The following is a 57,671-nucleotide window of genomic DNA, read 5'->3' on the forward strand; positions in this document are numbered from 1 at the left end:
GGAGGCGTTCCCCTGCGTCCTCGTCGCGCAGGGCGGTCTGCTCCGTGTCGGGCAGGTCGACGAAGACGGCCAGGCGCATGCCCGGCTGCCGGTAGACGTAGTCGGGCGCGGCGTTGGCCTCGGTGAGGAAGGCGGCCGTCTCCGTCGGCAGGTTCAGGCCCTTGGCCTTCACCCAGCCCAGGAAGTCGCCCGCACCCGCCAGCTCCGCCGCTGCCGCGTCCTCCACGGGGGTCGGCTCAGTGGCCTGGGCGATCAGCCGCCGATACTGCTCCGACCGGGACTCCCCGCGGGCTTCCCTCGTCGCCGTCGCCGACGCGAAGCGGACCAGGAGGGCGGCCACCGTGTGGCGGTTGATCCGGGCGTGGTCCAGCTGGTTGCCGTACGTCAGCAGGCACTCGTAGCAGCCCAGCGCGCAGGCGCGGTCGCCGCGGTGGGTCTCGTCGCCCTCGTCGGTGCCGTCGGCGGCGAAGTGGCAGATCTCCAGGGCGCGGCGGGCCGCCTTGGCCACCGCGTCGGTCTCCGCCTGGAGGCGACGCAGTACGCCCGCGCCGCCCTCCGCGGCCTCCATGAACAGCATGCGGCGGCGCGGACCGTCGTCCGGCGGGAGGAGCTCGGCGGTCAGCTCGGCGTCCTCCAGCTCGAACGCCGCCTCGATACCCCGCTCCATCGCGTACATCAGCGTCAGCGCGATCGGCTCGGGCAGCGCCTCGTCGAGGGTGACGACGAGGATGTTGCGGCGGTCCTCCACGAACGGGATGACCCGCTTCTTGCGGCGCCGCTCGTTGCCGTCGGCGTCGATGACGGGGAGCTCGCTGGAGTCGCCGGAGGCCTCGGAGGCGTCCTTGTCGTTCATCCAGCGGCCGTCGGCCAGGTCGAGCCAGTAGCCCGGCGGCTCGTCCTTCTTGGCGCGGACCCGGCCGGTGTTGGTGATGCGGACGGTCGCGGAGTCGCCGTACGAGACCTCGGCGAGCCGGCCGCCCGCCGCGTCGTCGACCGTCGCGTTCAGGCGGCCCCTGCGGGCGCCGTGGTCGTGGAAGCGGTACGACGTCTCCAGCTTGAAGCCGGCGCGGCGCCGCTCCTCCTCGTCGGACGAGATCCGCTCGCGACGGGTGGTGTACACCGTGTGGAGGTGCAGGAGGCCGTACGTCGCCGAGCTCAGCGGCTCGTCGCAGAAGCCGCAGCGGTCCTCACGCTCCTTCGGGTCGTGGTGGTAGCCGCAGTGGGCGCAGCGGCGGGCCTCGCCCGTCGTCAGCTCGCCGGAGGAGTCCGGGGGCAGCTGGATGCGGGTCACCTGGTAGCGGGCGCCCTCGTGGTAAATCAGGGAGCCGGGACCGAACTCGCGGATGGCGAGGAAGCGGGGCCGCTGGAGGTAGTCCCCGTCTCCGCGGCGGCGGCCGATCGTCGGGATGTACGCGGCCAGCGGCAGGCGCGGGAAGCTGTAGCCGGGCAGGAAGCCCTCAGAGGCCAGGTAGCGGTACGGGTTGAAGTCCGACAACACCGACTTGCTGTCGACGCTCTCGTTCATCAGCAGGTTGAGCTGCGTTTCGGCCTCGCGGCGGCGGGCGTTGGCGCGGATGCGGTCGCCCTCGGTGAGGCTGTAGTCCAGGCGGCGCTTGTTCTGGACGTACTGGTCGTCCAGGGCGGCACGGAACAGGCTGCGCCAGCGGTCGAAGGCGCGGTCGAAACGCTCCGGGACCGTGCGCACCTTGTCCTGGATCCAGTCGTCGTGCCACCAGGTGGTGTCGACGAAGTCGGGGAGGAGCGGTCCGAGGACGCACAGGGCCGCGTCGACCGTGCGGCGCTGGGCGCCGTCGTCGTACGAGGCCGCCTGGATGTCGGGGAGCAGGTCCAGGGCGGGGTTGGGGCGGTCGCCGGTGTCCGGATGGGAGACGTCCAGGACGTCGGGGATGGCGCGGCCCAGGCGCAGGCCGGCCTCGGCGATCCAGATGCCCTGGAGGTGGGAGAGGACCAGGTCCTCGTTGGCGAGGTCCAGGCGGGGCGGGGCGACCGCGCCCGCGACCATGCGGTGGGAGCGACGGAAGTAGTACTGGTCGTGGCTGTTGCCCGTCGCGCAGTACGTCGTCACCAGTGCCGGCTGGCCGCTGCGGCCCGCGCGGCCCGAGCGCTGGGCGTAGTTGGCGGGTGTGGGCGGGACGTTGCGCATCATCACCGCGTTCAACGAGGAGATGTCGACGCCCAGCTCCATCGTGGGGGAGCAGTACAGGAGCTTCAGCTCCGCCTTGCGGAAGGCCTCCTCGCGCTTCTCGCGGTCCGCCGGTGCGACCTGCGCGGTGTGCTCGCGGGCGAACAGGCCGGACAGTGCGTCGGCGGTCTCCCGGTACAGCTTGAGGAAGAAGGTGTTGATGCGGGGGCCGTCGCCGCTCTGGTAGGTGCGGGTGAGGGGGTCGTGCGCGCCCGACTCGCCCCTGCCGGCCCGCCAGACGAGAGACTGGGCAGCCACCCGGTATCCCGTCGTCGTCGGGCCGGACGCACGGCGGTAGCGGCCGGGACGCTGCGGGGCGGTCTCGACCTCCTTGACCAGGCCCGCCTTGGCGAGGACGGTCAGCAACTGGGCGATGATCAGCTGGAGGTCGTCCTGGTCCAGCTCCGCGAAGGAGCTGTCCGCGCGCTTCAGGTACTTGCCGTACTTGCCGCGAGCCGACAGGAACAGGCTGGACCGGTCGGCGCCCGGTCGGGACGGGTGCGGGTAGGCCGTGCCGATCCGCGGCTTGTCTCCGGCGGAGAGGACCCAGGGGTCCACCAGCCGTTCCTCTGTGGCGCGTTGCAGCGACTCGAAGGTGTCGTCGCGGAAGTAGGACACGTCGATCGCCAGGGAGCGGCGCATCTCGTCCAGCAGCGCCTTGACGACCTCGGCGCGGAGCGCGGGGTCGGCGTCCCGCAGCGCCGGGTGGGTGGTTTCCCAGCGGTCCTGCTTGCCGGCCACCCAGTGCAGGTCCTCGTAGTCGATCTCCAGCAGGCCGGTCTGCTCCAGGTTGGGCATGGTGATGCGCCAACCCCGCTCCAGGTCCAGGTAGAGCCGGAAGGCGATCACGTCGCGCAGTGTGCGGGCCGCGTTGCGGGCCAGGCCGGGGGCGAGGTCGGCGTCGCCGGTGTATTCGCCGGGGGCGAGGGCCAGAGCGTTCGTCACCGCCGAGGCAAGCTCCTCGTGGTGCACGCCGTCCTCGCCCGCGTCCAGGGCCGCCCGGTACAGCGCCCCGCGCAACTGGGTGATCTGGACGAAGTCGTTGAAGTGGCCGGCCTGGAGAGAGGCGTCCTGCCGGTTGTCGACGAAGGTGAGGAGCTTGCGCGCCTCCTTGTCCAGGGCCTCCTCGGGCACCGACTTCAGCGAGCGCACGATGGACGCCGAGACGAGAGAGGTCGCCGACGAGCGGCCCTCCTGGTCCAGCGTGGCGAGCTTGGCGAAGTCCTTGCCGCGCGTCTGCTCGTACGCCACCCCGCAGTGCAGGCAGAAGAGGAAGGGGGACGGGACGAACGCGGCCTTGAGGTCGCCCTGGCCTCCCTGGCCCTCCTGTCCGTACGGGTCGACGGTGACCGCGCGCGGTACCCGGTCGCGGTAGGTCCGCTTGACGACTTCCTGGCCCCGGTCGTCCAACTCCAGCCACGACTCGGGCAGCCGGCGGTCGTCGACGGCGTACTGGACGTTCGACGGCCACTCCCGCTCGTGGTCGACGTAGAGGTATCCGTCGCCCTGCCGGCCGCCGGTCGCCGACGTGTCACGGCGGGCCTCGTAGCGGACCTCGCCGTCCTTCTCGGTGCGCCACACCGTCAGATACTCCTGGCCGCACTCGCGGCAGAAGGCCAACGGCATCAGCAACTTACCGCCGCTGCCCGGCTGTTCGAGCTGGTAGGAACGGGTGAGATGCCGGGAGAGCTTGTCCTCCAGCGTGACGTACACCGTGTCGCCCTTGGACAGGAACTGGTGCAGCCGGAACGCGAACAGCGGGCGCTCGGTCACCGGGTGGAGGGCCTGTGAACCGGCCTCAAGGGTCGCGCGGATGGCGGCGACGCAGTCCGTCTCGGGGACGCCCGACCGCTCGCTCAGCTCCTTCGCCGCGACCTCGATCTTCGCCGGCCGCTGCCGGACCAGGCGACCCGACTCCTCGTCCTCGACCAGTCCGAAGCGGCTCTCGATCCAGCGGGCCAACGGGTCGCGTACGAGGTCGTCGTAGGCGCGCGGGGCGGCGGGGGAGGTCAGGCGCTCCGCGGGTACGGCATCGGGTGTCTCGTCGGTCGCGCGGACCAGGGTCTCGCCGATGACGTGCTGGGGGCGCACCTTCGTGCCGAACAGGGTGCTCGCCACCTCGGCGACCACGTCGCGCTGGTCGTCCAGCGTGCCTTCGGTCGACATGGTGGCCGAGGTGCCGATGCACTGCAGGTCCGCGGCCTGGCAGGCCTCGCGGACTCGGCGGATGAGCAGGGCCACGTCGGCGCCCTGGCGGCCGCGGTAGGTGTGGAGTTCGTCGAAGACCAGGAACTCCAGGCCCCGCGCCATCCGGATCAGGCTCGCCCGGTCGGCGGGGCGAGTCAGCATCAGCTCCAGCATCACGTAGTTGGTGAGCAGGATGTCCGGCGGGTTGTCGCGGATCTCCCGGCGCTTCTCGTCGTCCTCCTGGCCCGTGTAGCGGGCGAAGGTGACCGGCTCCTTGCCGGCGCCGTAGCCGTCGCGCAGGTACTTCTCCAACTCGCGCAGCTGACTGTTGGCGAGCGCGTTCATGGGATAGACGATGATCGCCCGTACGCGCTTGGTGGCGTCGGGGCCTTCCTGGTCGCGCTCACGCAGCACCCTGTCGACGATCGGCACGATGTACGCGAGCGACTTGCCGGAGCCGGTCCCGGTTGTCAGGACGTACGAGGCCTTCGAGGCGGCGGCGTCGATGGCGTTGCGCTGGTGGCGGTGGAGGGTGAGCGGGCGGCCGTCGCAGACGGTGCCGCCCTCGGTCTTCTTCGCCTGGAAGATGCGGGCGCACTCGGCGTGCAGCACCTTCTGCTGGGCAAGTTCGACCACGGTGCCGCCGCCCTGGAAGAACGGGTTGAGCGACAGCCACGGGTCCGGCCACTGCGACTTGGCGTCGAGGTCCTTCTCGACGTAGTCCGCGATGCGGTCGTCGCGGATGACGGTGCCGCCCTCGGTGAAGGAGCGGTAGTCCTTGATGAGCGCCCGGTGCACGCCGAAGACGTCCATGACGGCGCCCGGGGCGGACCCCGTCTGCGGGACGACCTCCTCCGGAGCGGCCGGAGACGCCGGCGCCGGTGCGGCATTCCGCAGCGGGCCCGTCGGATCCAGCGCACCCCAGTGCGGAATGAGGTCTTCGGCGCCGGACAGGGCGAGCGGGACGAGCGCGTCCCGGACGGTCACCGCGTCGGCGGGACGCTCCGCCGGGTCCTTGGCCAGCAGGCGTTCCACGAGGCGGGCCAGCTCCACGGGAACCTCGCTGCGGATCACCCGGACGGGAGCGGGTTGCTGGTTGACGTGCCGGTCGGCGAGCTCGTACGCGGACTCGCTGGTGAACGGCGGAACTCCGACGAGCATCTCGTAGAGCACGCAGCCCAGCGCGTAGAGGTCGGCGGCCTGGGTGACCTGCTTGGCCAGGCACTGCTCGGGGGCCATGTAGCGCGCGGTGCCCACACTGACGCCCGTGCTGGTCAGCCGGGTCTGGTCCGGATCGTCGACGATGCTGCCCATGCCGAAGTCGAGGACCTTGACCGTGCCGCCCTGGGTAAGCATCACGTTGGCGGGCTTCAGGTCGCGGTGCACGATTCCCGCGGCGTGGGCGGTGGCGAGGCCGGCGGCGACCTGCGCGCCGATGGCGGCGGCCCAGGAGACGGGCAGCTGCGGTTCCTCCTCGACGAGGTCGCGCAGGGTCTCCCCGTTCAGGAACTCCATGGCCAGGTAGGGCAGGCCACCGGGAGCGGTGGAGTCCTCGTCGATGCCGCCGGCCACGAGACGGGTGAGGTTCGGATGCAGCAGCCGGCGCATGATCCGCACCTCGCGGTTGAACCGCTGCACGGCCTTCGCGTCGCCGCCGGTGTCGATCTGCGTGCCGGTGCGGCGGCGCAGGATGGTCTTGACGGCGACGCTGCGCCCCGATGACCCCTCCGGGGCCTGGAGGTCCTCCGCCTGATGGACCTCCCCCATGTTGCCCCTGCCGATGACGCGCCCGACGCGGAACCTGCCGTCGACCAGCCCGTGGCTCACTGCCGCTCCCTATGTCTAGTCCCGCGCAGACGGACGACTCCGCCCGCGGGAAGCCCCCTGGCCCGCTGCCGCACGCACGTCCCTCACGGGCCTTGTCGGTCGTCGTGGTCATGGTGGCAGAGGAACGGTGCGGCGAGCGTCACCGTACACGAAACGCGGAAATGTTGATAGCTATACGCCTGTTGACATCATCAACATGCCATTTTAACGTTCTCTGTGAAATACCTTGGGGGTGGCGGAATGGTGCTGCGAACGGCGGGTGAGACGGGCTCCCCCGGCATGAAGGCCGTGCTGGGTGAGTTGCTGGCCGGGCTGCGACAGGCGGCTGTGCAGGGCGTTGTTCCGGAGGTCGCCTTCCTGGAGGGCGTGCGTGCGCTCTCGCTCGGTGAGGGGGAGCGCGAACGGCTGCGTACCGAGCTGGCCCGGCTGGGTCTGCCCGTGCGGGACATGTCTCTGCACACAAAGAGCGACAAGCGGAATGGTGAAAAGGTTGCACCGAACTGTGAGGAAAATGTGTTCCCACGGCTTCGGTCTGTTCGGAATCTGCTAGCGCGATACGCGGACGCGGACGGCCGCGTCACCATGTCCGCGGTGGAGGGCGTGGCCCGGCTGGCCGGGCTCACCGCGAGGGAGACCGCGGTGCTGTGCGCGGAGGCACCGGTGCGCGGCCGTGACCTGCACAGTGAGGGGACGGACGCTGCCGACGGGTCGGAGAGCGCCGCTGCCGGTCCACGGTCCTCCCAGGAAGCGGAATCCGCCCGGGACGATCTTTCCGGGGCCTTGGAGGCCGGTTCGGAGCACGAAGACCTGGACCCGGAACTCACGCCGGACCTGCCGCGCGGAGACCTCGCCGACGCCGTGTCCGCCGCGCACGCCGTGCTGGACCGGGACCGGCGTGAACGGCGTCCCGGCGCTCGCCTGCTGGACGCGCAGGCAGAGGTCGGCCTCGCCGTACTGCTGAGGGGCGGGCCGGACCGGATTGCCGAGGAGCCGACCGACGACGACCTGAAGGCGCTGGCGCCGGAGGATCTCAGGATCCGCGCCCGTGACTGTCTGGTCGTACACAACCAGCGCCTCGTGCACTCCCTGGTCCGGCCCCATCTGGAACAGGGACTCGACTACGACGACCTGCTCCAGCACGGCTTCCTGGGCCTGCTCAGGGCGGCGCGCAAGTTCGACGCAACCAAGGGCTTCAAGTTCTCGACCTACGCCACCTGGTGGATCCGTCAGGCCATCACCCGAGCCATCGCCGACGAGGGTGCGTTGATCCGCATCCCGGTCCACATGCACGAGCAGATGCGCAAGGTGGCCCGGGCGGAACGGAACCTGGCAGGCCAGGGCCGGCCGGCGACCGATGCGGACGTGGCGGTGGCGTGCGACCTGACCCTGCAGAAGGTGGAGGAGATCCGGCGCCTCACTCGCCGAACGGACTCCCTCGACCGCGTCATCGGCGACGGTGCGACCCTGGCGGACTTCGTGGGGCGTACGCACACGGTGCCCTCCGTGGAGCAGCAGGTGATGGGAGACCAGTACACGCGGGACGTGCTGGGCGTGGTGGACACGTTCACCGAACGGGAGGCGCGCATCCTCGTGCGACGCCTCGGGCTCGACGGGGACGACCCCCTGACGCTGGACGAACTCGGACGCGAGTACGGCGTCACACGGGAGCGTATCCGGCAGATCGGGAGCAAGGCGCGCAAGGCGTTGCTGCAGCGCCTGCGCCAGGCGGGCCTCGTCGGCGGGGACGCCGTGTCCGAGGCGGCCGAGCGCAGGGCTGAGGAGGCGGCCGAGGCCGAGCGCCTGGCCCGTTTCGCACGTGCCACCCGTTCGGCCCGGACCGCACGTGCCCGACTCGCCCTGCGCAAGGTCAGGGCGGAGCGACTGGCGCGAGCTGCTGCCGAGGAGCGGCGCCAGGATGACGAGACTGCGGCGCGGACGGGCACGACGGAGGAGCGCGAAGAGGACGGCGGTGCGCCGATCGACGCTGCGGTGCCGGAGATTCACGGTGCGGTGGCGGAAGACAGCGCACGAGGTGAGACCGCGGGCGACACTGCGGAGACGGGCGACGCCGAGGCGTCGGACTTGGTCGTCGCCGACTGGGAACAGGCATGTCGGCTGGCGCAGGCGCCCGTTGACCAGATCTCGTGGCTCGCGAACTACGCACGAGTGGCTGTCGGGGACGAGGGCCTCGTCGAATTGCTCGGGCAGCCGGCCGCCGAGACCGTGACGCGGTACGCCGGGGACGGCGCACCTCTCCCGCGTCCGGTGCTGACGGCGCTGGAGGTGCTCCGCCGTGTCTTCGACGCCGTGGCGGTGGCAGGGCAGCACCCGGAGGACTTCTTCGACCGTCCTGCTGAGGCGCTCCGTGGGGCGGCGCCCCGGACGTACCTGGCGGACAGCCCGTTGGTGAGCGGCGAGTCGCGACTGGCGGTGCGCGACGCTCTTCGGGAGTTTCTCGCCGCCGCCGCCGCTCCGCCGCCCGCGGAGCCGGAGGCCTTGACGGAAGGCCGAGGTGCGGAGCCCTCGGCGGAGGACCGCGGCGCGGAGCCGTCGACCGAAGGCCGGGATTCCGAGCAGAAGACGGAAGGACGGCGTGCGGAGCAGGAGTCGAGGACACCGGGCACGGAGCGCCCGGTCGGGCAACCGCAGACCACCGCCGACTGGGACATGGCCCGGATGCTGCCGCAGCCGCCTCTCGGCGGGGGAGTGGCCTGGCTCGCCGAGTACGCCTTGTTGGCCTTGGGGCACCTGCAACTTTCCGTGCTGCTCGGCCCGTCCGTCACGGATTCCGTGGTGCGGGCCGCACGGCAGCGGGGAGTGCTCGACCGCCCCGTGGTCGAAGGCCTCGAAGTGCTCAAGGAAGTCCTCGACACCGTCAAGCGGTGGGAACTCCGACCTGAGCACTTCTTCGAGTGGCCTGCCAACGCGTTGGCAGGCGTGACACCCCGGGCGTACCTGGCTACGAAGCCCTTGGTGCGTGCCGTGTCCCGCCTCGCCGTCCGTGACGCCCTGCGGGAGTTCGTCGCGGCACGTCCCGGAACCGGGTCTGTGCTCGGGCGCAGTCCGGACAAGACGAGTGAGTCGCCCGCACAGGCGCCCGCCGACGCCGAGGAGCCACTCGCCTCGGCGGAGATCCGGCACCAGGCCGGACTTGCCCAGTTGGCACAGGAACACGAACGCCGACTGGGCGAGGTGCGCATCGCCGCCGACGAGCGGGTCGCGGCCGTCCGGGCGGACGCCGAGCGACGGCTCGACGCGCTCGAGGAGGAACTGCTGCACCGCGCGGACCGGGCCCTGGACCGACGCGAGGCGTATGTCCGGCGCCTGGCCGAGGACCGCATCGCGCACCTCAAGGAGCAACACCGCGAGTCGCATGAGGCATTGCTGCGCAGGGCCGAACGAGCCGAGGAAGCCGCGCGGGGGGCGGCTGGCAGAGACCAGCGGGCAGACGAGCTGCAGCATCGACTGCGCGAGTACCGGGAGGGTGCCGAGGCCCGCATCCGGGACCTTGAGGCACGGCTCAGGAAGACGGAGGAAGAGTCTGCCGAGCGGGAACGAGCCGCGGCGTCGTCCCGGCAGGAGTACCGCCAGGGTGTGCAGGTACGGGTCACGGAGATGGAGACGCGGCTGCGGGAGGCGGAGACGGCCCTCGCACAGCGGGACCTGTTCCTCGCCGCGGCCCGCAAAAGCGCGGAAGACATCGAGCAGCAGGCGGCGCAGCGCATCGCACAGAACGAGCACAATGCCTGGCTCCGTATCACCGATCTTCAGGACCAGCTCAGCACCGTCCAGGCAGAGCTGGCCGCCGCACAGGAGGCGGCCGCCCAGAGTCGCGCGTCGCTCCGGGACCGCTGGCGTCGGTCATGAATCGCGCGTCCGCCACCCCCGTCCGTTCATTCGAGCACTGCACAGCCCCGACCACCAGGAACACCATGGATCCCCGACAGGAACTCGTCTCCTACCTCCGACGGCAACTCGTCGGTCCGGCCGACGGCGAACACGAGACGCTCGACGCGCCGCCCGACCGGCAGTACCTCATGGGCACCCTCTACCCGAAAGAGGCCGACCTGCAGCGGCAGTTGGACGTCGCGGCCGAGGAGCTGGAGGGCGCAGGCACCGAGGGCCGCGCCGAAGACACCGCTCCCTCCACCGACCCGGTTCCGGAGTCCAACTCGTGGCTGCCGTCCTCCCTCGGTTTCAGCTTCTACACCGACGCGGAGAGCGTGGAGGTCGAGTGCTCGGCCGCCCGCTACGAGACCCGCGCCCGCACCGGCGAGCGCGGCCGGAACTGGCAGCGGATTCCGCTGCCCGCCGAGACCCACCGGCTGACCCCGGAACAGGACAGGGTCACGGTCCTGGACGGGCGTGCCGAACTCCGTGTCCGGCGACGAGCCTTTGGCACCGGCCGACTCGTCACCGTCGCACTGGTCAACGCCGCCGACCACGAACCCGACCTCGGCACGGCCGCCCAGTGGGACCGGATGCTGTTCCAGGTTGAGTTGAGGGCTGGACCGGTGGACGGACGGGTGCTCCAGTACCCCAGCGTCCGCCTTGCCAGCCGCGACCTGGAGGAGCAGGAACTCCGCCTCCAGTACCGGCACGTTCGTACGCACGCCGTCGGCCACGGGTGCGCGGTCGAGGAGCGGTACGACGACGCCGGCGAGCAGGTGATCGAGCTGAGCGCCGCTGTCATGCCGGAGGCCGAAGTCACCGGCGTACGGGCCGCGGGACTCAGAGGGTTGCCGGTGCTCGATCTCCTCCACCTCTCCGATCCGGACGTCCCGGTCGATCAGCTTCGGGAAGAGCTGGCAGAGTTCGCCGCGGACTACCGGGCGTGGTACGTCGGGCAGCTCGACACGAACGTTCCCGCCTGGGGCCGCGATGCGGCCGACCGCGTCCTCGACCGCATCGGCACCGCCGTCACCCGTATCGAGGCCGGCGTCCGCACCCTCTGCGACCCGCGCCGCCCCGAACTGCTGCACGCCTTCCGCGCCGCCAACCGCGCGATGGCCCTGCAGATGCGTCACTCCGCATCCGACCTCGCGGGCACCCGGCGCTCGCCCCGGGAGGCCGTACCGCCCGATCCCGAGCCGCACCCCGGCGCCACCTGGTACCCTTTCCAGCTGGCGTTCTTCCTGCTCGCCATGGACGGCACGGCCGACCCGAGGCACGCGGACCGCGCCGTGACGGACCTGATCTGGTTCCCGACCGGCGGTGGCAAGACCGAGGCGTACCTGCTGCTGGCGGCCTTCGCGATGGTGCTGCGGCGGGGCGAACCGGACGGCGGAGGCACGGCAGTACTCAGCCGATACACCCTGAGCCTGCTCACCACTCAGCAGTTTCAGCGCGCCGCCACCACCGTCTGCGCCCTGGAGACGCTGCGTCGCGCAGACCCTCGGGCATACGGCGCGGAGCCGTTCTCCATCGGCCTGTGGGTGGGCGAGACCACCACCCCGAACACGTACGACAAGGCGCGCACCGCCTTCGAGAGCGCCCGTCAGGCCGCCCAGCCCGACGACGTCTTCATCCTCGACCGCTGCCCGTGGTGCGGCACCCGCATCCTGCCCGCCCACAAGTCGCCGGACATGGGTGACTACGGCGTGCGCGCCACGGCCGACTCCTTCGCCTTCTTCTGCCCGAGACAGGAGTGCGTCTTCCACGACGAACTGCCCGTCGCCGTCGTGGACGAACACCTCTACGACCGCCCGCCCACGTTCGTCCTCGGAACCGTGGACAAGTTCGCGCGGCTCGCCTGGGAACCGCGCGCGGGAGCGCTGTTCGGCGCGGGCGGTGCGAGGGGTGCGCGGAATCTGCCGCCGTCTCTCGTCATCCAGGACGAGTTGCACCTGCTCACCGGCCCGCTCGGTACCACCGTCGGTCTGTACGAATCGGCGGTTCTCGGGCTGTGCGCCGGACCGGACGGCATCGGCCCCAAGGTCGTGGCGTCCACAGCGACCATCCGCCGCTCCGGGGAGCAGGTCCGCGCGCTGTACGGCGGGGACGTCCAGCTCTTCCCACCGGCCGGACTCGACGCCCGCCACTCCTACTTCGCCGAGCCCGACTCCTCCAAAGCCGGCCGCCGCTGCCTCGGCGTCATGGCCCAGGGCCACACGGCCGGCCGCGCAGCCGTGGCCACCGCGGCCGCCCTGCTTCAGGGCGCATGGGAACTGCCCGAGGAACACAGGGACGCCTACTGGACCCTGGTCGCCTACCACCACAGCCTGCGCGAGCTCGGCCGTACGGTCACGGCCGCGGCCGACGACATCCCCGCCCAGCTCGCCGGACTCGACACGGGCAGGGGAGTACGGGCACTGGTGGACCACCAGGTGCAGGAACTGACCAGCAACCTTCCACGCGCCGAACAGCCGGTCCTGCTCGACCGGTTGGAGAAGGACTGGGGCGATCCGCAGTCGGTGTCCTTCCTGCCCTGCACGAACATGCTGTCCGTCGGCGTCGACGTCAAGCGGCTCGCGCTGATGCTGATGCAGGGGCAGCCCAAGACGACCGCGGAGTACATCCAGGCCACCAGCCGGGTCGGCCGGCACACCGTTCCCGGACTCGTTGTCACGTTCTTCAACGCCACCCGGCCCAGGGACCGTTCGCACTACGAGACCTTCGACGTGTACCACCGGTCCCTGTACCGGCACGTCGAACCGACCAGCGTCACCCCCTGGTCCGTGCCCTCCCGGCGGCGCGCCCTGCATGCCGCGCTCGTCGTCCTCGTACGGCACCGGCTCGGTCTCGCCGCCGAGAATCAGGCCGGACACGTTCTGGACCACCTTGCTGAAGTGGAGTCGCTCGCCGACGAGTTGGCCGTGCGGGCCGAGGCCGCCGAACCGACCGTCGGTGAGGCGGTCCGCAAGGAACTCGAGGGTCTGATCGCCGACTGGGAGGATGCGGCGCGCGAGGCCCGCAAAAGCGGCCGCGAGCTGTACTACCGCAGTCAGGGCAAGGGCCAGTCCAACCTGATCAAGAGCTTCGAACAGAACTACGGCTTGTGGGAGACACCGAACTCCATGCGCAACGTGGACCGGGAATGCCAGGTGACGGTGAAGGGAGCCGACCTGTGAGCCGCACACTTCGGGTACGCCAGTCCCAGACGGTGGTGCCGTTCGGCGTCGGTGCCGTCTTCGACATCCAGGGCGAGTCCTTCGTCGCCACCGGCATCGGGGACTGGCCCCCCAGGGGCAGGCAGAAGCTGGAGTCCCCGCGTCTCGCCTCCCGGCTGGGCGTGTCCGGCTTCTACGCCGCCCCGGCAACCGCCAACGACCGCTACGACCTTCCCGACGCACCCGGGGCGCCGTACATCCGCTTCCCGTCCTGGCTGTTCTGCGGCTCGTGCCGCCGGATGAAGCGTTGGCGGATCGCCGACGAGAAGCCCGGGCAGCCGCCGCGCTGTCTGTCGTGTTCACCGGCGCGGACTCTGGCGCCCATGCGGTTCGTGCAGATCTGCCAGGCCGGGCACCTCAGCGACGTCGACTGGTGGTTCTGGGCCCACTCGCGGCGCGACTCCGGCGAACGGCGGCGCTGCGAGGAGCGCGACAGACTGCGCTTCCTGGTCTCCGAACGGGCCTCCGGCCTCGAGGCACTCTCCGTCGTCTGCACCGCCAAGGGCTGCGGTGCGGCGCGGGACCTTCTCGACATCCTCGGCACGCACGGCATGCGCTGCTCGGGCCGCAACCCGTGGCAGCGGGTCAACGAGCGAGTGGACTGCCCCAGACCCGTGCAGATCGTGCAGCGCACGGCCGGCAATCTGTACTACCCGATCGTCCACTCCGCCCTCGACATCCCCGAGACCGACGTCCCGGCCGGCCACGGGGACGAGGCCCTCGCGGCCAAAGTGCGGGAACACGACCTGTGGGTGTCGCTGTGCCGGGTGGCCGCCACGCCGCGCGCCGCGGTGTTCCGGACGATGATCCAGGAGGACACCGGCGCCGACGACGCCCTGCTGGACGCGCTCATCGAAGAGGAGACGGGACAGCCCCTGCCCGCCCCGGACGCGTCGTCGTCCGATGCGCCGACCGAGCCCGCCCGCCCCGACCTCAGCCGCGAGGAATGGGCCGCCTTCACCGCGCCCACCCCGCCCGCCACCCGGGACTTCGCGCTGCGTGAGACCACTCTGGGGTCGGCCGACGAGACCGTCGATCCGTGGGCCGCCCTCAACCGCCGTTTCGGCAGGGTCGTCCTGGCCGACCGGCTCCGCGAGGTGCGCGCCCTGTCCGGCTTCAGCCGGGTCTCCCCGGACGCCCCCGTCGTACCGGCCGACACCACCCGCCGCCTGAAGTGGCTGCCTGCCGTGGAGGTGTTCGGCGAGGGCGTCTTCCTCACCCTGGACCGGGCCGAACTCGCGAGGTGGGAGGCGGACACGGACGTACTCAGGCGTGTCACCGGTATGCGGGCCGACCTGGACCGCTCCTTCCAACGGGACCGCCTGGAGGCGGTCACCGGCCCCGAGCTCGCCCCACGCTTCGTCCTCCTCCACACGCTCGCGCACCTGCTGATCCGCCAGCTCTCCTTCGAGTCCGGATACACCACCGCAAGCCTGCGCGAGCGGATCTACGCCCGCCCCGAACAGGACCAGTACGGCATCCTCGTCTACACCGCGGCGGGTGATGCCGAAGGCACCCTCGGTGGACTCGTCCGGCAGGGAGAGCCCTCGCGGCTCGCGGAGACACTTCTGCGCATGACGGAGTCCGCCGCCTGGTGCTCGGCCGACCCGCTCTGCGCCGAGCACACCGGCCAGGGCTTCGGCAACCTCAACCGTGCGGCCTGCCACGCCTGCGCCCTGCTGCCCGAAACCAGCTGCGAGACCGGCAACACCCTTCTGGACCGTGCCCTCGTCGTCGGTGGCGAGCACGTGCCGGGCTACCTGGAATCCATCGTGACCGCCGCACGCGCCGCCGCAGCCGACGCACTGGAGCAGACATGACCCTCGGCTACCTGGACCTCACCCCGGAACAGCGCACCAGCCTCGACGAGCTGCCCTTCGACGGCAGTCATCTGGTCAGCGGCCCGCCGGGCAGCGGCAAGAGCCTGCTGGCGGCCCAGCGAGCCGTCATGCTCGCCCTCACCGGGACTCCGGTCGCGCTGCTCACCCGCTCCAACCTGCTGCGCCAGTCGCTGGCCGCCACGGTCCACGTGCTGGGCCCCGCCGACCGCAGTGTGCGCGTCACCACCGCGCACCGCTGGCTCGCCGAGTGGTACGGCGACGGGGCCCCGCGCAGTGAGGACGGCTGGTACGACTGGAACGCGCTGTTCGACCGGGCCGCCGACACCGGCCCGGTCCCCGGGCTCACCCTGGTCGTCGACGAGGGGCAGGACCTGCCGCCCGAGTTCTACCTGCTGTGCCGGATGCTCGGGGCCCGTACGACCGTGTTCGCGGACGAGTGCCAACGTCTCACCGACACCAACTCCACCCTCGCCGAGATCTCCCGCAACCTCGGGCGTTGCAGCCTCCACGAACTCGGCGGCAACCATCGCAACACGCAGCAGATCGCATCCTTCGCCGCCAACTTCCACACGGGCGCCGGTGCGCCGGCTCTGCCCGAGCGGCAGGGACCGTCGCCGCGTCTGCACCGGTTCCCCGAGCGTGGCGCCGCCGACCTGCTCGCGCTGCTGGCGGAGCGGCACCCGAGGGACACCATCGGCGTGATCGTGGGGTCCAAGCACACCCAGTTCTCGCTGCTCGGCAGCCTGTCCCGTCGGGCGCCACGACTGAAGCCGCAGTTGTACACGTCCGAGGCGAAAGGCGGCCAGTACCGCAACCTCGACCTCGGCCGCCCGGGGATAGTCATCGTCCACCGCGCCAGCGCGAAGGGGCTCGGCTTCGACACGGTCGTCATCCCCGACACCCACACGGACACGGCCGGTGATCCCTCCTCCGCCGCCCTGCGCATGACGTACTACGTCCTGGCGACCAGAGCCCGGCGGGAGCTTCACCTCGGTTATGAGGGCGAATCGGAACCACCGCTGATGTCCCAGGTGGGCAGGGGCGAGTTGCTGCGCGGCTGACGGAGCGGGCGGGGCGTAGCCCAGGGGGACGCTGATCGGAGATTCCGCTTAATGCCTATGATGTGCAAGTGCGCAATCCGGACTACAGCATCAGGACAGCAACCCCCGCCGACCTGGACGCCGCCCGAGCCGTCATGCTCGACACCGTCTACCGGGACTTCGCCACCGGGTATGTCCCGCGCTGGCACGGTGACGTCATCGACCTGGCCGGGGCGTACGTGACCCCCGAGCGGCACACGCTCCTCGTTGCCGTGGACCCGGAGGGTGCCGTCGTGGCGACCGGCGCCCTCGACTCCCGGGGTCCCGCGCACCCCCCGAACCCCGTGCACGTCGCCGAGCGGTACCCCTCCGGTGTGACCGCGCAGCTGCGGCGGGTGTACGTCCGGCCCGAGCATCGGCGGCGGGGGCTGGCACGTCGACTTGTCGATGAGTTGCTGGCGTTCGCCGCGGCCGACGGGGGATACCGGGCCGTCTATCTGCATACCGACCCCGCCGTCACCGGGGCCGAGCCGTTCTGGCGGTCGTTGGCCAAGGTGGTGCACGACGAGCGGGAGGACGCGGGGGGCGGGCAGGGGATCGTGCACTTCGATGTTCCCCTTGCCGGACGGGCCGGACGGGCTGGGGCGCGGTAGGCGTGAAAATCGTTTTCATGTAATCTCCGGTTCGCTGCCTCCTGCCCGCCCACTGAATCTGATCGATCCGAGGACCATGCGCTCCCACCGCCGCCCCCGGCTGCTCGCCCCGCTCCTGCTGATCCCGTTGATATCCAGCTGCTTCGCCTCCGGAGGCGGCGGCGACTCCGGCCCTGGTGACGGCAAGGACGGTGAAGGCGCCCGTCTCCGCCTCGCGCTCGCCTTTCCGCCCGCCGAGAACCTGTCGCCGTACGGCGCCGACGCCACTCTGCTCAGTCGGCTCGGGGTCACCGAGGGGCTCACCTCGCTCGATGCCAACGGCTCCGCCGCGCCCGCGCTCGCCGAGTCCTGGCGGCGGGACGGGGACAAGGTCTGGGAGTTCACCCTCCGTGACGCCACCTTCCAGGACGGTGCCGAGGTCACCCCGGGCGCCGTCGCCGATTCTCTGGCGCGGGCCACGCACGCCAAGCCCGCTCCCGCCGCCCTCGCCGGTGTCACCCTCAGCGCCAAGGCGAGCGGCGACCGAGTCGTCCGGGTCACCACCGCCGAGGCCGATCCCGTACTGCCCCTGCGGTTGTCCAGCCCCAGCCTCGCGATCCTCTCCGCCAAGGCGTATGAGAAGCAGGGCGGCCGCGTCGACCCCGTCGGTCACGCCACCGGGCCCTTCGAGCTGACCGACGTCAACGGCGCCACCTCCGCCTCCCTCGACCGGTTCGACGACTACTGGGGTGGCCGCGCCCAGGCCTCCGGAATCGACGCCCGTTTCATCGCCGACGGCACCGCCCGTGCCAACGCCCTGCGGACCGGCGAGCTGGATATCGCGGAGGCCGTTCCCGTCGCGCAGGCGGCGAGCCTCGACAAGGAGACCCGGCGCGACACCGCCACCACCCGCACCACCAGCCTGCTCTTCAACGCCTCGTCCGGGACCTTCAAGGACGCCAAGCTGAGGGCCGCCGCCAGGGCCGCCGTCGACACCTCCGTGTTCGCCAAGGACGTGTACGAGGGGTACGGGGATCCCGGTGCCGGGGTCTACGGGCCCGCCGTGACCTGGGCCGAGGGGAAGCGGACCGCGCCCGTCGGGCGGGCGGCGGCCAAGAAGCCCGGGAGCGGGGACACCGTCAACCTCGCCACCTACGACAACCGGCCCGAGCTGCCCGAGGTCGCCCAGGTCGTCAAGCAGCAGCTGGAGAAGGCCGGGTTCACCGTCAAGCTCACCGTGCGGGAGTACTCGCGGCTCGAAGGGGACGCGCTGGACGGGAAGTTCGACGCCTTCGTGCTGGCACGGAACACGCTCCTCGACACGGGTGACCCCGTCGCCGTCCTCGCCAGCGACTACACCTGCGACGGCGGCTTCAACATCGCCCAGCTGTGCGACAAGGGCGTCGACCGCGCCGTCGCCGACGCCGAGAAGATCGCCGACACCGCCAAGCGGCAGGACGCCGCCATGGCCGCCGAGGCGCGCATCCTCGGCAGTGACGCCGTCGTACCGCTCGTGCACCAGCGGATCATCACCGGCGTCGCCGACTCCGTACAGGGCGTGATCCTCGACCCGTACGAGCGCACCCTCGTCGGCACCGGCACCCGGCGCTGAGCCGTGCGGCAGCGGGTGGCCACCGTGGTGTGGCGGGTCCTTCTCGCGGGCGGGCTCGTGGGCGGGATCGGGCTGCTGCCGTGGCTCACGCACACCGACCCCGCGTACACCGTCCTCAAGGCGCGGTCCGCCGAGCGGGAGCCCACGCCCGAGGTGCTCGCCGACATCCGGCAGCAGCTCGGGCTCGACGGCGGACCACTCCACGTCCTCGGCCGGTGGCTCGGGGGGCTCGTACGCGGGGACGCGGGGGAGTCGTGGATATCCGGCCAAGACGTTTTGCCCGATGTGCTCCAGGCACTCGGGGCCTCGTTGCTGCTCATGGGTGTCGCGCTGCTCGTCGCCGTCCTGACGGCCGGGATCCTGTGCGTACGCACGCTCCGGCTCGGGGCGCGGCGGCGGCTCGGTGGGCGGCGCGGTGGTGGGACCGGGTCCGCCCTGATCGCCTCGCTGCCGGAGTTCCTCGTCGCCTCGGTGCTCGCCACCGTCGTCGGGGTGCAGTTGGGGTGGCTGCCCGCGCTGGGGTGGTACGGGTTCCAGTGGACCGTGCTGCCCGCGCTCGCCCTCGGGCTGCCCGCGGGCGCCGTGCTCGGGCGGTTGCTCGACGATCTGCTGCCCGGCGCCTTCGGTGAGCCGTGGGCCCTCGCCGCCGCGGCACGCGGGCTCACCGGGCGGTCCATCGCCCGCCAGGCCGTACGGCGTTGCGTGCCCGCGCTGCTGCCCAACCTCGGGCTGTTCGCCGTGGGACTGACCGGCGGGGCCGTCGCCGTCGAGCAGGTCTTCGACATCCCGGGGCTCGGGCGCACCACCCTTCAGGCGGCCCTCGCCCAGGATCTGCCCGTCCTCCAGGCCGGCACGCTCGCCCTCGTCCTCCTCGCGGCGTGCGCGACCGGTGTCACCCGGCTCGCCGCCCGGCTGCTCACCGGGCCCGCCCTGCGCGACGGGGCACTGTCCTCCCTGCACCGGCCCGCCCCGCCTGCCCGCGGGTGGCCGCCGCTTCTCTACGGGGCCGTCCTGATCGCCGTCGTCGGGTTCGGGCTGAGCCGTGATCCGCTCGCCCTCGACACCGGACAGCGGCTGCGGGCGCCCTCCCTCGACCATCCCTTCGGCACCGACTCGCTCGGGCGTGACCTGCTCGCCCGGGTCGGGCACGGAGCGCTGGACACCCTGCTGCTCGCCGCCGCCATCAGCGCCGCCGCGCTGCTCGCGGGTGTGCTGCTCGGCCTCGTGCCCCGGGTGTCGGCGCCGCTCGTCGACACGGTCAACGCCGTACCGCCCGTGCTCGTCGCGCTTCTCGTCACCGCCGTCGCCGGGAGCGGAGCGGCCACGCCCGCGCTCGCCGTGGGCGCCGTCGCCTGGGCGCCGCTCGCCGCGCACACCTCCTCCCTGCTGCGCCAGGAACGCGCCACCCTGCACATCACCGCCACCAAAGGGCTGGGCGGGGGGCGGGCGTACCTGCTTCGGAGCGAGCTGTTGCCCGCCGTACTGCCGCCCGTCCTCCGGCACGCCCTGCTGCGGCTGCCCGGCGTTGCCCTCGCGCTCGCCTCGCTCGGCTTCCTCGGCCTCGGTGCGCAGCCGCCGTCGCCCGAGTGGGGTCTGCTCCTCGCCGAGAACCAGCCCTACGCCGAGCGCGCCCCCTGGGCCGTCCTCGCCCCCGCCGCCGTACTCGCCCTGCTCGGCGCGCTGGCCGTCACCGCCGCGGGCGGACTGCGCCGGCCCCGGGCCCGGTGGCGGACTCGTCGTACGGCCGACATGGGCGGGCAGCGGTCCGTCGCGGAGAAGGAACCCGAACCTGCCGGAGTCCGATGACCTCCGCCTCCACCGGCCGGTGGGTGAAGGCCCGTGGCCGTCACGCGCCTCCGCTCTCTCCGCTGCTCCGGCTGCTCGTCCTCACCCAACTCGCCTTCAACATCGGCTTCTTCGCCGTGCTGCCCTTCCTCTCCGAGCATCTGGGGCAGTCCATCGGCATGGCGGGGTGGCTGGTCGGGTTCGTGCTCGGGCTGCGGACCTTCAGCCAGCAGGGGCTGTTCGTGGTCGGCGGTGCCCTCTCCGACCGGTACGGCATCCGGCCCGTCGTGCTTGCCGGGTGCGTGCTGCGGATCGCCGGGTTCGGGTGGCTCGCCTTCGCCGAGCGGACCTGGGCCGTCGTCGGTGCCGTGCTGCTGATCGGGTTCGCCGCCGCGCTCTTCTCACCGGCCGTCGAGTCCGAGGTCGCGCGGCAGGCCGTCCTGTGGGAGGAGACGGGCGGTGGCGACCGGACCCGCGTGCTCGCGCTGTTCACCGTCGCCGGGCAGGCCGGCGCCTTCGTCGGGCCGCTGCTGGGCGCGCTGTTGCTCGCCATCGACTTCCGTACGGCGTGTCTCGCCGGGGCCGCGGTCTTCGTACTCGTCCTCGCCGGGCACGCGTGGCTGCTGCCGCAGCGCATCCCGGGGCGGGTCCAGGTCCGGGCCAGGGGCGGGGCGCGGCTCGTGTTGCGCAATCGGCGCTTCCTCGCGCTGTGTTGCGCGTACGGCGCCTATCTGCTCGCCTACAACCAGCTCTACCTGGCCCTGCCCGCCGAGGTGGAGCGGGCCGCCGGTTCGCAGGCGCCGCTGGCCTGGCTCTTCGCGCTGTCCTCGCTGCTGGTGGTGACCGCGCAGTTGCCGGTGACCCGGTGGGCGGGGGAGCGGCTGGCGCCGCGCCGGTCCATGGTGGCGGGGCTGGTGCTGATCGCCGTCGGGTTCGCGGTCGTCGGGCTGGCGCGGCCCGCCGGGTGGACGGGGGCGGGTGGGCTGGTGCCCGCCGCCGGGTTCGTCGTCCTGCTCACCCTCGGGCAGATGCTCGTCGCGCCGGTCGCCCGCGCCTGGGTGCCCGACCTCGCCGAGGACGGGAGGCTCGGGCTGTACACGGGGGCGCTGTCCTCGGTCTCCGGGGTCGTCGTGCTGGCCGGCAGTTCCGCGACCGGGCTGCTGCTGGACGCCGGGCTGCCGGTCGCCGTGCCGTGGCTGGTGCTGGCCGCCGTACCGCTGGTGGCGGCGGGGGCGCTGCCCCGGCGGCAGCCGGCTCCCCTGCCTCGGGCACGGTCGGGCGGCGCCTAGGGGGTGTCGTTTGGATCTTGCCGGGGTCGCGGGGTCTGGCACGCACATCTGCGGCGTTGTCGTCGGTTGCCAGGGCTCCGCCCTGTCGCCCTCCTCCGCCTTGCAGCTGCACGCACCAGACCCCGCTCGGGTCAGTAGCAAGGCACCGTCGCCTGGAGCCGACCTGATCCAAACGACACCCCTAGCCGCGGATCGTCGCGACCGCCTCGTCGAAGAGGCGCTCGGGATCGTCGGCCCCGCCGGAGCGGTACCAGGCGTCGACCGCCGCGTCGAAGCAGGCCAGTGCGGCGGCGACGAAGGCCAGTGCCCGGGGGTCGGGATCGGGTGTGGCGGGCAGGCCGAGGCGGCGCTGTACGTCGGGGGCCAGCAGGGTCTGCCAGCGCAGGTGCTTCTCCAGGTGCCGGGCGCGCAGGGAGGGGGCCTCGTGATGGATGCGGACGAGGACGAACCGCTCCTCCGGGCTGCTCTCGGGCGGCTGGAGCGTCAGGAAGGCGGCCCGGACGGCCGTCCAGGCCGACTCGTCCTCCGGGCGGCCCTCCAGTGCGGCACGTACCGACTCGCCGAGCGCCTCGGTGTCGCCCAGGACGAGGTCCTCCTTGCTGCCGAAGTAGTGGAAGAAGGAGCGTCGCGAGATGCCGACGGCGGTGGTGATCTGGTCGATCGTCGTCGCTTCGAAGCCGTTCTCCGCGAAGAGCTGTATGGCGGTGGCGGTGATTTCCGCGCGTGCCGCGCGGCGCGCGCGCTCGCGAAGCGTGGGGGTGTCGGCCATGCACTCAGCCTAGCGTCCTGCACTGGAGGCACCTTCTTGCACTCGGTGCAAAGAACTGCCTACAGTGCAGTCATGACACCGATCAACTTCTCCGGTCAGTCCACGATCGTCACCGGCGCCAGCTCCGGCATCGGTGACGCCTTCGCCCGTGAACTCGCCCGGCGCGGCTCCGACGTCGTCCTCGTCGCGCGGCGGCTCGACCGCCTGGAAGAGCTCGCCTCCGAGCTGCGGGCGCGGCACGGTGTGCAGGTCACGCCGATTCCGCTCGACCTGAGCGAGCCGGGTGCGGGACGGCGGCTGGCCGCCGATCTGGCCCGGCGGGGCATCCGGGTCGACGGCCTGGTGAACAACGCCGGCTTCGGCACCAACGGCGCCTTCCACGAGGAGGACCCCGACCGGCTCACCGATGAGATCAACGTGGACGTGGCCAACCTCGTCGATCTCACCCGCGCGTTCATCGAGCCGCTGCGCGACTCCGGCCGGGGCGTCCTCGTCAACGTGGCGAGCGCGGCGGCCTACACGCCCAGCCCCGCGATGGCGGTGTACGCCGCCTGCAAGGCGTTCGTCCTCAGCTTCACCGAGGCGCTCTGGTACGAGTCGCGCGGCACCGGCCTGCGGGTGCTCTCACTCGCCCCCGGTCTCACCCGTACCGAGTTCTTCGACGGCCTGAACGGCGGCGCCTACCGGGGCAGTTACCAGACCCCCGAACAAGTGGTCGCGACCGCGATGCGAACCCTGGACCGCGGACGGCGGCCGAGCGTGCAGTCGGGTCGTCTGAACGCCGTCATGGTCTCGCTGCCCCGCCTCTTCACCCGCCGGCGCGCCGTCCTGCTCAGCGGGCGGATCTCGGCCCGTTCCTCCGGCGCGGTGAGCGCCGCGGGTCAATATGCTTAGCGACGCCCAGGGAGGCTCTCCCGCGCGGAGCCACGGAAGCTCACCGGGCGACGAGCTCCCGCACCGCCATGGCCGGGGTGGCAGGCACCCGGGACGTCCGGCGCAGCCACAGCACGTCCCGTCCGAACGACCACACCAGCAGGCCGAGCGCCAGTGCCACCACCCCGGCGTTCACCGGGCGGGGCAGCAGGTCCGCGCCCGCCAGGAGCAGCAGTACGCCCTGGAGCGCGGCCACCGTCTTGCGTGCCGTGCTCGGCGGCAGCGGGGCGGTCAGCCACGGCCAGACCCGGGCCGCGGCGACGAACACGTACCGCATGCCGCCGATCAGCAGCACCCACGGGCCCAGGTCCATCGCGACGTACACGCTGAGCACCAGGATGAGGAACGCGTCGACTTCCATGTCGAAGCGGGCGCCCAGCGCCGACGACGTGCCGGTGCGGCGGGCGACCTTGCCGTCCACGCCGTCCAGGATCAGGGCCACGGCCGTCAGGCCGACCAGGAGGGAGACCGGCGGCGCGCTGCGGAAGGAGTCCGCCACCAGGGCCGTGACCCCGCCGACCAGGGTGGCCCGGCCGAGGGTGACCCGGTTGGCCGGGCCGAACGACGCCAGCCGGGAGCGGTGCAGGGACCAGGAGAGCACCGCCCAGGTCGCGAACGCGAAGGCGAGACCGGTCAGCCAGCCCGCCGTGCCCATGCCGATCGCGGTGCCGAGTAGCGCCAGCAGCAGGATCTGCGCGCCCGCCCCCACTGCGGTCTCCTGCTGAACGGGCCTCGCGTCATAGGCGTCATACGCGTCGTACGTGTTGTTCAGGGCCACCGAACACCCTCCGGCCGTGTGACAGAGTCGATCAACGCCGCTACCTTGTGCGCGGCTTGTGCATCCCTCGGTACGTGGGCGGCTTCCCGATCGTTCAGGAGGACATCCGATGACCCGCATGGCACGCGCGTTCTGGCTCGAATCGCCAGGCCGGAGCGCGATCCGGGAGGTGGAGCTGCCGGCGCCCGGCGCGGAGGACGTGCTTGTGCGTACGCTCTTCAGCGGCGTGAGCCGGGGCACGGAGACCCTCGTCTTCGGCGGCCGGGTGCCCGAGAACCAGTACTCGGCCATGCGCGCGCCCTTCCAGGAGGGCGACTTCCCCGGGCCGGTGAAGTACGGCTACCTCAACGTCGGCGTGGTGGAGGAGGGGCCGGGCACCCTCGTCGGACGTACCGTCTTCTGCCTGTATCCGCACCAGACCCGGTACGTCGTCCCGGCCGCCGCCGTCACCCCGGTGCCCTCGGAGGTGCCGGCCGGGCGGGCCGTGCTCGCCGGCACGGTGGAGACCGCCGTCAACGCACTGTGGGACGCCGCTCCGCTCGTCGGCGACCGGATCGCCGTGGTCGGCGGCGGCATGGTCGGCTGCTCGGTGGCCGCCCTGCTGGCGCGCTTCCCCGGCGTCCGCGTCGAGTTGGTCGACGCCGACCCGGCCCGGGCGCAGGTCGCCGCAGCACTCGGCGTCGGCTTCGCGTCCCCGGCCGACGCCCTCGGCGACCGCGACCTCGTCGTTCACGCCAGTGCGACGGAAGCGGGGCTCGCCCGGTCACTGGAACTGCTGCGCCCCGAGGGCACCGTCGTCGAACTCAGCTGGTACGGCGACCGGCGCGTCGCCCTGCCGCTCGGCGAGGCCTTCCACTCCCGGCGCCTGACCCTGCGCGGCAGCCAGGTCGGCACCGTCTCCCCGGCCCGCGCCGCCACCCGCACCTACGCCGACCGGCTCGCCCTCGCCCTCGACCTGCTCGCCGACCCCGCGCTCGACGCACTCGTCAGCGGCGAGTCCGCGTTCGCCGAACTGCCCGACCTGATGCCACGGTTGGCCTCAGGTGAGGTCCCCGCCCTGTGCCACCGGATCCGGTACGACCGGGAGGACACCAGCGCCTGACCTTGAGAGAAGACGTAGGGGCCGCTGAACAAGGGAAGGCATCCAGCCGTAATAGACGGCACCCCGCGCAGCGATCGGCGGGGGATCAGACGTGCCACACCTGGAGGGTCGTCCGTTGTTCAGCATCACCGTCCGCGATCACATCATGATCGCCCACAGCTTCCGCGGCGACGTCTTCGGGCCCGCGCAGCGCCTGCACGGAGCGACGTTCCTGGTGGACGCCACCTTCCGGCGCGAGCAGCTCGACGAGGACAACATCGTCGTCGACATCGGACTGGCCACCCAGGAGCTGGGTGCCGTCGTCGGCGAGCTGAACTACCGCAACCTCGACAACGAACCCGACTTCGCCGGCGTCAACACCTCCACGGAGTTCCTGGCCAAGGTCGTCGCCGACCGGCTCGCCGAGCGCGTGCACAAGGGCGGGCTCGGCGAGGGGGCCAGGGGCCTGGCCGGCCTCACCGTGACCCTGCACGAGTCGCACGTCGCCTGGGCGAGTTACGAGCGTGCGCTGTGACCGACACATCCGTCGAAGCGACGGCCCATACGCCCCTCGGATCGAACCCCGGGGCGAGCGCCGGTGCGAACCCCGGGCGCGCCCGGCTCACCTACGTCCCCACCCAGATCTCCGTGCCGGCCTCGTCGCCGAGGAACGGGGGGATCGTCCCCATGTCCCTGCGCTCCGTGCACTTCGTCATGCCGGGCGGGATCGACGACCCGGCCGCGCCGAGCGGCGGCAACGCCTACGACCGACGGGTGCGCCTCGACCTGCCCGGCTTCGGGTGGCGGGTACGGGATCTGCCCGTGCCGGGCGACTGGCCCCGGCCGGACGACGCCGCCCGCGCGGAACTCGCCCGCGTCCTGCGACGGTTGCCGGACGGCGCCGTCGTCCTCCTCGACGGGCTGGTCGCCTGCGGGGTGCCGGAGGTCGTCGTCCCGGAGGCCGAGCGGCTGCGCATGGCCGTCCTCGTCCACCTCCCGCTCGGCGACGAGACCGGCCTCGACCCCGCCGTGGCCGCCGAGCTGGACGCCCGCGAACGCACGGTGCTGCGCGCCGTCCCGGCCGTCGTCGCCACCAGCGACTGGGCGGTGCGGCGTCTCGTCTCCCACCACGGCCTCGACCCGGGCCGCGTCCATGTCGCCGCCCCGGGCGCCGACATCGCGCCCCTCGCGCCCGGCACCGACGGCGTCTCCCGGCTGCTGTGCGTCGCCGCGGTCACGCCCCGCAAGGGCCAGCACCGGCTGGTGGAGGCGCTGGCGGCCGTGACCGACCTGCCGTGGAGCTGCGTGTGCGTCGGCGGGCTCGGGCAGGACCCGGAGTACGTCGACGGGCTGCGGTCGCTGATCGCACGGCACGGTCTGGAGGAGCGGCTGGTGCTCGCCGGGCCGCGGACGGGCGCCGAGCTGGACGCCACCTACGCGACCGCCGACCTGATGGTCCTCACCTCGTACGCCGAGACGTACGGCATGGCGGTGACCGAGGCTCTCGCGCGCGGCATCCCCGTGCTGGCCACGGACGTCGGCGGCCTCCCGGAGGCGGTCGGACGCGCGCCCGACGGCGGGGTGCCCGGCATCCTCGTCCCGCCGGAGGATCCCGCCGCACTCGCCGCGGAGCTGCGCGGCTGGTTCGGCGAGGTGGACGTGCGCCGCCGCCTGAAGGCCGCCGCCCGCGGCCGCCGCGCCGCCCTGAACGGCTGGGCCACCACCGCCCAGAGCCTGGCCGGAGTACTGCACCGGCTGCCGAGCGAACCGAGGAGGTCGGCATGAGTACGAGGAAGACGCCCGCACCGACCGGAAGCGTGATCCCGGCCCGGCCCGGCCCCCAGGACGCCCCCGACACCGCAAACGGCGTGATCCCCGGAGCGGGCCCCACCCGGCGGGAGGCGGGCTCGCCCGCCGGCCGCGTCACGGGCCGGCCCGCCGGGCAGGACGCGGGCTCGCCCCCCAGGCAGATGACGGGCACGACCGCCGGGCACGTCACGCGCACGCCCGCCGCACGGGCCGTCGAACGGCAGGGTGAGCAACCTGCCTTCGGCCCGGTGGACGGGCCGGGCGAGGGGTACGGACCCGCGAACGGACCCGCGAACCGCGCCGCCGACCAACGCGCCGACCACTCCGCCGACCAACCCGCCGACCGGTCCGGTGGCGTGCCCACCGGCCGTCCCGCCACTCAGCCCTCGGGGGGCGCCGCCGAACGGGTCTCGGGTCGTCCCGGGCAGTCGTCCGCCGAGCAGCTCGGCGACCGGCCCGTGCCTTCCTCCTCCGCCGAGCGCGCCACCGTCCGCCTCCGCGAGGCCCCGGCGCGGGAACCGGAGCTGGGGCCGGGGCCGGGCAACCCGGGCCCGGCGGCGATGCGGGGGTCGGCGGGGGAGCCGCCCGACGACCCCCCGCGCTACGCGCCCGAGTGGCTGCGGCTGCGTGAGCCCGCCGATGCCGCCGCGCGGGCGCACGACCTGCTCGACCCGTTGCGGATCCGGCTCGCCAACCTGCCGAGGAGGTCGGACGGGCTGGTGGTGCACGACGTGGGCTGCGGCACCGGGTCGATGGGACGCTGGCTCGCCCCGCTGCTCGACGGCCCCCAGCACTGGGTGCTGCACGACCGCGACCCGTACCTCCTGCACTTCGCGGCCGTCGCCGCCCCTCGTACGGCCGCCGACGGCAGCCGCGTCACCGTCGAGACGCGGCGCGGGGACATCGCCCGGCTCACCCCGGACGCGCTGACCGGCGCCGCGCTGGTGACGGCGTCCGCGCTGCTCGACGTGCTCACCACCGAGGAGGTCGGCAACCTCGCCGCCGCCTGTGCCGCGGCCGGCTGCCCGGCGCTGCTGACCCTCTCCGTCGCCGGGCGCGTCGACCTGACCCCCGCGCACCCCCTGGACGCGGAGATCACCGAGGCGTTCAACGCACACCAGCGGCGTACCGGCATGCTCGGTCCGGACGCGGTCACCGCGGCGGCCGAGGCCTTCGCCGAACACGGCGCCACCGTACGGGCGCATCCCAGCCCCTGGCGGCTCGGCCCCGACGAGGCCGGCCTCACCGCCCAGTGGCTGCGCGGCTGGGTCGGTGCGGCCGTCGAACAGCGCCCCGACCTGCGTGAGCGGGCCGGCCGCTACCTGGACGAGCGCCTCGCGGCCTGCGCCGCCGGGGAGTTGCGCGTGGTCGTCCACCACACCGACCTGCTGGCGCTGTGCCGACCGACGGGCGGAGCCTCGTGAGCGCACCGACCGTACCGGCGGCAGCTGCGGCATCCGGGGTCCTGGCGGCACCTGCGGCCCCGGCGGCAGCTGCGGTCCCGGCGGCATCTGGGGCACCCGGGGTCCTGACGGTCCCGGCGGCAGGTGCGGCACTCAGGGCATCCGCGGTCCCGACGGCGCCTGCGGCACCCGCAGTACCCGCGGTCTCGGCGGCATCCGCGGTCGCGACGGCCCCTGCGGCACCCGCGTTCTCGGCGGCACCCACGGTCCCGACGGCACCCGCGGCCCCGGCGGCCCCAACGGCCCCCACGACCCCGGCGGGGAACCCCCCACCCGCCGTACCCCCGGGCCCGGGCACCCCCGTCGGCAGCGCGCCGCCCCGTCGCCGCGCGCTGCGTACCCACCTCGGCTCCCTCGCCGGGGCCGCCGTGCTCGCCGTGCTCCTGTGGCGGATGGGGACCGGTGCCTTCCTGGACGGGCTGCGGCGGATCGACGGGCCCACGGTGCTGGCGGCGCTGGGGATCGGGCTGGTCACCACGGTGTTCAGCGCCTGGCGTTGGGCCCTGGTGGCCCGGGGGCTGCGCATCCGGCTGCCGCTCGGACCGGCCGTCGCCGACTACTACCGCGCCCTGTTCCTCAACGCGGCCCTCCCCGGTGGCGTCCTCGGTGACGTGCACCGCGCGGTGCGGCACGGGCAGAGCGCCGGCGACCTCGGGCGCGGCGTGCGGGCCGTCGTCCTCGAACGGGTCGCCGGGCAGCTCGCGTTGATCGGGGTCGGCGTCGTCGTACTGCTCACGATGCCGTCCCCGGTGCTGACCGAGGCCCGGCACGTGGCTCCGCTCGTGGGCCTGGCCGTGCTCGGCGCGCTCGCCGTCGTCCTCGCCCTGCGCATGAACCGGGCGCCCGCACGCCGGGGTCGGGCCCTGCGCGCGACGCTCGGCGAGGCACGCGAAGGGCTGCTGTCCCGGCGGAACCTCCCGGGCATCGCGGTCTCGTCCGTCGTCGTGCTCGCCGGGCATCTCGCGATGTTCGTGCTCGCCGCCCGGGTGGCGGGAAGCGGTGCCTCCGTCGCCGTGCTCACGCCGCTGGCCGTGCTGGCCCTGCTCGCCATGGGCCTGCCGCTGAACGTCGGCGGCTGGGGGCCCCGCGAGGGTGTCACCGCCTGGGCGTTCGGCGCGGCGGGGCTGGGCGCGGGCACCGGCCTCGGCGTGGCGGTGGTGTACGGCGTGCTCAGCCTCGTGGCGAGTCTGCCCGGCGTCGTCGTCCTCGTCGTCCGCCGGCAGGCGGGTGCGGGCTCGGGCTCGGGTGCGGCGAACGCGCCCTACCCGCGTCGGTGGTCCCGTCCGGGAACCTCGTCCGCCGTCAGGAAAGAGAAATACGTCCCGAAGGAATCCGCGAGGCTCGCCAGCAGTTCCTTCCCCTTTTCCGCCGATCCCAGTGAAGGACGCCCGATGACACCGGAATCGGTATAGGCGGACATACCGAGGGAGAGCAGATGACGCCGGTCGTCCGCGACGAAATCGGCGGCCTCGTATCCGGGCCGGACCGATTCGGGGTGCGCGTGCAGAAGAATGGAGGTCTCGATTTCCCCCGCGTGCATGTCGGTGAGCAACGAGGTGGCCACCCCCGCCCGCTCCCGCGCCGCCTCCCAGTCCTCCGCGGCCGGGAACAGCCCCATCCGCTCACCGCGTGCGGAGGACTCCTGAACGACGTTGCCCAGTACGTAGTTTCCACCGTGTCCGTTGACCACGACCAGGGCCTCGACACCCGAGCGGCGCAGGGAGGAGGCTATGTCCCGCACCACCGCGTGGAGGGTCACCGAGGAGATGCTCACGGTCCCGGGCCAGTCGGCGTGTTCGTGGGAACAGCCGATCGTCACCGGGGGCAGCGGGTGCACCGGGTACGCGGCGGCGATCTCCCTGGCGATCGCGCAGGCGACGAGCGTGTCGGTCGCCAACGGCAGGTACGGGCCGTGCTGCTCGAAACTGCCGACCGGCAGCACCGCGACCTGCCGCGCAACTCGGGCGGCCCGCCCGCGCACGTCCTCGGTCGTGTCCGCCGACACCAGTGAAGCGTCCATTCCCGCACGGCCTTTCGTCTCTGTTGAACAATCTCTTGAACAACCTGCTGGGCAACCTGTTGGGCAACCTGTTGAGGGATCCGCTGAGGGATCCGCCGAGGATCTTTTGAGGAACGCGAGAATCATGACAGAAAATATCGGTGTACTCGGCAAGAACATCGCGCAGCGCACGGACGTGGAACGCGTCGTGGTGACGCCACTGCCCACCGTCTACGGGGAGTTCCGTGCGTTCGGGTATTTCGACCACGAGCGCGGCGACGAACAAGTGGCTCTCGTGCACGGCGATCCGGGCGCCGAGGGCGTGCTCACCCGGCTCCACTCGGAGTGCCTGACGGGCGACGCCTTCGGCTCCCAGCACTGCGAGTGCGGCGACCAACTGGCCTCCGCGCTGCGGGCGGTGGTCGCCGCGGGCAGCGGTGTGGTCGTCTACCTGCGCGGCCACGAGGGCCGGGGCATCGGGCTGCTCGGCAAGCTGCGCGCGATGGCGTTGCAGGCGGAGGGCCTGGACACCGTGGAGGCGAACCTCGCCCTCGGCCTGCCGGTGGACGCCCGGGACTACGGCGTCGCCGCCCGCATCCTGGCGGACCTGGGCGTGCGTTCCGTGCGCCTGATGTCCAACAACCCGCGCAAACGGGAGGCGTTGGTGCGGCACGGCATCCAGGTCGCCGAGCAGGTGCCGCTGCTGATACCGCCGTGCGAGAGCAACATCACCTACCTGCGGACCAAGCGCGAGCGCCTGGACCACCACCTGCCCCACCTGGACGCGATGGCGCACGTGTCGTCCTGACGAGGGTCTGACGAGGGTCTGACCAGGGTGCCGGCTCAGTCCTTCACCGCCTCGTGCACGAGCCGCTTGAGGTCCGGGTACACCGTGTGTGAGGACCTGGGCCGCACCTGGGTCATGAACTGCACCGTCAGATCACGGCCCGGGTTGACCCAGAAGATGGTCGTCGCCACTCCGCTCCAGCCGTACGTGCCGAGCCCGGAGGGCGACTGCGTGCGGCTCGGGTCGGTCACCACGGAGACGCCGAGGCCGAAGCCGACGCCGTCGTTGCCGGGTTCGTCGTGCGCCGGGCGGCTGCCGAAGGCGCGCAGGTCGGCGCCGCCGGGGAGGTGGTTGCGGGTCATGAGGTCCACCGTCTCGGGGGCGAGCAGGCGGGCTCCGTCGAGTGTGCCGCGGCGCCGCAGCAGTTCCGCGAAGCGGTGCACGTCGTACGCGGACGAGACCAGGCCGCCGCTGCCCGACAGGAACCGCGGCCGGCCCCGCAGCGGCAGCCCGGGGACCGGCTCGATGCCGCCGTCGTCGCTCTCGCCGTACAGCTCGGCCAGCCGGTCCGCCTGCTCGTCGGTGACGTGGAACCCGGTGTCCGTCATGCCGAGGGGTCCGAAGATCCGCTCGGCGCAGAAGGTGTCGAGGGCCTGCCCGGAGACCACCTCGACGAGCCGGCCCAGCACGTTGCTGGCCACCGAGTAGTTCCACTGCGTGCCCGGCTCGAACTGGAGGGGCAGGCTCGCGTACACGTCGACCGTCTCGGCCAGGTCAGCGCCCGGCCGCACCGACGACTCCAGTCCGGCCGCGCGGTACAGCCCGTCCACGGGGTGGGAGCGGTAGAAGCCGAAGGTGAGCCCGGCGGTGTGGGTCATCAGGTGCCGGACGCGGACCGGACCGGCGGCGGGCCGGGTGACGACGTCGTCCGCGGACCCTTCGACGTAGACCCGCGGCTCGGCGAAGGCCGGCAGATACCGGTCCACGGGGTCGTCCGGCGACAGTCGGCCCTCCTCCATCAGGATCAGCACCGCCACGGACGTGACCGGCTTGGTCATGGAGTAGATCCGCCACAGGGTGTCGGCCGACACGGGCAGCCCGGCCGCGACGTCCCGCCGGCCGTGCACGGTCAGATGGGCGACGCGGCCGCCGCGGGCGACGGCGACCAGGAACCCGGGCAGCCTGCCCACCTCGACCTGCCGGGCGAAGTGCAGGTCGAGCCGGTCCAGCGCCTCGGGATCCAGGCCGACCGCACCCGCGTCGACCTCCTGCCGCAGGGGTGGCATCGCCATCGCTCTCCTCGGTCGTTCTTCGAAGACGCGTCCGGCATACCCCGCGCACGCCTTCTCAGAACTTCATGATCCGCACTTCATGATCCGCCGCCTCCGGCCTCAGGCCGCGACCGTCTCCCGCTGCGCGGCCTCCCGCCCGGCGTGCTCGCCGAGCTGCTCCGTCGGGACCTTGTGGGTCTCGCGGGCCGAGAGCGCGGCGATCACCGGCGGGACGCACAGCGCCGCAGTGAACAGCGCCACCGCGAGCCAGTCGTCGCCGTCCGGGCCTGCGATCTGCGCGGCGAAGGTCACCGCGAACCCGGCCACCGCGAAGCCGATCTGCGTACCGATCGCCACGCCGGACAGCCGGACCCGGGTGGAGAACATCTCGCCGTAGAAGGCGGGCCACACGCCGTTCGCCGCGCTGTAGACGACGCCGAAGGCGACGATGCCCAGCAGGAACGTCAGCGGGTAGGAGCCGGTGGAGATCGCCCACAGGTACAGGAACATCGTCACCGCGCTGCCGACCGCGCCGATCAGGTACACCGGACGCCGGCCGATGCGGTCGGACAGCGTCGCCCACAGCGGGATCGCGGCGAGCGCGGCGACGTTGGCGAGGGCGCCCACCCACAGCATGGCCGTACGGGACGCTCACCCTGGGCGCCGGACGGGTCACGGTCGTCGACGCCCTGCCCGAGCGTGCCGCCGAACTCGCCGCCTCGCTGAACCGGCACTTCGGCGACGGCCGGGCCGCCCACGCCACCCCGGACCGCCTGGCGGGCCTGCTGACCACGGCCGACGGCATCGTGCACGCCACCCCCACCGGCATGGCCGCCCACCCCGGGCTGCCGCTGCCGGCCGCACTGCTCCACCCCGGGCTGTGGGTCGCCGAGGTCGTCTACCGCCCGCTGGAGACCGAGCTGCTGCACACCGCACGCGCGCTGGGCTGCGCCACGCTGGACGGCGGCGGCATGGCCGTCTTCCAGGCCGTGGACGCGTTCCGGCTGTTCACCGGCCGGGAACCCGACGTGCCGCGGATGCTCGCCGACATCACCGATCTCGCCGGTGCCGTGGGCGCCCCGAAGTAGGAAGAGGTACCGACGTGCGCACGTCCATCGCCACCGTCTCCCTGAGCGGATCCCTCACCGAGAAGCTCACGGCCGCCTCCCGGGCCGGCTTCGACGGCGTGGAGATCTTCGAGAACGACCTGCTGGCAAGCCCCCTCGCCCCCGAGGAGATCCGCACCCGCTGCGCCGACCTCGGACTCACCATCGACCTCTACCAGCCCATGCGGGACGTCGAGGCGCTGCCCGAGGAGGAGTTCACCCGCGCCCTGCGCCGCGCCCGGCACAAGTTCGAGCTGATGCGCAGGCTCGGCGCGGACACCGTCCTGGTGTGCTCCAGCGTCTCCCCGCACGCCGTGGACGACGACGCCCTCGCCGCCGAGCAGCTCGGCCGCCTCGCCGACCTGGCCCGGGACCACGGCGTCCGCGTCGCCTACGAGGCGCTCGCCTGGGGCCGGCACATCAGCACCTACGACCACGCCTGGCGCGTCGTCGAGAGCGCCGGGCACCCCGCGCTCGGCACCTGCCTGGACAGCTTCCACATCCTCTCGCGCGGCGGCGAACCCGAGGACCTCGAAGGCATCGCGGACATCCCCGGCGACAAGATCTTCTTCCTCCAGCTCGCGGACGCCCCGCTGCTCGCGATGGACGTCCTTCAGTGGAGCCGCCACTACCGCTGCTTCCCCGGCCAGGGCGGCTTCGACGTCGCCGGACTGCTGCGGCACGTGCTGCGCGCCGGCTACGACGGACCGCTGTCCCTGGAGGTCTTCAACGACGTCTTCCGGCAGTCCGAGGCCGGCCCCACCGCCGTGGACGCCCGGCGCTCCCTGCTGGTCCTCCAGGAACAGGTCGGCCTCGCCGCACCGCCCGCGCCCGCCGCACCCACCGGCGTCGCCTTCGCCGAGTTGGTCACACCCGACGCCGCCCCCGTCTCTGCGGTGCTCGGCGCGCTGGGCTTCGCCCGGACGGCACGGCACCGGGGCAAGCCCGTCGACCTGTGGCAGCGCGGCGAGGCCCGCGTCCTGGTCAACACCGGGCCGGCCGAACGCCGCGACGGCACCCGGCTGGCCGCCGTCGGCCTGGAGTCGCCCGACCCCGCCGCCTCGGCCCGCCGCGCCGAGGCCCTGCTGGCACCGGTGCTGCCCCGCCGCCGGGCCCCCGGGGACGCCCCGCTGGAGGCGGTCGCCGCACCCGACGGCACGGAGCTGTTCTTCTGCGCCACCGGGCGCCCCGGACTGCCCGACTGGCGGGCGGACTTCGAGGACGTCGAGGGCGCGCCGCCCGCTCCCGGCGACGACGCCGGCTGGCGCGTCGACCATCTCTCCCTCACCCAGCCCTGGCACCAGTTCGACGAGGCGGCCCTCTTCCACCGCGCCGTCCTCGGGCTGCGGCCGCAGGAGAGCGTGGACGTCGCCGACCCCTACGGGCTGCTGCGCAGTCGCGCCGTCACCACCGACGACGGCGCCGTCCGCATCGTCCTGACGGTCGGCGCGGCACCCACCGACGACACGGCGCACGCCCAGCACATCGCCCTGGCCACCGACGACGTGGTCGCCGCCGCCCGCGGCCACCGCGACGCCGGGGGCGAGCTGCTGCCGATCCCCGCCAACTACTACGACGACCTCGCGGCCCGCTTCGAGTTCGCCGACGGCGAGCTGGAGACGTACCGGGAACTGGGCATCCTCTACGACCGCGACGCGCACGGCACCTTCCGGCACTGCTACACGCACACCGTCGGCCGGGTCTTCTTCGAACTCGTCCAGCGCGACGGCGGCTACCGCGGCTACGGCGCCGCCAACGCGCCCGTGCGGCTGGCCGCGCAGCACGCGGCGCGCGGGTTCACTGGCGGCTGACGGTGCGGGTCAGGCCGGTGAGGACCGTCGTGGCCAGGATCCAGCCCGTGATGATCAGGACGTAGGACAGCGTCTGGTACCAGCCCGCGGGCGAGAAGGCGCTCTCCTGACCGAAGGAGATCACCGGCAGCAGCAGGTCGAGGGTGTAGAACACCGCGTTGAAGTCGGGGGCCTCCTGCGGCTTGAGCGGCGGCGGGTGGTGCAGGCCGTACGCGAGGGAGCCGAGCGCGAGCAGCGACAGCAGCCAGCCGCCCGCGCGCAGCGGCCGGAAGCCGTACCCGACCGTGACGTCCTGGAGGTGGCCCCACACGCGGCCGTACCAGGGCAGGGTGCGCCGGCGTCGCCGCTGCTTGGCCAGCTGTACGAGCCGGGCCGCGTCGTCGTCGCCGATCCGTCGGTAGGCGGCGGTCAACTGCTCGTAGATGAAGGGCAGATAGCTGTCGCCCTTCTCCAGCATCGGCAGCCGCCGCTCGGCGGGCTCGTGCGGGACGAGTGACGTGTAGGTGAGGTCGTTGAGCTGGACCCAGGCCGGTACCACCTCCGGTTCGACGAACAGCACGTCCACCTGGGCGCGGCGCAGATTGAGCGCACCCTCCACCACCGGGCCCTGCCGCAGCCAGAGTTCGCCGATCACGCAACTGCTGGCACGCAGCGCGGTGCCCCCGGGGTTCGCCAGCCGGGCGTGCGACAGGTCGAGCCGGCCGGGTATCCGCGCGCCGCGCAGCTCCAGCCGGCCGCGGACATCCGCGTGCCGCATCAGCACGTCGGCCTCGGCGGCGAGGGTCTCGGCCTGGAGGGCGGTGCCGCCCGGCCGGCCGAGCACGGCGTCGGTGAGGTTGACCGTCCCGGCCACCCGGGCGCCGTTGAGCCGCATCTCGCCCGCCGCCCGCAGTCCCGGCGCCCACAGGTCGGCCCCCAGCACCGCCTGGTTCAGCTGGAGCACCGGCCCCTCGGTGTCCGGCGCGTGGATCTGCGTGCTCTCCAGATACAGGCTGCCGGTGATCTCCGCCCCGCCGAGCCGTACCATCCCGCCGAACCGGGCGCGGGTCAGCCGCAGTACGCCGTCCACCCGCACGGCGTGCGAGATCAGGCCGGGCAGCACGGACTCGCTCAGGTTCAGCTCGCGCAGCCGGGCCGCGTGGAGACGGGGCGCGTCGTCGAAGTGGCAGTGCCGCAGCCGCACGGGGTGGTCGACCGTCGCGGACTGGAGTTCCAGCGGCCCGGTGACCCGCGCCCCCGCCAGGCTGAGTGCGGCCACCTCGCCGTCCTCCCGGGGGCCGCCCAGCAGCAGGGCGCGTAAGACGGCCGCCCGTACGGTCCGTTCGGGGCCCCAGGTGCCGCCGTCGGCCGGGTCCTCGTCGTCCGCGGCCCGGAAGTCCACGGCGGAGCCCGTGGCGAAGGCCCGCCAGACGCGCGTCTCGGCCGGTGTCAGGTCGTTGATCTCCATCGCGGGGACTCTGACCCGAACCGGCCGGTCGCGTCAACGTGTTACCGCCACGCCGGGCTACTTCTTCGCCGACTCCACGGCGTGCCCGCCGAACTGGTTGCGCAGCGCGGCGACCATCTTCATCTGCGGCGAGTCCTCCTGCCGGGACGAGAACCGCGCGAAGAGGGAGGCCGTGATCGCGGGCAGCGGCACCGCGTTGTCGATCGCCGCCTCGACGGTCCAGCGGCCCTCGCCCGAGTCGTCCGCGTACCCGCGCAGCTTGTCCAGGTGGTGGTCGTCGTCGAGGGCGTTGACGGCCAGGTCGAGGAGCCAGGAGCGGATGACCGTGCCGTCCTGCCAGGAGCGGAAGACCTCGCGGACGTTGTCCACGGAGTCGACCTTCTCCAGCAGCTCCCAGCCCTCGGCGTAGGCCTGCATCATGGCGTACTCGATGCCGTTGTGGACCATCTTGGAGAAGTGCCCGGCGCCGACCCTGCCCGCGTGGACGTAGCCGTAGGGGCCGTCGGGCTTGAGCGCGTCGAAGACCGGCTTCAGGTCGTCGACGATCTCCTTCTCGCCGCCGACCATCAGGGCGTAGCCGTTCTCCAGCCCCCACACGCCGCCCGACACACCCGCGTCGACGAAGTTGATGCCGCGCTTGCCGAGGTCCTCGGCGTGCCTCTCGTCGTCCGTCCAGCGGGAGTTGCCGCCGTCGATGACGGTGTCGCCGGGCTTGAGCAGCGTCGCCAGCTGGTCGATGACGTGCTGGGTGGCGCCGCCGGCCGGGACCATCACCCAGACCGCGCGCGGCCGCTGCAGCTGGTCGACCAGCTCGACCAGACTGTCGACGTCGGCCCGCTCGGGATTGGTGTCGTATCCGACGACGGTGTGGCCGGCGTTGCGCAGGCGCTCGCGCATGTTGCCGCCCATCTTGCCGAGACCAACAAGACCGATCTGCATGTCAGTGCACTTCCTTCAGTTCACGGTAGGCGGCCACCAGCGCGGCCGTGGACGGATCGAGGCCGGGCACGTCGGCGCCTTCGGTGAGAGCGGGTTCGACGCGCTTGGCGAGCACCTTGCCGAGCTCGACGCCCCACTGGTCGAAGGAGTCGATGTTCCAGATCGCGCCCTGGATGAACACCTTGTGCTCGTACAGCGCGATCAGCTGGCCGAGGACGGAGGGGGTCAGCTCGGCGGCCAGGACGGTCGTGGTGGGGTGGTTGCCCAGGAACGTCTTGTGCGGGACCAGTTCCTCCGGCACCCCTTCGGCGCGTACCTCGTCCGGGGTCTTGCCGAAGGCGAGTGCCTGGGTCTGGGCGAAGAAGTTGGCCATGAGCAGGTCGTGCTGGGCCTTGAGTTCGTCGCTCAGCTCGGCCACCGGCCGGGCGAAGCCGATGAAGTCCGCCGGGATCAGCTTGGTGCCCTGGTGGATCAACTGGTAGTAGGCGTGCTGCCCGTTGGTCCCCGGTGTGCCCCACACCACCGGCCCGGTCTGCCACTCGACGGGGTTGCCCTCGCGGTCGACGGACTTGCCGTTGGACTCCATGTCCAGCTGCTGGAGATAGGCCGTGAACTTGGAAAGGTAGTGCGAGTACGGCAGCACCGCGTGCGACTGCGCGCCGAGGAAGTCGCCGTACCAGACGCCGAGCAGGCCGAGGAGCAGCGGGGCGTTGACCGGGGCCTCGGCGTTGCGGAAGTGCTCGTCGACGATGCGGAAGCCGTCGAGCATCTCCCGGAAGCGGTCCGGGCCGACGGCGATCATCAGGGACAGCCCGATCGCCGAGTCGAAGGAGTACCGGCCGCCGACCCAGTCCCAGAACTCGAACATGTTGGCCGTGTCGATGCCGAAGCCGGAGACCTTCTCGGCGTTCGTCGACAGCGCCACGAAGTGCTTGGCGACCGCCTTCTCCTCGCCGCCCAGGCCGGCCAGCAGCCAGGAGCGCGCCGAGGTCGCGTTCGTGATCGTCTCGATGGTGGTGAAGGTCTTGGAGGCGATGATGAACAGCGTCTCGGCCGGGTCCAGGTCCCGGACCGCCTCGTGCAGGTCGGCGCCGTCCACGTTGGACACGAAGCGCAGCGTGAGCGAGCGGTCGGTGAAGGCGCGCAGCGCCTCGTAGGCCATCGCGGGGCCGAGGTCGGAGCCGCCGATGCCGATGTTGACGACGTTCTTGATGCGCCTGCCGGTGTGGCCGGTCCACTCGCCGGAGCGGACCCGGTCGGCGAAGTCGGCCATCTTGTCGAGCACGGCGTGGACCTTGGGGACGACGTTCTCGCCGTCGACCTCGATCACCGCGTCCCGCGGGGCGCGCAGCGCGGTGTGCAGGACGGCGCGGTCCTCGGTGATGTTGATCCGCTCGCCGCGGAACATGGCGTCGCGCAGCCCGAACACGTCGGTGGCGGCGGCCAGTTCCTGGAGCAGGGCCAGCGTCTCGTCGGTGACGAGGTGCTTCGAGTAGTCGATGCGCAGATCGCCGACGCGCACGACGTACCGCTCCGCCCGCCCGGGGTCCTGGGCGAACAGCTCGCGCAGGTCCGGGTGCGGCAGCGCGTCCTTGGCGTGGTCCGCGAGCGCGGTCCACTGCGGCCGCCGGTTGAGCTTCGGGGTGTCAGACATGGGCGGGGGTCTCCTTGCCGGCCTCGCCGCGCAGGGCGACGGCGTACATCTCGTCGGCGTCGAGGCGCCTGAGCTCCTCGGCGATCAGTTCGGAGGTGGGGCGCACCTTCAGTGCGAGGGAGCGCGGGGGCTGACCGGGCAGGGTCATCGTGGCGAGCGGACCCTCCGGCCGGTCGATGACGATCTCGCCGTTCGCCGTGCCCAGGCGGACGGCGGTGACGACCGGTCCGTCGGTGATCACGCGGTCGACCCGGACGGCCAGCCGCGCCTCCAGCCAGCGGGCCAGCAGCTCGGCGGCCGGGTTGTCCGCCTCGGCCTCCACGACCGCGGAGGTCACCGGCACCCGGGCCTGGTCAAGGGCGGCGGCCAGCATGGAGCGCCACAGCGTCAGCCGCGTCCAGGCGAGGTCGGTGTCGCCGGGCGCGTAGGCGCGGACCCGGCGCTCCAGGACCTCCATGGGCCGCTCGACCGAGTAGAGGTCAGTGATCCGGCGCTGGGCCAGCGCGCCCAGCGGGTCCTTCGCGGGGTTGTCCGGCGCCTCCACCGGCCACCACACGACGACCGGCGCGTCCGGCAGCAGCAGCGGAAGCACCACCGAGTCGGCGTGCTCGGACACCTCCCCGTACATGCGCAGCACGACCGTCTCGCCGGTGCCGGCCTCGGAGCCGACCCGTACCTCGGCGTCGAGGTGCGAGCGGGTGCGGTCGCGCAGGTTGCGGGGGTGGCGCTTGATGACGACCAGGGTGCGCGAGGGGTGCTCGTGCGAGGCCTCCTCGGCCGCCTTGATGGCGTCGTAGGCGTTCTCCTCGTCGGTGACGATGACGAGGGTGAGCACCATGCCGACGGCCGGTGTGCCGATGGCCCGGCGGCCCTGCACCAGCGCCTTGTTGATCTTGCTTGCCGTGGTGTCGGTCAGGTCGATCCTCATGGCCTGCGCCAGCTCCGTCCGTCTCGTGCGAGCATCTCGTCGGCTTCCCGCGGTCCCCAGCCGCCCGACGCGTACTGCGCGGGCTTCTCGTGCGAGTCCCAGTAGTCCTCGATCGGGTCGAGGATCCGCCAGGACTCTTCCACCTCCTGGTGGCGCGGGAACAGGTTGGCGTCACCCAGAAGGACGTCCAGGATCAGCCGTTCGTACGCCTCGGGGCTGGACTCCGTGAACGACTCGCCGTAGGCGAAGTCCATGGACACGTCCCGGATCTCCATCGACGTGCCCGGCACCTTGGAGCCGAAGCGCACCGTCATGCCCTCGTCGGGCTGGACGCGGATGACGATCGCGTTCTCGCCCAGCTCCTCCGTCGCGGTGGAGTCGAAGGGGGAGTGCGGGGCCCGCTGGAAGACGACCGCGATCTCCGTGACCCGGCGGCCGAGACGCTTACCGGTGCGCAGGTAGAAGGGGACGCCCGCCCAGCGGCGGTTGTCGATGCCCAGCTTGATCGCCGCGTAGGTGTCGGTGGTGGAGGCCGGGTCGATGCCCTCCTCCTCCAGGTAACCGGGCACCTGCGCGCCGCCCTGCCAGCCGCCCGCGTACTGCCCGCGCACGGTGTGCTCGCCCAGCTCCTGGGGCAGCCGCACGGCCCGCAGCACCTTCAGCTTCTCGGTGAGCAGCGAGGCCGCGTCGAAGGAGGCCGGCTCCTCCATCGCGGTCAGCGCGAGCAGCTGGAGCAGGTGGTTCTGGATGACGTCACGGGCGGCGCCGATGCCGTCGTAGTAGCCGGCCCGGCCGCCGATGCCGATGTCCTCGGCCATGGTGATCTGGATGTGGTCCACGTAGGACCGGTTCCAGATCGGCTCGTACATCTGGTTGGCGAAGCGCAGGGCCAGGATGTTCTGGACGGTCTCCTTGCCCAGGTAGTGGTCGATGCGGAAGACCTGCTCCGGGTCGAAGACCTCGTGCACCAGCGCGTTCAGTTCGCGGGCGCTGTCCAGGTCGTGCCCGAACGGCTTCTCGATCACCGCGCGGCGCCAGGAGCCGTCCGGGGCGTCGGCCAGCCCGTGCTTCTTGAGCTGCTGGACGACCTTCGGGAAGAACTTCGGCGGCACGGAGAGATAGAAGGCGTAGTTGCCGCTGGTGCCGCGGGAGGCGTCCAGCTCCTCGACGGCCTTGCGCAGCTGTTCGAACGCGTTGTCGTCGTCGAAGTCGCCGGGGACGAACCGCATGCCCTCGGAGAGCTGCTGCCAGACCTCCTCGCGAAACGGCGTGCGCGCGTGCTCCTTGACCGCGTCGTGCACCACCTGGGCGAAGTCCTGGTCCTCCCAGTCCCGGCGGGCGAAGCCGACCAGCGAGAAGCCCGGGGGCAGCAGGCCGCGGTTGGCCAGGTCGTACACGGCCGGCATCAGCTTGCGGCGGGACAGGTCGCCGGTGACGCCGAAGATGACCAGCCCGGAGGGGCCCGCGATACGGGGGAGCCGGCGGTCCTGGGGATCGCGCAGGGGGTTGCTCCAGTCGAGCGGTGTCACGGGCGTGACCGCCTTCCCGCCGGCGCCCCCGCCCTTGGCGCCCTTGGCCGCGCCGGTCGCCCGGGACTTCTTCGCGGCGCGAGCGGACCCGGCCGCCCCGCCCGCCTTCGCAGCCCCGGCGGACCCGGAACGGTCGGCGTCCTCCGCCTCCAGGTGCCCCGCGGCCTCCTGGGCCGACTGGGCCATCTGGGGATCCTTGGCTTCCTTCGTCGCCTTGGTCTCCTGGACCGTCGTAGCGGGAAGCTCCTCGCTCATTCCCCGTCAACTCCCTTGCTGTCGAGGGACTTCGTCACGGCACCGAGCAGGTCCTGCCAGGCCGCCTCGAACTTGGCCACACCCTCCTGCTCCAACTGCTCCACCACCTCGTCGTACGAGATGCCGAGCCGCTCCACGGCCGCGAGGTCGGCCCGGGCCTGGGCGTACCCGCCGGTGACCGTGTCGCCCCGCACGTCGCCGTGATCGGCGGCGGCGTCCAGGGTGGCCTCCGGCATCGTGTTCACGGTGCCGGGAGCGACCAGCTCCTCCACGTACAGGGTGTCCCGGAATGCCGGGTCCTTCACCCCGGTCGACGCCCACAGGGGGCGCTGGGTGTTGGCGCGGGCCCCGGCCAGGGCGGTGAAGCGGTCCCCCGCGAAGACGTTCTCGTACGCCTCGTAGGCCAGTCGCGCGTTCGCCAGCGCCGCCCTTCCGCGCAGGCCGAGCGCCTCGTCCGTGCCCAGCAGGGTCAGCCGCTTGTCGATCTCGCCGTCGACGCGGGAGACGAAGAAGGAGGCGACGGAGTGAATGCCCCGGAGGTCGAGACCGGCCGCCCGCGCCTGCTCAAGCCCGGCGAGGTAGGCGTCCATGACCTCGCGGTAGCGCTCCAGGGAGAAGATCAGCGTGACGTTGACGCTGATGCCGGCGCCGACGACCTCGGTGATCGCCGGGAGACCGGCCTTCGTCGCCGGGATCTTGATCATCACGTTGGGGCGGTCGACCAGCCAGGCCAGCTGACGCGCCTCGGCGACGGTGGCCCGCGTGTCGTGGGCCAGACGCGGGTCGACCTCGATGGAGACCCGGCCGTCCCGGCCGCCGGTGGCGTCGTACACCCCGCGCAGCACGTCGGCCGCGGCGCGGACGTCGGCGGTGGTCATCATGCGCACCGCCTCGTCGACGGTGACGCCCCTGGTCGCGAGGTCCGCGAGCTGCTCCTCGTAGCCCTCGCCGGAGCCGATGGCGGCCTGGAAGATCGACGGGTTGGTGGTCACGCCGACGACGTTCTTCGTCGCGATCAGTTCGGCGAGGTTGCCGGACTCGATCCGCCGCCGCGACAGGTCGTCGAGCCAGACGGAGACGCCCTGGTCGGCCAGGCGCTTGAGTGCTCCCGCGGTCGCGGTTGCTTCGGTCACAGTGATCATCTTCTCTTTCTGCGGTCGGATCGGGGTGGGATCCGTTCGGCTCAGCCGCGGGCGGCGGTCAGGGATTCCCTGGCGGCGGCGGCGACGTGGTCGGCCGTGAAGCCGAACTCGGTGAACAGGGTCTGTGCGTCGGCGGAGGCGCCGAAGTGCTCGAGGGAGACGACGCGGCCCGCGTCCCCCACGTACTTGTGCCAGGTCAGTCCGATCCCGGCCTCCACGGCCACCCGGGCCCGCACGGCGGGCGGCAGCACGCTCTCGCGGTACTCGCGCGGCTGCTCCTCGAACCACTCGACGGACGGCATCGACACCACCCGGGTGGGCGTGCCCTCCGCCTCCAGTGCCTCCCGCGCGGCCACCGCGAGCTGGACCTCGGAGCCGGTGGCGATCAGGACGACGTCCGGGGTGCCGGTGGAGGCGTCGGCGAGGACGTACCCGCCGCGCGCCGCGTCCGGGTTCGGCGCGTACGTCGGGACGCCCTGGCGGGTGAGGACGAGGCCGTGCGGCGCCGGGTTGGTGGCGTGCCGCCTGAGGATCTCGGCCCAGGCGGTCGCGGTCTCGTTGGCGTCGGCCGGGCGGACGACGTTGAGGCCGGGGATGGCGCGCAGCGAGGCGAGGTGCTCGACCGGCTGGTGGGTCGGGCCGTCCTCGCCGAGGCCGACGGAGTCGTGCGTCCACACGTAGGTCACAGGCAGCTGCATCAGCGCGGACATGCGCACCGCGTTGCGCATGTAGTCGGAGAAGACCAGGAAGGTGCCGCCGTAGACGCGGGTGTTGCCGTGCAGCGCGATGCCGTTCATCTCTGCGGCCATCGAGAACTCGCGGATGCCGAAGTGCACGGTGCGGCCGTACGGGTCGGCCTCGGGCAGCGGGTTGCCCTCGGGCAGGAAGGAGCTGGTCTTGTCGATGGTGGTGTTGTTGGAGCCGGCCAGGTCGGCCGAGCCGCCCCACAGTTCGGGCAGCACCGGGCCGAGCGCCTGGAGGACCTTGCCGGAGGCGGCGCGGGTGGCGAGGCCCTTACTCGCTTCGAAGACCGGGATCTTCTCCTCCCAGCCCTCGGGCAGCCGGCCGGCGACCACGCGGTCGAAGAGCGCCGCGCGCTCGGGGGCGGCGTCGCGCCAGGCGGCGATCCGCTTGTCCCAGGCGGCGTGCGCCTCGGCGCCCCGGTCCAGGGCCTTGCGGGCGTGGGCGAGGACCTCGCCCTCGACGTCGAAGGACTTCTCCGCGTCGAAGCCCAGGAGGCGCTTGGTGGCGGCGACCTCGTCCTCGCCCAGGGCGGAGCCGTGGGACGCCTCGGTGTTGCGCGCGTTCGGGGCGGGCCACGCGATGATCGTGCGCATGGCGATGATGGACGGCCGCCCGGTCTCCGCCTTCGCCGCCGTCAGCGCCGCGTACAGCGCGTGCACGTCGACGTCGCCGCTCTCGGCGGGTTCGACGCGCTGCACGTGCCAGCCGTAGGCGTCGTAGCGCCCCAGCACGTCCTCGGAGAAGGCGGTCGCGGTGTCGCCCTCGATGGAGATGTGGTTGTCGTCGTAGAGGAGGACGAGGTTGCCGAGGCGCTGGTGACCGGCCATCGACGACGCCTCGGCGGAGACGCCCTCCTGGAGGTCGCCGTCGGAGACGATCGCCCAGATCGTGTGGTCGAAGGGGGACTCGCCCCCGGCCGCCCCGGGGTCGAACAGACCGCGCTCGTAGCGGGCGGCCATCGCCATGCCCACCGCGTTGGCCACGCCCTGGCCCAGCGGTCCCGTGGTGGTCTCCACGCCCGCCGTGTGCCCGTACTCGGGGTGGCCGGGCGTCTTCGAGCCGTGGGTACGGAAGGCCCGGAGGTCGTCCAGCTCCACCTCGTACCCGGCGAGGTAGAGCTGGGTGTAGAGGGTCAGCGAGGTGTGGCCGGGGGAGAGGACGAAGCGGTCACGGCCGGTCCACTCCGGATCGGCGGGGTCGTGACGCATCACCTTCTGAAAGATCGTGTACGCCGCCGGCGCCAGGGCCATCGCCGTGCCCGGGTGACCGTTCCCGACCTTCTGCACGGCATCCGCCGCCAGGACCCGGGCGGTGTCGACGGCACGCCGGTCGAGTTCGGTCCATTCGAAGCGGTCCGCGCTGTCCACTGTCTGCGTGCTCATCTTCAAGAAATCCTCGATCGGAGCGGGAGAACTGGTCTGACGCCTTCAAACTTAAAAGTCTGACTTTTGAGAGTGAAGGTCGAGGTGTGCCAGCCTGTGGTGAAACTGGGACACGCCCCGGCTCCGGGGCGCACGGGCGGGACGGCGCGAGAAGGACATGGCGGACGAAAGCATCCAAGACGGCGACAGGCCGGCCGACGGGATCAGAACGTTCCCCTTCCCGGTCGATCTCAGCCTCCTCGGTGTCGGCATGCAGGTCGGCCCCATGGGCGCAGGCCGCACCTGGCACGCGCAGGTCCCGCCGCACCGCGTGCACCGCATCGACTTCCACATCGTCATGCTCTTCACCGGCGGTCCGGTCCGTCACATGATCGACTTCGCCGAGTACGAGGCGTCGGCCGGCGATCTGCTGTGGATCCGTCCCGGCCAGGTCCACCGCTTCGCGCCGGACGGCGAGTACCGCGGAACGGTGCTGACCATGCAGCCGGGCTTCCTGCCCCGCGCCACCGTGGAGGCCACCGGCCTCTACCGCTACGACCTGCCGCCCCTGCTCCACCCCGACCCGGCCCGGCTCGCCGGGCTCACGGCGGCGCTCGACCAGTTGCGGCGCGAGTACGAGGACGCGACCACGCTCCCGCTCAGCCTGCACACCGCCGTACTGCGCCACACCCTGTCCGCGTTCCTGCTGCGCCTCGCGCACCTGGCGGCCCGTTCGTCCCGGGCGGCGCGGGAGGGGCGCGCGGAGGCGCCGGGGGACAGCACCTTCACCCTCTTCCGGGACGCGGTCGAGCGGGGCTTCGCCACCAATCACAGCGTCAGCGCCTATGCCGACGCGCTCGGTTACTCCCGCCGCACCCTGGTGCGCGCGGTGCGCGCCGCCACCGGCGAGACGCCCAAGGGATTCATCGACAAGCGCGTCGTCCTGGAGGCCAAGCGGCTCCTCGCCCACACCGAGATGCCGATAGGCCGGATCGGCGCGGCGGTCGGCTTCCCGGACGCGGCGAACTTCTCCAAGTTCTTCCAGCAGCACACCGACCAGACACCGGCGGCGTTCCGGGCGGAGCTGCGCTGACGAACTGCGCACGGCACGACGAAGGGGCTCACGCGTGCACGCGTGAGCCCCTTCGCCCTCCTGCGGGGGGCCGGTCGCCGCTCAGCGGTCTGGTCGCCGCTCAGCGGCCGAAGCTGAACCAGTTCACGTTCACGAAGTCGGCGCCCTGGCCACTGGTGAAGGTCAGGTACACGTCGTGCGTGCCCGTCACCGCGGTGATGTTCGCCGGGATCGTCCGCCACGACTGCCAGCCGCCCGTGTTGCCCACGGCGAAGCTGCCGACCGGTGTACTGGTGCGGCTGTCCAGGCGCACCTGAACCAGACCGCTGACGCCGGCGGCCGCACCGCTCGCCACCCTGGCCTTGAACTGGGTCGCCGCGCTCGAACCGAACTTCACGCCCTTGTACTGGACCCAGTCGCCGTTCGCGAGCGCGCCCAGGTTGCGGCCGCCGCCCGAGTCCGAGGTGCCCTCGGTCATGGTGCCGGACTGGGCCTCGTACGACTCGGCCTCGATGGCGCTGTACGCGTCGCGGTCACCGCCGGTCGGAGGTGGCGTGGTACCGCTCCCACCGGCCGACAGCACCTGGACGTAGTCCACGAGCATGGAGTGGCCGGGCTGGGTGCCGCCGTCCGGGCCGCCGCCGAAGGCGTCCGGGAAGCCGCCGCCCATCGCCACGTTGAGGATGATGAAGTAGCCGTGGTTGGTGGCGTTCGCCCACGTCGTCGCGTCGACCTGGTTGGCGCGGACGGTGTGGAAGTTGTTGCCGTCGACGTAGAAGCGGATCTCCTCCACGCTCGTCGAGCGGTCCCACTCCACCCGGTAGGTGTGGAAGCCCGCCTGGCAGGTGGCGCCGGGACACGGGGTGTTGCCGCCGATGCCGCTGGTCTCGTTGCAGGGGCCGCCGGGCGAGGTGCCGCAGTGCAGCGTGGACCAGACGGTGTTGAGGCCCTGGGTGTTCTCCATGATGTCGATCTCGCCGACACCGGGCCAGTTCCAGTAGTTGCCCCGGTAGGGCGCGCCCAGCATCCAGAACGCCGGCCAGTAGCCCTTGGCCGCGGCCCCCGTGACGTTCGGGACCTGGATACGGGCCTCCACGCGCAGCTTGCCGCCGGCCGGGGGCTCGAAGTCGGCGCGCCTGGTCTCGACGCGGCCCGAGGTCCAGTTGCCGGCGCCGTCGCGCTGCGGGGTGATGCGCAGGTTGCCGCCGCCGTCCAGCGAGACGTTGCTCGGGGACGACGTCATCGTCTCGATCTCGCCGGTGCCCCAGTTGGCGGGGCCGCCGGGGTACGAGGTGCCGGTGTCGTACTGCCAGTTGGAGGTGTTCACGCCGGAGCCGGCCGCGCCGTCGAAGTCGTCGGCGAAGACCTGCGTCCAGCCGGACGGGGGCGGCGGAACGGTGGCGCCCGCCGACGGTCCGGTGACGGCGGTGGCGGCCGCGGCGAGGCCGAGCGTGCCGACGACGGCCACCAGCGCCCGGCGCAGCGGCCTTCGTCTGGGAGGGTTGCCGGAGGTTTCTCTCATGGGGGTCGCCTCTCGAATGCGGGGATGCGGGGATGCGGGGGTGGGAAGCGAGGACGGTCCGAGTGCGCTCACGGGGAGGTGCGGTGAGAGCGCTCTCAAAGTGCCGCCAATGTGCTCTCCGCCGCCGCAGCCGTCAAGAGGTGAAGCCGAGAAAACCCTTTCTGCGGGCGGGAGTTCAGCCCGTGAACGTCGCGAAGGCGGCGAACGGCGGCAAAGCGCCGGGCAGGCACCAGGGCCCACCCGGCGCCCGCCGTCTCAGTTGCGCACCGGCTGCGGCTCGGCCGGCCCGGCGGCCTGCTCGCGCACACCGAACCGCTCGTGCGCCAGGCGCAGCGGCCTCGGGGCCCACCAGGCGCGGCGGCCGAGCAGCGCCATGGTCGCCGGCACCAGCAGCATCCGTACGACGGTGGCGTCGATCAGCACCGCCAGGGTGAGGCCGAGCCCGATCTGCAGGATCGGCGAGAAGCCGCCCGTCATGAAGGCGCCGAACACCACCGCGAGGAGCAGCGCGGCGCAGGTCACCACCCGGCCGGAGCGGCGCAGTCCGCTCACCACGGCCTCCCGGTCGTCGCCGGTCTGCTCGCGGGCCTCGCGCATCCGGGCCAGGATGAACAGCTCGTAGTCCATGGCGAGTCCGAAGGCGATGGCGATGATCAACGGAGGGGCCGTCAGGCTCAGCGCGCCCAGCCCCTCGGCGCCGATCAGCCCGGCCAGATGACCGTCCTGGAACACCCAGACCACCGCGCCGAGGGCGGCCCCGAGGCTGAGCAGCGTGGTCGCGACGGTGCGCAGCGGCAGCAGCACCGATCCGGTGAAGGCGAACAGCAGCACGAAGATCCCGGCCAGCACGGTCAGCGCCGCCCACGGCGCCCGGTCGGCGAGCATCTGCCGGAAGTCGACCAGTTGGGCCGCGGTGCCGGTCACCTGGACGGGCTCGTCGCCGCGCAGGTCCCGTACGCGCTCGACCAGTTCGGTGGCCTCCGTGCCGTCCGCCGGGCCGCCCGGGGGCAGTTCGAGCACGGTGGTGCCACCGGGCAGATCACGGCTGATGGTGCCCGGTGCGAGCGCGCCGATCCGGTCGGCCGTCGCGGCGTCGGTGCCGGGCCGCAGGACCACCGCGACCGGCGAGACACCGGTGCCCGGCGGGAAGTGCGCGTCGACGGCGTCGTACAACTGCCGTGCCTCGGTGCTCTTCGGAAGCTGCCGCGCGTCCCCGATGTCGATGCGCATGCCGGTGACGGGCAGCGCCAGCACCAGCAGGGCCGGGACGGCCACCGCGAGGACGGCCACCCGCCGGCGGGCGGCGAAGCGGGCCAGGCGGGCGAAGAGCCGGCCCTCCTCGGCCGCGGGCCGCGTCTTCGCCGGGGCGATCCTCCCGCCGAACCTGGCCAGCAGCGCGGGCAGCAGCGTCAGCGCGGCCAGCATGTCGACGACGACCACCGCCGCGACCGCCAGACCCATGCTGCGCAGGAACGTGCTCGGGAAGACCAGCAGCCCGGCCAGACTCACGGCCACCGTCAGCCCGGAGAACAGCACGGTCCGCCCGGCCGCGGCGACGGTGCGGTGAACGGCCTCCACCACGTCCGGGGTGTGCCGCCGCTCCTCGCGGAAGCGCACCAGCATCAGCAGGGCGTAGTCCACCGCGAGTCCGAGACCCAGCATCGTGGTGACCTGGATCGCGTACACGGAGATGTCGGTGAACTGGCTGAAGCCGGACAGCGCGAGGAACGCGCCCGCGATCCCGGCCACCGCCACCAGCAACGGCAGCCCGGCCGCACGCAGCCCGCCGAACACCACGAGCAGCAGCACCAGGACGACCGGCAGCGAGATCAACTCCGCGTTCTTCACGTCCTCCTGGGCGCGCTCACCGAGCTGCTCGCCCAGCAGCGGCCCACCGCTGACGTGGACCCCGGACACCTCGCTCGCGTCGATCCCGTGCAGCCGGTCGGCCGCGGCCCCCACCGCCGTCTCCTCGGCGTCGTCGTCGAGACCGCCCTCCAGGGTGACGGGCACGAGCAGCGCCCGCCCGTCCTCGGCGACCAGTCCGGGCGTGGCGTACGGGTCGGGGACCGCGGCGACGCCCGCGAGGTCCCTCAGGTCGGCGACGGCCCCGCGCACCTCGGCGCGCACCGCGGGATCCGAGACGGCGGCGGCCTCGACCACGCCGGTGATCGAGTCGCCTGCCGGGTCCAGCCCGTCCAGATGTTCGGCGGCGACCTGCGACTCGGTGCCCGGGACGTCGGGCACGTCGTCGGAGAGCTTCCCGAAGACGCCGGTCCCGAGGCCGAAGCCGAGTATCAGGAACAGCCCCCACAGGAGCATGACGGTCAAGGGGCGGCGGGTCGCCGCCCGGGCGAGTGTGGACAGCACGGTCCCTCCCGGCGATAGGTCTTGCTCCATCGCCACCAGCGTCGGGTCCGCCGGGGGTCCGACGGATCGCCCCGGGGAGCGGTTTGCGGGACTCGCCCGTACGGGGGAGAGCGGCCCCCGCCTCACCCGTCAGGGGGAGCCGGGGGCCACCAGACCCGTCTCGTACGCGCAGATCACCGCCTGCACCCGGTCCCTGAGACCGAGCTTGCCCAGCACGTTGCTGACATGGGTCTTGACGGTGTGTTCGCTCACGAACAGGGTCGTGGCGATCTCGGAGTTGGACAGTCCCCGCGCCAGCAGCCGCAGCGTCTCCACCTCGCGCGCGGTCAGCACCTCCAGGCGCTGCGGGGTGGCGTCGGCCGTCGCCTCCTCCCGCCTGCGCCGCACGATGTCCGCGACCAGCCGGCGCGTCACCGCGGGCGCCAGCAGCGAGTCACCGGCCGCGACCACCCGCACCGCGTGCACCAGGTCGTCCCGGCGCACGTCCTTGAGCAGGAAGCCGCTGGCGCCCGCGTACAGCGCCTCGTACACGTACTCGTCCAGGTCGAACGTGGTCAGCATGACGACCTTGCAGGCGGAGCGCGCGCACACCCGCCGGGCCGCGTCGAGGCCGTCCATGACCGGCATGCGGATGTCCAGCAGCAGCACGTCGGGCGCGTACCGCTCGACCGCGGCGACCGCCTCCGCGCCGTCCCCGGCCTCGGCGACCACCTCGATGTCGGCCTGCGCCTCCAGGATCATGCTGAACCCGCTGCGCACCAGCTCCTGGTCGTCGGCGACGACCACGCGGATGCTCACCCGAGCGCCGCCCGCCGTCCGGCCGCCACGGGCAGGCGTACGACGACCCGGAAGCCGCCGTCCGGCCTGCCGCCGGCGGTGGCCTCGCCCCCGCACGCGGCGGCCCGCTCCCGGATGCCGATCAGCCCGTGCCCGCCGCCGCCCGGGGCCGACGGCCCCCGTCCGTCGTCCGTCACCGTCAGGGTCACCGCGTCCTCCGCCCAGTCCAGTCCGACCGCCGCGCTGGAAGCGTACGCGTGCTTGACCGTGTTGGTGAGGGCCTCCTGAGCGATGCGGTAGGCGGCGACCTCGGTGTCGGACGGCAGCGGACGCGGTTCGCCCGTCACTCGCAACTCCACGCGCAGGCCGGCCGATTCGCCGACCTGGCGGACCAGCCCCGGCAGCGCGGCCAGGCCCGGCTGGGGCAGCCGCTGCGGCACGAGGTCCAGCCGCTCCTGCTTGAGTACCCCGAGGATGCGCCGCAGTTGGGCCATCGCATCCCGCCCCGCGGTCGCGATCGCGTCGAACGCGGCCTCCGCGCGCGCCGGATCACTGCGTACGACGACCGGTCCGGCCTCGGCCTGCACCACCATCAGACTGACCGCGTGCGCCAGGATGTCGTGCATGTCCCGGGCGATGCGGGCGCGTTCCTGCGCCGTGGCCCGTGCCGTGTCGGCCGCCCGCTCGCGCTCCAGCCTGCGCGCCCGGTCCTCCAGTTCGGCGGTGTAGGCACGCTGCGTCCGGGTGAGCGAGCCCAGCGCGTAGGCGCACACGATGCTCAGCAGCTGGAAGGCGTACTCGAACGGCTCGGCGTCCTCCTTGTGGCTGATGGTGGCGGCGACCCCGATCAGCCAGCCCGCCAGCATCACCCGCCGCTGCCAGGGCCGGGCCAGCGCAGCCAGCGTGTAGAGGACGACGAACCCGCCGTACATCAGGTCGGGCGGCGGCGCGTGGTACACCGCCTGGGCCGGGGTGGCCACCGACACGGCGCAGGCGGTCGCGAAGGGCGCCGCACGCCGCCACACCAGCGGCAGGGCCGTGGCGGCCCCGAGCAGCCAGCCCCGCCACGTCAGCGGGTCGTCCCCCTCGTCCGGGAACAGCCACTGAAGGGACACGGCGAACAGGACCAGCGCGGCGACGGCGGCGTCCACGGCGTAGGGGTGCGTCGTACGCAGCCGTGCGAGAACGGGGGCGAGCGGGGACCGGGTGGACATGAGCGGCTCCTCGGGCAAGGGCCGTCCCAGTATTACGAGGGGTTCGCGACCTCGTCCTCACCGGTGAGAGGGATATCCGGGCCCCGGCGCGCGGGGCCCTCGGGGCGCCAGCCCAGTGCGCGGGAGATCCCGCGTGCCGCCAGCCGCACCGCCGGGACCAGCGTCGGCACCTGCGCGTCCGCGTACGGGACGACGACCGAGACGGCCGCCGTCACCGCGCCGTCGCGGCCGTGCACCGGCGCCGCCACCGACAGGGCGTCGTCGGTGATCTGCCGGTCGCTCACCGCGGCCCCGGTGCGCCGCACCTCGGCCAGGACCCGGCGCAGCCGTACCGGATCGGTGATCGTGTACGGGGTGAAGGAGGCGAGCGGTCCCGTGCGGTACGTCTCCTGGAACCCCGGTTCGCCGTGCGCGAGCAGGGCGAGCCCGACCCCGGTGGCGTGCAGCGGCCAGCGGGCGCCGACCCGGATGTGCACGCCGACCGACGACCGCGCCGCCAGCCACTCGGTGTAGACGACCTCGCCACCGTCCCGCACCGCCAGCTGCACGTTCTCGTGCGTCGCCTCGTACAGGTCCTCCAGGTACGGCAGCGCGACCTGCCGCAGCGCGAGACCGCGCGGGGCGAGCGCGGCCACCTCCCACAGCCGCAGTCCGACGTGGTACACACCCGACCCGTCCCGCTCCAGGGCGCCCCAGCGGGTCAGGGCACGCACCAGCCGGTGCGCGGTGGTCAGGCTCAGCCCGGCCCGCCGGCTGATGTCCGTCAGGGACAGCGCCGGATGCGCGTGGTCGAACGCGGCGAGCACGGAGAGCAGCCGCTCGGGCGCGGTGGGAGCGCCCCCGGGCGGGCTCGGCGGGGAGTGGGGGAGGGCGGTCATGCCGGGCATCCTCGTGAGGCGGATCGGGGGGTCGAGGGGTCGAGGGCTCGGGCCGAGCGTACGGCGCCCGCGGGGTCCCGGACAGGGGTCGTTGCGGGTGCGTGTGCGGTCGGTTCGGTGAGCCGGCGGAGCGGGGCGTGCCATGATCGGCGCCAGACCGAAGTGGGGCCGGGCGACGGAAGGGCGCGGGCGTGAGGCTGACGATTCTGGGCGGCGGCGGATTCCGGGTGCCGCTCGTGTACGGGGCGCTCCTCGGGGACCGCGGCGAGGGACGCGTCAGCCACGTCGTCCTGCACGACCTGGACGCGGACCGGCTGACGGCGGTGACCCGGGTGCTGGCCGAGCAGGCCGCCAAGGTGCCCGACGCTCCGGAGGTGACCGCGACGACCGACCTGGACGAGGCGCTGCGCGGCGCCGACTTCGTGTTCTCCGCGATCCGCGTCGGCGGCCTCCAGGGGCGGGCCGACGACGAACGGGTGGCGCTCGCCGAGGGCGTCCTCGGGCAGGAGACGGTCGGCGCGGGCGGCATCGCGTACGGACTGCGCACCGTCCCGGTCGCCGTCGACATCGCGCGCCGCGTGGCCCGGCTGGCGCCCGACGCCTGGGTCATCAACTTCACCAACCCGGCCGGCCTGGTCACCGAGGCGATGTCCCGGCACCTCGGCGACCGCGTCATCGGCATCTGCGACTCGCCGGTCGGCCTCGGCCGCCGCATCGCCCGCGTGCTGGGCGCCGATCCCGACCGCGCCTGGATCGACTACGTGGGCCTCAACCACCTCGGCTGGGTACGGGGCCTGCGCGTCGCGGGACGCGACGAACTCCCGCGGCTGCTCGCCGACCCGGCGCTGCTGGGCTCCTTCGAGGAGGGCCGGCTCTTCGGCCCCGAGTGGCTGCGGTCCCTCGGCGCGGTCCCCAACGAATACCTGCACTACTACTACTTCAACCGGGAGACCGTCCGCGCCTACCAGGAGGCCGACCGCACCCGCGGCGCGTTCCTGCGCGACCAGCAGGCCGGTTTCTACGACGCGATGCGCCGCCCCGACGCCCCGGCGCTCGCGACCTGGGACCGTACCCGCGCCGAACGCGAGGCCACCTACATGGCCGAGAACCGGGAGAGCGCGGGTGCGGGCGAGCGCGAGGCCGACGACCTGTCCGGCGGTTACGAGAAGGTGGCGCTGGCGCTGATGCGGGCCGTCGCCCGCGACGAACGCGCCACCCTGATCCTCAACGTCCGCAACCGCGGCACGCTGTCCGCGCTCGACCCCGACGCCGTGATCGAGGTCCCCTGCCTGGTCGACGCGAACGGCGCCCACCCGGTGGCCGTCGACCCGCTGCCGGACCACGCCACCGGACTGGTCTGTGCCGTCAAGGCCGTCGAACGCGAGATCCTGACGGCGGCCGAGAACGGCTCCCGCGCGGCCGCCGTGCGCGCCTTCGCCCTGCACCCGCTCGTCGACTCGGTCAACGTCGCCCACCGCCTCGTCGACGGGTACGCGGCGGTCCACCCGGGGCTGGCGTACCTGAGGTGAACCGGGCCGGCCCGCGCGCCGCCCGCTACGCGGGAGCGCCGGCCGCCGGGTCCGGTGCCGGGACTCCCCGCCGACGGGCCCCCGGCGCGGACGCCATCGGTGCCGCCGTCGCCGTCGTCGCCGCCATCGGTGTCGGCGCGGACGACGCAACGGCGGCGAGGTCCGTGCGCTGGTGGGGCAGGGAGACCGGGCGCAGGGGACGTGGGCCGGACACCACCGTGTAGTCCTGGCCCAGGAACGGCGGCTCCAGCTCGCCCGGGTCGTCGCCGAGGGCCAGCCGGACCGCCGCCCACGGCATGTTGATCCCGCACAGCGCCAGCTGGTGCAGCCCGCCGGCCGGGCGGGTGTTGACGTCCATCAGGACGGGCCGGTCGCCGTACATCCGGAACTGCACGTTGGACAGGTGGTGCAGCCCGAATGCCTCGGCGATCCGCCGCGCCGGGGCCAGCCACTGCTCGTGGAGGGTGAACCCGCGGCGGCGGCCGTTCTTGGTGCGTCCCACCGCCAGCCGCACCCGGTTGTCGGGCCCGGTGAGGCAGTCCACCGAGACCTCCGGCTGCTCCAGGCGCGGCATCACCAGCCAGTCCACGGGCTCCTCGGCCGCCCGCAGCGCCTCGACGACCAGGGGCAGCGGCACGGACGGGCTCGGGAAGCCGTTCAGGTGTGCGAGCGAGAAGGGGTCCCGGGTGACCATCCGGAAGCCCACGCCACCCGCGCCGGACGCCGGCTTGAAGCACGCCCGGTGGCCGCCCTCCTCCAGTTCCTCCACCGCGAGGACCAGTTCGTCCGCCGTGCGGACCCGCCACCACGGCGGCACCGGCACGCCGATCGCCCGGAGCGCCTCGTAGGCGATGATCTTGTCCTGGAAGACGGCCACCGCCTCCGGCGGCGGCGCGAGCAGTGCCGTACCGGCCGCCTCGAACTCGGCACGGTGGGCGACGATCGCCGACTGGTGCAGCCGGGGCACGAACACGTCGATGCCGCGCCGCGCGCACTGGTCGAGCGCGTACTCGACGTAACCGGCCGGGGACAGGCCCTCCGGCTCCAGGTCGGCGGTGTCCGCGGCGGCCAGTACGGGGGAGTCCGGGTCGCCGTGCGTGGCATGGATCTCGACGGCCCGGTCGGCGGGATTTCTCCGCAGCTGATCCATGAAGAAGACGTTCTCCGCGTACGTGCGGTTGAGCCAGACGCGTACGGGAGAAACCATGCAAGCCGCCTTCCGGGGTTCGCGGGCAGGCCTGAGCGGGCCGTGCCCGGCCAGGGGTTTGGAGGGACACCGGGCCGCTCTGCGCGAGGGGAGAGTCGTGGCGGTGGTGTTGGGGCGATCATAGGGGTACGCGCGCCCCGGAACGCAACGCGCGTCACGCGGATGCCCCCGCACCGCCCCGCGCCGGTCCTCCGAACCTGCTCCGGCGGGGCGGGGCCGCCCTTGTGACCGGGGCGGGCATGTGATCTCGTGGCATCGAACGCGCGTCCGGAAGGGGTGGGGGATGACGTCGACGGCCGGCGCTCCGGGGCAACTGTGGGCCATCAGCGACCTGCACGTCGGATACGCGGAGAACCGCGCCCTGGTCGAGAGAACGCGCCCCGAGTCCGACGACGACTGGCTGCTGGTGGCCGGCGACGTGGCGGAGACCGTCGACGACATCCGCTGGGCGCTCGGCACCCTCGCGAACCGCTTCCGCCGTGTCGTCTGGGCCCCCGGCAACCACGAACTGTGGACCCACCCCAAGGACCCGGTCGCGCTGCGCGGCGTCGCCCGCTACGAGCACCTCGTCGAGACCTGCCGCGAGCTGGGCGTGACCACACCCGAGGACCCTTACCCGGTGTGGGAGGGCGCGGGCGGCCCGGCGGTCGTCGCGCCCCTCTTCCTGCTCTACGACTACTCGTTCCTGCCCGCCGGACGCACGACCAAGGACGAGGGCCTGGAATACGCCCACGGCACCGGCGTCGTGTGCACCGACGAGTACCTGCTGCACCCCGACCCGTACCCCAGCCGCGAGGCCTGGTGCCGGGCGCGGGTCGCCGAGACCGAGCGCAGGCTCGCCGCGCTCCCCGCCGGTCTCCCGACCGTCCTCGTCAACCACTACCCCCTGGACCGGCACCCCACCGACGTCCTGTGGTACCCCGAGTTCGCCATGTGGTGCGGCACCTCGCTGACCGCCGACTGGCACCGCAGGTTCCGCGTCGACACCATGGTCTACGGGCATCTGCACATCCCGCGCACCACCTGGCACGAGGGGGTCCGCTTCGAGGAGGTCTCGGTGGGCTACCCCCGCGAGTGGCGCAAGCGGCCGGGACCGCCCGGCGGGCTGCGCCGCATCCTGCCCTCGCCGTCGCGCCAGGAGGTGGCCCCTTGATCGGCGAACTGCTGCCCGGCACCGTCGTCACCGTCGAGGCGTACGGCCACGACGACACCGGACACCTGCCGCTCCATCCGGAGGAGGAGGAGATCATCGCGCGGGCGGTCGCCAAGCGACGCCGGGAGTTCACCGTCGTACGGTCCTGTGCCCGCCGGGCCATGGAGAAGCTCGGCGTGCCCGCGCAGCCCGTGCTGACCGGCGAACGCGGGGCGCCGCGCTGGCCGGCCGGCCTGGCGGGCAGCATGACCCACTGCGACGGCTACTGCGCCGCCGCCCTGGTCCGCCGCACCGACCTCGCCTCCCTCGGCATCGACGCCGAACCCGACGGGCCGCTGCCGGACGGCGTCCTGGACAGCATCGCCCTGCCCGCCGAGGCGGCGCGGCTGCGCCGGCTGGACGCGCAGCGGCCGGGCATCCACTGGGACCGGCTGCTGTTCAGCGCCAAGGAGTCCGTCTACAAGGCGTGGTTCCCCCTCACCGGGAAGTGGCTGGACTTCACCGAAGCGGACATCGAGATCTCCCTGAGCCCGGGCGACCCCCGCGGCGGCGCCCTGCGCGCCGCCCTCCTGGTGCCGGGACCGACCGTGGACGGCAGGCGTCTGACCCACTTCGACG

Annotated in this window: 37 protein-coding genes and 3 pseudogenes (2 of these 40 cut by a window edge); 21 read left to right on the forward strand and 19 right to left on the reverse strand. The window is 72.7% G+C overall.

Going from position 1 to position 57,671, the window contains the following annotated elements; translation table 11 throughout:
* Window positions 1-6,217: the 5' portion of a protein kinase gene (locus ACGH7X_RS32790; protein WP_399892163.1), read on the reverse strand. The gene continues 101 nt to the left of window position 1, outside the view; only the first 6,217 of its 6,318 coding nucleotides appear in the window; its start codon is at window positions 6,215-6,217; the stop codon falls past the left edge of the window.
* Window positions 6,218-6,457: 240 nt separating this feature from the next.
* On the opposite strand from ACGH7X_RS32790, the gene ACGH7X_RS32795 reads away from it, so the two are divergent.
* From ACGH7X_RS32795 to ACGH7X_RS32830, 8 genes are all read left to right on the forward strand, one after another.
* The gene (locus tag ACGH7X_RS32795) at window positions 6,458-10,084 is read left to right on the forward strand and encodes a sigma-70 family RNA polymerase sigma factor (RefSeq protein WP_399892166.1); all 3,627 of its coding nucleotides are present in this window, start codon (window positions 6,458-6,460) and stop codon (window positions 10,082-10,084) included.
* Window positions 10,085-10,149: 65 nt separating this feature from the next.
* Complete coding sequence (locus tag ACGH7X_RS32800; RefSeq protein ID WP_399892169.1) at window positions 10,150-13,287, forward strand: helicase-related protein; 3,138 nt, start codon at window positions 10,150-10,152, stop codon at window positions 13,285-13,287.
* Window positions 13,284-15,146 (forward strand): DrmB family protein, encoded by a 1,863-nt coding sequence (drmB, locus tag ACGH7X_RS32805; RefSeq protein ID WP_399892172.1) that lies wholly within the window; start codon window positions 13,284-13,286, stop codon window positions 15,144-15,146. The genes ACGH7X_RS32800 and drmB overlap by 4 nt, the downstream gene beginning before the upstream one ends.
* Window positions 15,143-16,228 carry a DNA helicase gene (locus tag ACGH7X_RS32810; protein ID WP_399892175.1) on the forward strand — a complete coding sequence of 362 codons (1,086 nt, stop codon included), beginning with the start codon at window positions 15,143-15,145 and terminating at the stop codon, window positions 16,226-16,228. The genes drmB and ACGH7X_RS32810 overlap by 4 nt, the downstream gene beginning before the upstream one ends.
* Window positions 16,229-16,296: 68 nt before the next feature.
* Window positions 16,297-16,860, forward strand: coding sequence for a GNAT family N-acetyltransferase (locus tag ACGH7X_RS32815; protein ID WP_399892176.1), 564 nt, complete (start codon window positions 16,297-16,299; stop codon window positions 16,858-16,860).
* Window positions 16,861-16,936: 76 nt separating this feature from the next.
* The gene (locus tag ACGH7X_RS32820; protein WP_399892179.1) at window positions 16,937-18,451 is read left to right on the forward strand and encodes an ABC transporter substrate-binding protein; all 1,515 of its coding nucleotides are present in this window, start codon (window positions 16,937-16,939) and stop codon (window positions 18,449-18,451) included.
* A gap of 3 nt (window positions 18,452-18,454) precedes the next feature.
* Window positions 18,455-20,257 carry an ABC transporter permease subunit gene (locus tag ACGH7X_RS32825; protein ID WP_399892182.1) on the forward strand — a complete coding sequence of 601 codons (1,803 nt, stop codon included), beginning with the start codon at window positions 18,455-18,457 and terminating at the stop codon, window positions 20,255-20,257.
* Entirely contained in the window at window positions 20,254-21,525 is a 1,272-nt protein-coding gene (locus ACGH7X_RS32830; protein WP_399892185.1) for an MDR family MFS transporter, read from the forward strand. The genes ACGH7X_RS32825 and ACGH7X_RS32830 overlap by 4 nt, the downstream gene beginning before the upstream one ends.
* A gap of 181 nt (window positions 21,526-21,706) precedes the next feature.
* Here the strand turns inward: ACGH7X_RS32830 and ACGH7X_RS32835 are convergent, their stop codons facing one another.
* On the reverse strand, window positions 21,707-22,294 hold the full coding sequence (locus ACGH7X_RS32835) for a TetR/AcrR family transcriptional regulator (protein WP_399892188.1): 588 nt from the start codon (window positions 22,292-22,294) through the stop codon (window positions 21,707-21,709).
* Between the two features lie 72 nt (window positions 22,295-22,366).
* On the opposite strand from ACGH7X_RS32835, the gene ACGH7X_RS32840 reads away from it, so the two are divergent.
* Window positions 22,367-23,188 carry an SDR family NAD(P)-dependent oxidoreductase gene (locus ACGH7X_RS32840; RefSeq protein ID WP_399892191.1) on the forward strand — a complete coding sequence of 274 codons (822 nt, stop codon included), beginning with the start codon at window positions 22,367-22,369 and terminating at the stop codon, window positions 23,186-23,188.
* 40 nt (window positions 23,189-23,228) lie between these two features.
* On the opposite strand, the gene ACGH7X_RS32845 is transcribed toward ACGH7X_RS32840, so the two are convergent.
* Window positions 23,229-24,005, reverse strand: a complete 777-nt coding sequence (locus tag ACGH7X_RS32845; protein WP_399892194.1) for a CDP-alcohol phosphatidyltransferase family protein — start codon at window positions 24,003-24,005, stop codon at window positions 23,229-23,231.
* 109 nt (window positions 24,006-24,114) lie between these two features.
* Between ACGH7X_RS32845 and ACGH7X_RS32850 the strand changes: the two genes are divergently transcribed.
* From ACGH7X_RS32850 to ACGH7X_RS32870, 5 genes and pseudogenes are all read left to right on the forward strand, one after another.
* A complete protein-coding gene (locus ACGH7X_RS32850; RefSeq protein ID WP_399892197.1) occupies window positions 24,115-25,107 on the forward strand; it encodes a zinc-binding alcohol dehydrogenase in 993 nt (330 codons plus the stop codon).
* Between the two features lie 115 nt (window positions 25,108-25,222).
* A complete protein-coding gene (locus tag ACGH7X_RS32855; RefSeq protein ID WP_399892200.1) occupies window positions 25,223-25,621 on the forward strand; it encodes a 6-pyruvoyl trahydropterin synthase family protein in 399 nt (132 codons plus the stop codon).
* A complete protein-coding gene (locus ACGH7X_RS32860; protein WP_399892203.1) occupies window positions 25,618-26,871 on the forward strand; it encodes a glycosyltransferase family 4 protein in 1,254 nt (417 codons plus the stop codon). Before ACGH7X_RS32855 ends, ACGH7X_RS32860 begins: the two co-directional genes overlap by 4 nt.
* 482 nt (window positions 26,872-27,353) lie before the next feature.
* A complete protein-coding gene (locus ACGH7X_RS32865; RefSeq protein WP_399897496.1) occupies window positions 27,354-28,319 on the forward strand; it encodes an SAM-dependent methyltransferase in 966 nt (321 codons plus the stop codon).
* A 431-nt stretch (window positions 28,320-28,750) separates the two neighbouring features.
* A pseudogene (locus tag ACGH7X_RS32870) lies at window positions 28,751-29,494 on the forward strand (YbhN family protein); the annotation flags it as partial.
* A gap of 125 nt (window positions 29,495-29,619) precedes the next feature.
* Here the strand turns inward: ACGH7X_RS32870 and ACGH7X_RS32875 are convergent.
* Entirely contained in the window at window positions 29,620-30,378 is a 759-nt protein-coding gene (locus ACGH7X_RS32875) for a creatininase family protein (protein ID WP_399892206.1), read from the reverse strand.
* A gap of 124 nt (window positions 30,379-30,502) precedes the next feature.
* Between ACGH7X_RS32875 and ribA the strand changes: the two genes are divergently transcribed.
* Window positions 30,503-31,165 carry a GTP cyclohydrolase II gene (gene ribA, locus ACGH7X_RS32880; RefSeq protein ID WP_399892209.1) on the forward strand — a complete coding sequence of 221 codons (663 nt, stop codon included), beginning with the start codon at window positions 30,503-30,505 and terminating at the stop codon, window positions 31,163-31,165.
* A gap of 35 nt (window positions 31,166-31,200) precedes the next feature.
* On the opposite strand, the gene ACGH7X_RS32885 is transcribed toward ribA, so the two are convergent.
* Together ACGH7X_RS32885 and ACGH7X_RS32890 are read right to left on the reverse strand one after the other, a co-directional pair.
* Window positions 31,201-32,430: a serine hydrolase domain-containing protein gene (locus ACGH7X_RS32885; protein ID WP_399897499.1), complete on the reverse strand. Its 1,230-nt coding sequence runs from the start codon at window positions 32,428-32,430 to the stop codon at window positions 31,201-31,203.
* A 105-nt stretch (window positions 32,431-32,535) separates the two neighbouring features.
* Window positions 32,536-33,063 (reverse strand): annotated as a pseudogene (locus ACGH7X_RS32890) (MFS transporter); the annotation flags it as partial.
* Here ACGH7X_RS32890 and ACGH7X_RS32895 point away from each other — a divergent pair.
* Both ACGH7X_RS32895 and ACGH7X_RS32900 read left to right on the forward strand, forming a co-directional pair.
* Window positions 33,063-33,503 (forward strand): annotated as a pseudogene (locus ACGH7X_RS32895) (shikimate dehydrogenase); the annotation flags it as partial. The pseudogenes ACGH7X_RS32890 and ACGH7X_RS32895 overlap by 1 nt on opposite strands.
* 14 nt (window positions 33,504-33,517) lie before the next feature.
* Window positions 33,518-35,332 carry a bifunctional sugar phosphate isomerase/epimerase/4-hydroxyphenylpyruvate dioxygenase family protein gene (locus ACGH7X_RS32900; protein ID WP_399892210.1) on the forward strand — a complete coding sequence of 605 codons (1,815 nt, stop codon included), beginning with the start codon at window positions 33,518-33,520 and terminating at the stop codon, window positions 35,330-35,332.
* On the opposite strand, the gene ACGH7X_RS32905 is transcribed toward ACGH7X_RS32900, so the two are convergent.
* The 7 genes from ACGH7X_RS32905 to tkt are packed head-to-tail and all read right to left on the reverse strand — an operon-like array spanning window position 35,319 to window position 45,352.
* A complete protein-coding gene (locus ACGH7X_RS32905; RefSeq protein WP_399892212.1) occupies window positions 35,319-36,779 on the reverse strand; it encodes a membrane-associated oxidoreductase in 1,461 nt (486 codons plus the stop codon). The two genes, ACGH7X_RS32900 and ACGH7X_RS32905, sit on opposite strands and share 14 nt — an antisense overlap.
* Before the next feature lie 57 nt (window positions 36,780-36,836).
* Window positions 36,837-37,718: a phosphogluconate dehydrogenase (NAD(+)-dependent, decarboxylating) gene (gnd, locus tag ACGH7X_RS32910; protein WP_399892214.1), complete on the reverse strand. Its 882-nt coding sequence runs from the start codon at window positions 37,716-37,718 to the stop codon at window positions 36,837-36,839.
* 1 nt (window position 37,719) lies between these two features.
* Entirely contained in the window at window positions 37,720-39,372 is a 1,653-nt protein-coding gene (gene pgi, locus ACGH7X_RS32915; protein WP_399892216.1) for a glucose-6-phosphate isomerase, read from the reverse strand.
* On the reverse strand, window positions 39,365-40,300 hold the full coding sequence (opcA, locus tag ACGH7X_RS32920; RefSeq protein WP_399892219.1) for a glucose-6-phosphate dehydrogenase assembly protein OpcA: 936 nt from the start codon (window positions 40,298-40,300) through the stop codon (window positions 39,365-39,367). Before opcA ends, pgi begins: the two co-directional genes overlap by 8 nt.
* Window positions 40,297-42,084 carry a glucose-6-phosphate dehydrogenase gene (gene zwf / locus ACGH7X_RS32925; protein WP_399892222.1) on the reverse strand — a complete coding sequence of 596 codons (1,788 nt, stop codon included), beginning with the start codon at window positions 42,082-42,084 and terminating at the stop codon, window positions 40,297-40,299. The genes opcA and zwf overlap by 4 nt, the downstream gene beginning before the upstream one ends.
* Entirely contained in the window at window positions 42,081-43,226 is a 1,146-nt protein-coding gene (gene tal / locus ACGH7X_RS32930; protein ID WP_399892225.1) for a transaldolase, read from the reverse strand. Before tal ends, zwf begins: the two co-directional genes overlap by 4 nt.
* Window positions 43,227-43,267: 41 nt before the next feature.
* A complete protein-coding gene (tkt, locus tag ACGH7X_RS32935) occupies window positions 43,268-45,352 on the reverse strand; it encodes a transketolase (RefSeq protein ID WP_399892228.1) in 2,085 nt (694 codons plus the stop codon).
* A gap of 157 nt (window positions 45,353-45,509) precedes the next feature.
* Here tkt and ACGH7X_RS32940 point away from each other — a divergent pair, with 157 nt between their 5' ends.
* Window positions 45,510-46,424, forward strand: coding sequence for an AraC family transcriptional regulator (locus tag ACGH7X_RS32940; RefSeq protein ID WP_399892231.1), 915 nt, complete (start codon window positions 45,510-45,512; stop codon window positions 46,422-46,424).
* Between the two features lie 100 nt (window positions 46,425-46,524).
* Here ACGH7X_RS32940 and ACGH7X_RS32945 read toward each other — a convergent pair whose 3' ends face one another.
* The 5 genes from ACGH7X_RS32945 to ACGH7X_RS32965 form a co-directional block, all read right to left on the reverse strand.
* Window positions 46,525-47,925, reverse strand: a complete 1,401-nt coding sequence (locus tag ACGH7X_RS32945; protein WP_399892234.1) for a glycoside hydrolase family 16 protein — start codon at window positions 47,923-47,925, stop codon at window positions 46,525-46,527.
* Window positions 47,926-48,180: 255 nt separating this feature from the next.
* Entirely contained in the window at window positions 48,181-50,295 is a 2,115-nt protein-coding gene (locus ACGH7X_RS32950) for an MMPL family transporter (protein WP_399892236.1), read from the reverse strand.
* 129 nt (window positions 50,296-50,424) lie between these two features.
* Window positions 50,425-51,093, reverse strand: coding sequence for a response regulator (locus tag ACGH7X_RS32955; protein WP_399892239.1), 669 nt, complete (start codon window positions 51,091-51,093; stop codon window positions 50,425-50,427).
* Complete coding sequence (locus ACGH7X_RS32960; RefSeq protein ID WP_399892242.1) at window positions 51,090-52,286, reverse strand: sensor histidine kinase; 1,197 nt, start codon at window positions 52,284-52,286, stop codon at window positions 51,090-51,092. Before ACGH7X_RS32960 ends, ACGH7X_RS32955 begins: the two co-directional genes overlap by 4 nt.
* 32 nt (window positions 52,287-52,318) lie before the next feature.
* The gene (locus ACGH7X_RS32965) at window positions 52,319-53,164 is read right to left on the reverse strand and encodes an IclR family transcriptional regulator (protein ID WP_399892245.1); all 846 of its coding nucleotides are present in this window, start codon (window positions 53,162-53,164) and stop codon (window positions 52,319-52,321) included.
* Between the two features lie 191 nt (window positions 53,165-53,355).
* On the opposite strand from ACGH7X_RS32965, the gene ACGH7X_RS32970 reads away from it, so the two are divergent.
* Entirely contained in the window at window positions 53,356-54,693 is a 1,338-nt protein-coding gene (locus ACGH7X_RS32970; protein WP_399892248.1) for a 6-phospho-beta-glucosidase, read from the forward strand.
* A gap of 25 nt (window positions 54,694-54,718) precedes the next feature.
* Here the strand turns inward: ACGH7X_RS32970 and ACGH7X_RS32975 are convergent, their stop codons facing one another.
* The gene (locus ACGH7X_RS32975; RefSeq protein WP_399892251.1) at window positions 54,719-55,900 is read right to left on the reverse strand and encodes an ATP-grasp domain-containing protein; all 1,182 of its coding nucleotides are present in this window, start codon (window positions 55,898-55,900) and stop codon (window positions 54,719-54,721) included.
* 283 nt (window positions 55,901-56,183) lie between these two features.
* Between ACGH7X_RS32975 and ACGH7X_RS32980 the strand changes: the two genes are divergently transcribed.
* A complete protein-coding gene (locus tag ACGH7X_RS32980) occupies window positions 56,184-57,053 on the forward strand; it encodes a metallophosphoesterase family protein (protein ID WP_399892254.1) in 870 nt (289 codons plus the stop codon).
* On the forward strand, window positions 57,050-57,671 hold the 5' portion of the coding sequence (locus tag ACGH7X_RS32985) for a 4'-phosphopantetheinyl transferase (RefSeq protein ID WP_399892256.1). Its footprint extends 59 nt past the window's final position; the window shows 622 of its 681 coding nt (coding positions 1-622); it begins with the start codon at window positions 57,050-57,052; its stop codon lies off the right edge, out of view. The genes ACGH7X_RS32980 and ACGH7X_RS32985 overlap by 4 nt, the downstream gene beginning before the upstream one ends.

It is taken from the genome of Streptomyces sp. BBFR51 (genome assembly GCF_044591655.1).
Lineage (GTDB): Bacteria > Actinomycetota > Actinomycetes > Streptomycetales > Streptomycetaceae > Streptomyces.

Coding starts and splice junctions, on each gene's coding strand:
- zwf (WP_399892222.1), bottom strand. CDS start 42,084: ATGAGCGAGGAGCTTCCCGCTACGACGGTCCAGGAGACCAAGGCGACG.
- tal (WP_399892225.1), bottom strand. CDS start 43,226: ATGATCACTGTGACCGAAGCAACCGCGACCGCGGGAGCACTCAAGCGC.
- ACGH7X_RS32945 (WP_399892234.1), bottom strand. CDS start 47,925: ATGAGAGAAACCTCCGGCAACCCTCCCAGACGAAGGCCGCTGCGCCGG.
- ACGH7X_RS32800 (WP_399892169.1), top strand. CDS start 10,150: ATGGATCCCCGACAGGAACTCGTCTCCTACCTCCGACGGCAACTCGTC.
- ACGH7X_RS32840 (WP_399892191.1), top strand. CDS start 22,367: ATGACACCGATCAACTTCTCCGGTCAGTCCACGATCGTCACCGGCGCC.
- ACGH7X_RS32830 (WP_399892185.1), top strand. CDS start 20,254: ATGACCTCCGCCTCCACCGGCCGGTGGGTGAAGGCCCGTGGCCGTCAC.
- ACGH7X_RS32980 (WP_399892254.1), top strand. CDS start 56,184: ATGACGTCGACGGCCGGCGCTCCGGGGCAACTGTGGGCCATCAGCGAC.
- ACGH7X_RS32960 (WP_399892242.1), bottom strand. CDS start 52,286: ATGTCCACCCGGTCCCCGCTCGCCCCCGTTCTCGCACGGCTGCGTACG.
- ACGH7X_RS32795 (WP_399892166.1), top strand. CDS start 6,458: ATGGTGCTGCGAACGGCGGGTGAGACGGGCTCCCCCGGCATGAAGGCC.
- ACGH7X_RS32850 (WP_399892197.1), top strand. CDS start 24,115: ATGACCCGCATGGCACGCGCGTTCTGGCTCGAATCGCCAGGCCGGAGC.
- ACGH7X_RS32820 (WP_399892179.1), top strand. CDS start 16,937: ATGCGCTCCCACCGCCGCCCCCGGCTGCTCGCCCCGCTCCTGCTGATC.
- ribA (WP_399892209.1), top strand. CDS start 30,503: ATGACAGAAAATATCGGTGTACTCGGCAAGAACATCGCGCAGCGCACG.
- ACGH7X_RS32875 (WP_399892206.1), bottom strand. CDS start 30,378: ATGGACGCTTCACTGGTGTCGGCGGACACGACCGAGGACGTGCGCGGG.
- ACGH7X_RS32835 (WP_399892188.1), bottom strand. CDS start 22,294: ATGGCCGACACCCCCACGCTTCGCGAGCGCGCGCGCCGCGCGGCACGC.
- tkt (WP_399892228.1), bottom strand. CDS start 45,352: ATGAGCACGCAGACAGTGGACAGCGCGGACCGCTTCGAATGGACCGAA.
- gnd (WP_399892214.1), bottom strand. CDS start 37,718: ATGCAGATCGGTCTTGTTGGTCTCGGCAAGATGGGCGGCAACATGCGC.
- ACGH7X_RS32810 (WP_399892175.1), top strand. CDS start 15,143: ATGACCCTCGGCTACCTGGACCTCACCCCGGAACAGCGCACCAGCCTC.
- pgi (WP_399892216.1), bottom strand. CDS start 39,372: ATGTCTGACACCCCGAAGCTCAACCGGCGGCCGCAGTGGACCGCGCTC.
- opcA (WP_399892219.1), bottom strand. CDS start 40,300: ATGAGGATCGACCTGACCGACACCACGGCAAGCAAGATCAACAAGGCG.
- ACGH7X_RS32905 (WP_399892212.1), bottom strand. CDS start 36,779: ATGGAGATCAACGACCTGACACCGGCCGAGACGCGCGTCTGGCGGGCC.
- ACGH7X_RS32940 (WP_399892231.1), top strand. CDS start 45,510: ATGGCGGACGAAAGCATCCAAGACGGCGACAGGCCGGCCGACGGGATC.
- ACGH7X_RS32975 (WP_399892251.1), bottom strand. CDS start 55,900: ATGGTTTCTCCCGTACGCGTCTGGCTCAACCGCACGTACGCGGAGAAC.
- ACGH7X_RS32965 (WP_399892245.1), bottom strand. CDS start 53,164: ATGACCGCCCTCCCCCACTCCCCGCCGAGCCCGCCCGGGGGCGCTCCC.
- ACGH7X_RS32885 (WP_399897499.1), bottom strand. CDS start 32,430: ATGCCACCCCTGCGGCAGGAGGTCGACGCGGGTGCGGTCGGCCTGGAT.